Consider the following 56,840-nt stretch of genomic DNA (forward strand, 5'->3'; position numbering starts at 1 on the left):
TGAAAAACAAAGCGGGGAGGCCTACCGGCCTCCCCGCTTCCTCAATATCCCTTACAAACTAGGGAAGGCAAACTGCGAAGCCTCATGGCTGGCGCGCTGCGGCCAGCGCTGGGTGATCGCCTTGCGACGGGTATAGAAGCGCACCCCGTCCGGGCCATAGGCATGCAGGTCACCGAACAGCGAACGCTTCCAGCCACCAAAGCTGTGGTAAGCCACCGGTACTGGCAACGGTACGTTCACACCGACCATGCCCACTTCGATCTCGTCGCAGAACAGGCGCGCCGCTTCACCGTCACGGGTGAAGATGCAGGTGCCGTTGCCATATTCGTGGTCGTTGATCAGTTGCATGGCCTGCTCCAGGCTGTTGACGCGCACAACGCACAGCACCGGGCCAAAGATCTCTTCCTTATAGATGCGCATCTCCGGCGTCACCTTGTCGAACAGGGTGCCGCCCACGAAGTAGCCATCCTCATTGCCGGCTACACGGTAGCCACGGCCATCCACCACCAGCTTGGCGCCTGCAGCAACACCCTCGTCGATGTAGCCCACCACCTTGTCACGGGCTGCAGCAGTCACCAGCGGGCCCATGTCCAGACCACACGAGGTGCCAGCACCGATCTTCAATGCCTTGATCTGCGGTTCGAGCTTGGCAATCAGCGCATCCGCCACCTGATCACCCACGCACACCGCTACCGAAATGGCCATGCAACGCTCGCCGCAAGAACCATAGGCCGCGCCCATCAGCGCGCTGACCGCATTGTCCAGGTCGGCATCGGGCATCAGCACTGCGTGGTTCTTGGCACCTCCCAGGGCTTGCACGCGCTTGCCACGCTTGGTGCCTTCGGCATAGATGTACTCGGCGATCGGGGTCGAACCGACGAAGCTCAGGGCCTTCACCTCCGGCGCTTCGATCAGCGCATCCACCGCTTCCTTGTCACCCTGCACCACGTTGAGGATGCCGTTCGGCAGGCCGGCTTCGTGCAGCAACTGGGCGATGTACAGGGTCGAGCTCGGGTCACGCTCGGAAGGCTTGAGGATGAATGCGTTACCGCAGGCGATGGCCAGCGGGTACATCCACAGCGGCACCATGGCCGGGAAGTTGAACGGGGTGATACCGGCCACCACGCCCAGCGGCTGGAAGTCGGACCAGGCGTCGATGTTGGGGCCGACGTTGCGGCTGTACTCGCCTTTCAGGACTTCTGGCGCTGCACAGGCGAACTCGACGTTCTCGATGCCACGCTTCAGTTCCCCGGCGGCGTCTTCCAGGGTCTTGCCATGTTCTTCGCTGATCATCTGCGCGATGCGGGCTTCGTTCTGCTCCAGCAACTGCTTGAAGCGGAACATGACCTGGGCACGCTTGGCCGGTGGGGTGTTGCGCCACGCCGGGAAGGCCGCCTTGGCCGAGTCGATCGCCTGCTGCACGGTCGCGCGGCTGGCCAGCTCGACCTTGCGTACAGCCTGGCCAGTGGACGGGTTGAAAACATCGGCGCTGCGCTCACCCTTGGTAACCAGCTCGCCGTTGATCAGGTGCTGAACAATGCTCATGCAAAACTCCAGATAAAGAAGGTTGAGCCAGGCGCACCTTGTACTCGCGCGCCTGGCCTCAGAATCGGACAGGTCAGTCGATCAGGTGCAGGGTCTCGCCCACTGCATCGAACAGGCGGTCCAGTTGCTGCGGCGTGGTGTTGAAGGTAGGGCCGAACTGCAGGGTGTCGCCACCAAAGCGCACATAGAAGCCGGCCTTCCACAGCTTCATCGCCGCTTCGTACGGACGCACAATGGCATCACCATCACGGGCAGCGATCTGGATCGCGCCGGCCAGGCCGTAGTTGCGGATATCGACGATGTTCTTCGTGCCCTTCACGCCGTGCAGCAACTTCTCGAAGTGCGGCGCCAGCTCGGCCGCCGATTGCACCAGGTTTTCCTTCTGCAGCAGGTCGAGTGCCGCGATGCCGGCGGCGCAAGCTACCGGGTGGGCCGAGTAGGTGTAGCCGTGCGGGAATTCCACGGCGTATTCCGGGGTCGGCTGGTTCATGAAAGGCTGGTAGATATCGCTGCTGGCGATCACTGCGCCCATCGGGATGGCGCCGTTGGTCACCTGTTTGGCGATGCACATCAGGTCCGGGGTCACGCCGAAGGCTTCGGCACCGGTCATTGCCCCCATGCGGCCGAAACCGGTAATCACTTCGTCGAAGATCAGCAGGATGTTGTGCTGGGTGCAGATTTCACGCAGGCGTTTCAGGTAACCCTTGGGCGGCGGCAGTACGCCGGCAGAACCTGCCAGGGGTTCGACGATCACGGCAGCGATGTTGGACGCATCATGCAGTTCGATCAGCTTGAGCATTTCGTCGGCCAGGGCGATACCGCCCTCTTCCGGCAGGCCCTTGGAGAAGGCGTTCACCGGCAGCACGGTGTGCGGCAGGTGATCGACATCCAGCAACTGGCCGAACAGCTTGCGGTTACCGTTGACGCCACCCAGGCTGGTGCCGGCGATGTTCACGCCGTGGTAGCCGCGGGCACGGCCGATGATCTTGGTCTTGGTCGCCTGGCCTTTCAGGCGCCAGTAGGCACGCACCATCTTCAGCGCGGTGTCGGCGCACTCGGAGCCGGAGTTGGTGTAGAACACGTGGTTCAGGTCGCCCGGGGTCAGCGCGGTGATCTTCTCGGCCAGTTGGAATGACAGCGGGTGGCCGAACTGGAAGGCCGGTGAGTAGTCCAGGGTACCGACCTGGCGTGCTACCGCCTCGGTGATCTCCTTGCGGGTGTGCCCGGCGCCACATGTCCACAGCCCCGACAGCGCATCGAAGATCTTGCGCCCCTTGTCGTCGACCAGGTAGTTGCCTTCGGCCGCCACGATCAGGCGTGGGTCGCGCTGGAAGTTGCGGTTGGCGGTGTAGGGCATCCAGTGGGCATCCAGCTTGAGCTGGCTGGCGATACCAGCGGAAGCGGTTTCGGGCATGTTCATCGGCGGTTCCTCGGAAGACGACTAGGCAACGATGGATGTTGTTGCAGCTAAGGTGGCACGGCGATAAAGTCCGAAAAAGCCAACATTTCTAATCTTCAGACAGGCCCTGACTAAACTGATGAGCCGACGCCCCGATCCCCTCGCCCAAGTCAGCGATTTCGACATCCGCCTGCTGAAGATCTACCGCAGCGTCGTCGAGTGCGGGGGCTTCTCGGCTGCCGAGAACGTGCTGGGCATAGGTCGCTCGGCCATCAGCCAGCAAATGAACGACCTCGAGCAACGTCTGGGCCTGCGCCTGTGCCAGCGCGGTCGCGCCGGGTTCTCGCTGACCGAGGAAGGCCGCGAGGTCTACCATTCGGCCCTGCAATTGCTCAGCGCCCTGGAAAGCTTCCGCACCGAAGTCAACGGCCTGCACCAGCATTTGCGTGGCGAACTGAACATTGGCCTGACCGACAACCTGGTCACCTTGCCGCACATGCGCATCACCCATGCCCTGGCCGAACTCAAGGACCGTGGCCCCGATGTACGCATCCAGATCCGCATGATCGCGCCCAGCCAGGTCGAACACGGCGTGCTCGACGGTAGCCTGCACGTCGGCGTGGTGCCGCAGACCAGCCCGCTGTCGGGCCTGGAATACCAGCCGTTGTACAGCGAGCGCTCGCTGCTGTACTGCGCCGTCGGCCACCCGCTGTTCTATGCCGATGACCAGCAGATCGATGACGACCGCCTCAACAGCCAGGAAGCCATCGCCCCTACCTTCCGCCTGCCAGCCGAGATCCAGGCGCATTATCAGGCCCTGAACTGCACGGCCAGTGCTTCGGACCGCGAGGGCATGGCGTTTCTCATCCTTACCGGGCGCTACATCGGTTACCTGCCTGACCATTACGCCACGTTCTGGGTACAGCAAGGCCGCTTGCGTGCGCTCAAACCCCGGCAGCGCTTCTATGACCTCAGCCTGAGTTGGGTAACGCGCAAGGGCCGGCGGCCCAACCTGGTGCTGGAAAGCTTCCTCGAGAGCCTGGCTGCGACACGCTGATGCCAGTCTTTGCCGCAAACGCTTGTCACTTCGGCGCAGGCAGGTAATCTTGTCCGACAGCCGCAGCCATTGACCCGTACGGAATCGTCCATGACCCTAGAAGTCCCTGCGCATCGCCTCGCCACCTCGGGCAAACCCGCGGGCCGCATTCGCCAGAAAAACGAACAGGCCATCATCCAGGCCGCCGAAGACGAGTTCGCCCGCCACGGTTTCAAGGGCACCAGCATGAACACCATCGCCCTCAAGGCAGGGTTGCCCAAGGCCAACCTGCATTACTACTTCACCAACAAGCTCGGCCTGTACATTGCCGTGCTCAGCAACATCATCGAGTTGTGGGACAGCACCTTCAACGCCTTGAGCGTCGATGACGACCCGGCCGAAGCCCTGAGCCAGTACATCCGCACCAAGATGGAATTCTCCCGGCGCAACCCGCAAGCCTCGCGCATCTTCGCCATGGAGGTGATCAGCGGCGGCACCTGCCTGACCGAATACTTCAGCGCCGACTACCGCGAATGGTTCCGCGGCCGTGCCGCGGTATTCCAGGCCTGGATCGAGGCCGGCAAGATGGACCCGGTCGACCCGGTGCACCTGATCTTCCTGCTCTGGGGCAGTACCCAGCACTACGCCGACTTCGCCACGCAGATCTGCCAGGTTACCGGCCGCAGCCGCCTGACCAAGCAGGACATGGAAGACGCCAGCAACAACCTTATCCACATCATCCTGAAAGGCTGCGGCATCAAGCCGGCTGCCTGACCGTCATCTATGCCTTCTACCCTGCTCGACCTGTGCGAATACCGCGAGGAAATCCGTAAAAGCCGTTTCATCACCCTCGCCGGCCCCATCAGCAGTGCCGCCGAAGCGATGAGTTTCATCGAGCGCCACAGCGACCTGGCCGCGACGCACAACTGCTGGGCCTGGAAGCTGGGTGCCCAGTACCGCAGCAGTGATGACGGCGAACCGGGGGGCACTGCCGGGCGACCGATCCTGGCAGCCATCGAAGCGCAGGACTGCGACCAGGTGGTGGTGCTGGTGATCCGCTGGTACGGCGGTATCCAGCTGGGCACGGGTGGCCTGGCCAGGGCCTACGGCGGCGGTGCCAACAAATGCCTGCAACAGGCCCCCAAGCGGGTGTTGGTGCAGCGCAGCGAATTCACCTGCAGTTGCGGTTTCAGTGAACTGGCGCTGGTGAAGTTGCGCCTGGCGGAGGTTGACGGGTTGGTGCTCGACGAGCAGTTCACTGCCAATGGTGTTGATCTGCTGATTGCCCTCGGCGATGCCCACCTGCCGTCATTGCAGCAGCAACTTGCCGACCTGAGCCGCGGGCGCATTCTGCTCGAAGCGCGTTGAACATTGCCCACAACGACTGTGGGCCGGCCTGTGGATAAGCTTGGGGCACTCGCTTGTAGGCCACTGTTTTCAGGGCTCGCAGAGCATTGTTCATTTTTCAACCAGCGCATTGGGATGGCTTCGGACAGCTGAACCCTAACGAGTTATCCCCAATGCGCTGGCAAAAACTCCAGCCTTGCCTGTGAACTTGCACACAATAACTGTGGAACAGCTTGTGGATAACCCGTGCGCCAACAGGCCAGGCGCCCGGCCACGCAGGACCGTGGGTCACTGGTCAATTTTTATCCACTCAGAGAACGGGCACCGGTACCCACAGTGACGTATGCTCATTACCTCTTCATAAACCGATAAAGGAATGATCCCATGGCTTCTTCAAGATCGGCCCTCATCATCGGCGCCTCGCGCGGGCTGGGCCTTGGCCTGGTGCAACGCCTGCATGAGGACGGCTGGAACATTACCGCCACCGTACGCAACCCGCAGCAGCCTGGGGCGCTGGCCGATGTGCCCGGCGTGCGTATCGAGCAGTTGGAAATGAACGACACGGCCCAGCTGGATGGCCTTAAGCAGCGCCTGCAAGGCCAGGTGTTCGACCTGGTCTTCGTCAACGCTGGCATCATGGGGCCGCTGCCCCAGGACCTCGAAGCCGTGCAGAACAAGGACATTGGTGAGCTGTTCATGACCAACGCCGTGGCACCGATCCGCGTGGCCCGCCGCCTGGTCGACCAGGTGCGGGAAGGTAGCGGCGTGCTGGCCTTCATGAGTTCGATCCTGGGCAGCGTGACCATCCCCGACGGCGGCGAAATCTGCCTGTACAAGGCCAGCAAGGCAGCGCTCAACTCGATGATCAACAGCTTCGTCGTCGAACAGCAACGCCCTGACCTGTGTGTGCTGGCCATGCACCCGGGTTGGGTAAAGACCGACATGGGCGGCGAAAACGCCGAGATCGATGTGCTGACCAGCACGCGCGGCATGCTCGAGCAGATCAAGGCCCAGAGCGGCCACGGCGGCCTGCGCTTCATCAACTACAAGGGCGAACCCCTGGTCTGGTGACTCACCAGGATGCAATCTGGCCGGGCACATTGCACGGCCAGGCCCTGTAGAATGGCGGCAACCGTACCTGATCGAGATGACCCACTATGTATGACTGGTTGAACGCCCTGCCCAAGGCCGAACTGCACCTGCACCTGGAAGGCTCGCTGGAGCCCGAGTTGCTGTTCGCCCTGGCCGAGCGCAACAAGATCGCCTTGCCGTGGGCCGACGTGGAAACCTTGCGTGCCGCCTATGCCTTCAACAACCTGCAGGAATTCCTCGACCTGTATTACCAGGGTGCCGACGTGCTGCGCACCGAGCAGGACTTCTACGACCTGACCTGGGCCTACCTGCAACGCTGCAAGGCGCAGAACGTCATCCACACCGAACCGTTCTTCGACCCGCAAACCCACACCGACCGCGGTATCCCCTTCGAAGTGGTACTCAATGGCATCGACCAGGCGCTCAAGGATGGCCGCAAGCAACTGGGCATCAGCAGTGGCCTGATCCTCAGCTTCCTGCGCCACCTCAGCGAAGACGAAGCGCAGAAAACCCTCGACCAGGCATTGCCGTTCCGTGATGCGTTCATCGCCGTTGGCCTGGACAGCTCGGAAATGGGCCACCCGCCCAGCAAGTTCCAGCGTGTGTTCGACCGCGCTCGCAGCGAAGGCTTCGTCGCCGTTGCCCATGCCGGTGAAGAAGGCCCACCCGAGTACATCTGGGAGGCCCTGGACCTGCTGAAGGTCAAGCGCATCGACCACGGCGTGCGCGCTATCGAGGACGAGCGCCTGATGCAGCGCATCATCGACGAGCAGATCCCGCTCACGGTGTGCCCGCTGTCGAACACCAAGCTCTGTGTGTTCGACCACATGAGCCAGCACAACATCCTCGACATGCTCGAGCGCGGCGTGAAGGTGACGGTCAACTCGGACGACCCGGCCTACTTCGGTGGCTACGTCACCGAAAACTTCCACGCCTTGTACACCCACCTGGGCATGAGCGAAACCCAGGCCCGTCGCCTGGCCCAGAACAGCCTGGATGCGCGGTTGGTGTGAATGAGTGACGGCGTTGCGGTCAGCCGACCTGCAACGTCGCCACGCGGGCAATGCGATTGATCTGCTGGATGCCCAGTGCCGAAATATGCAAAGCCCGTGTGTCTTCGGCCTCGCGCATCCAGCCGGATTGAAGGAACAGCCTGAACAACGCCTGCCCCAGCACGCCCCCCAGATGCGGCCCCTGGTCGTTGCACTCGGTGCAATGGCAGATCACACAGCCACGATGCTGGTGAGGCGCCAGCGCATCGATATAGACCCCCACCAGCGCCAACTGCGCCCGCCCTTCATCACTGACCATCAACTGCCGACCACTGCCCTCCAACCAGCCGGCGACCACCAGGCGGTGATACAGCTCACTGGCCAGCTCCCCGCCCAGATGATCACCACAGCGGCGCGCCCGGCGTACCGACATCGGCAAAGGCGTCACCGGAGCCTTGGCCTGCGTCGCCTTGGCACTTTCCAGCTGGACACTGGCCAGCGCCTCCACTGCGGCCCCGACCTGCGGGGTCGCCAGGCGGAAGTAGCGTTTGCGGCCCCGCGCTTCATGCCGGAGCAAGCCGGCAGACGACAACAGGGAAAGGTGCGCGCAGGCCGATGACGAGGTCAGGCCGGTCATCACCGCAAGCTCTTTGGCCAAGCGTGGTGTGCCATCGATCAATGCCCATAACATGGCACTGCGCTTGGGGTCGGCCATCAGGCTGGCGATCTGGCTGATACTGCTGGCTGCGTTCATGTCCCTGTAACTCCCTGCAAGTTCACTTTGTGGATGCGATGGCCAACCCTGGCAGGGAAGCGCCTCTCGCTGGCACTGGCCTGGTTCGCCAGTATAAGCCGCAAAAAACGCCACTCAGGCAGCCCTGCCGCGGCGGCAGCTTCGCCCGGAAACAACTGGGTAGGTGTACCCATGGTGAACAGACAACAAACCTGCAAAACCAGTCCAAGCCGCGCGCTGAAGCAGCCAGATCGCACACACCGCTGGTCAGGGAGTTCCCACGGTAGAAACACCAGACACAACTTCGGATGTGACCGACAGCTAGCTTCCACAAATAACGCGAACCAAAGCGAAGGTTCAACGCGCTCATGGGCGTTGCGCCCCAGGGTGGAAAAGGACTGGGCGAACCAGCCTGCCCGACCGTCAGTCAGGATGCTGTTGCAGGTCATGGCAGGCAGAAGGGGCGGCGCTACACTAGAGCGGCTGTTTCCCCGTGGAGGTATGCCGCGATGAAAATTGTCGTCAGTCCGACGAGCCGAAACCCTGCCTGCCCGTGGCAGGTGCAACTCGATCAACACGTGGTCAGTTTCCGCAGCGAGGCCGAAGCGCGTGCCTTCGTCGCCACCCTGGAAACCCGCCTGCAGGCACCTCACCCGCTCATGCGGGAGCCCTGGCCTGCAAGCGCCGGGTCAACAGCGCGACACTGACGACCAGCGCGCCGCACAAGCTGATCACCAACGCCATCGGTACCGCACTGCCGTCATGCAACAGCCCGACCAGCGCCGCCGCGCCGGCAGCGACACTGAACTGCAGGCAGCCCATCAGCGCCGAGGCACTGCCGGCCCGCGCGCCCTGCCCGCTCATGGCGCAGGCCGAAGCGTTGGGGATGATGCAGCCGAGGCTGGCGATACAGATGAACAATGGCACCAGCAGTGGCCACAACTGCGCCGGATGCAGCGCCGCCACGCCCAGCAGCACCAGGCCTGCCACCAGGTACAGCCAGACCGCCCGCGCCAGCAGGAATGCCGGCCCACGTCTGGCCAGCAAACGGGCATTCACCTGCGCCACGAGGATGAAACCGGCAGCGTTGGTGCCGAACAACCAGCCGTAATGCTCGGCCGGTACGCCGTAGAGCTTGATGAACACGAAAGGTGAACCGGCAATGTAGGCAAACATGCCGGCAATCGCTATCCCACCGGTCAGGGCGTGACCGAGGAACACCCGGTCAGCGAACAGCCGCAGGTATTGGCGCACGGCGCCAGACAGTGGCTGGCGCGGCATGTGCTCGGGCAAGCTTTCCGGCAGGCCCAGGCCGACCGCCAGCAGGCAACCGGCACTGAACAGGCTCAGGGCGAGGAAAATCGATTGCCAGCCAGCCACGTTCACCAGCACACCGCCCAGCATGGGCGCCAGGATCGGCGCCAGGCCCATGACCAGCATCAATTGCGAAAATACCTTGGCCGAGGCCACCGGGTCGCACTTGTCACTGACGATGGCCCGCGACAGTACCATGCCGGCGCAACCGCCCAGTGCCTGGACAAAGCGCGCCAGCACCAGGGTGTCGAGGTTGGGCGCATAGGCACAGGCCAGCGACGCCAGGGTGAACAGGGTCACGCCGAACATCAGCGGTTTGCGCCGACCAAAGCGGTCAGCCACCGGACCATAGGCCAGTTGGCCGATGGACAAGCCAAGGAAATAGGCGGCCAAGGTGGTCTGGACGTGTTTTTCATCAGTAGCGAACGCCTGCGCCATGGCCGGGAAGGCGGGCAGGTAGAAGTCGATCGCCAAGGGCCCGAACGCACTGAGTGCACCCAGGATGAGTACCATTCGCAGGTTCATCAGGAATCCATAGCAGGCTAAGCAAGTAAATGATTCTACCTGCTATGCACCCCGTCAGTACGAAAACATTTGCAACAATCTGGCCGGCCCGATATGGCCGCTTTCACGGGACGTCAGCATTGGCCCGGTCATGCCACCTCGGCTTGATAGCCTTCTTCCCGAATGGCGCCGAGGATCTTCTCCTGCGCCAGCTCAGTCTGCACCCGTACCTGCTTGGCCGCCAGGTCGACTTCCACCTTGGCCGCCGCATCCCGCTCCTGCACGGCCCGGGTCACGGCCTTCACACAGTGGCCGCAGGTCATGCCTTGTACATTGAACACTTGCATGGGGGTTACCTCCTTCAGTTTTGGCCAGTCTCAAGCTTGCCACCGGGGCAAGGTCAAGTCCTGCCGACAACTGCCGGGGTGGAAATCCGCGCGCGCGTCGGCCAAGCTGCGCCTTTGATGATCAGGCAAGCAGGAGATTCTTCATGTTCAGGGCAGTATTGGGCGTCGTCGGGCTGTTGAGCACGCTGGCTGCGGTGCCACCGGCCAGCGCCGAGGGCAACGCGGACTACAGCGTACTGATCATTTCCCGCGAGCGCCTGGAAGTGGCCACCAGCTGCGAAATCGGCATCTATCTCAACGACCAGCTCTCCGGGCGCGTATTCCAGGAGCAGTCCACCTCGTTCAACCTGCCAGCAGGCCCGGTGGACGTGCGCCTGCGCGTACTGCCCGGGCAAATGCCGGGCTGCGCGCCGGGTATCGAGGACCAACGCAGCACACGGTTGAACCTGCAGGCGGGCCAGATCAACAAATACCGCATCGCCATGGGGCAACATGGGCTGGAGTTGCAACGAGCCGGCCTGGGCTATTGACCTTACCTGCGTGGCAAGGTTGATGCTGGCGGCATGCCCAAGGAGGAGAGCCCATGTCCGCATCTACCACTTACGACCTGCCGATCACCGGCATGACCTGCGCCAGCTGTGCCGGCCGGGTCGAGCGCGCCCTGCGCAAGGTCACCGGCGCCGAGCAGGTCAGTGTCAACCTCGCCACCGAACAGGCGCGGGTCCAGGCCCCGGCCAACAGCCTGCCGGCCCTGGTCAATGCCGTACGTGACGCCGGCTACAGCGTGCCCACCCGCACCGTCGAGCTGCAGATCGGCGGCATGACCTGCGCCAGTTGCGTCGGGCGGGTGGAGCGTGCCCTCGCCAAGCTGCCAGGTGTGGAGCAGGTCAGCGTCAACCTGGCCAGCGAACGGGCACACCTTGCAGTGCTTCCGAGCGTCGACGACAACCTGCTGATCGACGCAGTGCAAAAGGCCGGCTACAGCGCCAGCCTGCCGCACACGGCCAGGGACGACCAGGCTGCTGCCCAGCGGCGCCTGCGCAACGAACGCCTGGCCGTCGCTGCGGCCCTGTTGCTGGCCTTGCCGCTGGTGCTGCCCATGCTGCTGCAACCTTTTGGTGTGCACTGGATGCTACCCGCCTGGGCTCAGTTCGTGCTGGCCACGCCTGTGCAGTTCGTGCTCGGCGCGCGCTTCTACGTGGCGGCCTGGAAGGCCGTGCGTGCCGGCGCCGGCAACATGGACCTGCTGGTGGCGCTGGGTACCAGTGCCGGCTACGGCCTGAGCCTGTACCAATGGGCGCGGGCATCGGCGGGCATGGTGCCGCACCTGTATTTCGAAGCCTCGGCCGTGGTGATTGCCCTGGTGCTGCTGGGCAAGTACCTGGAAAGCCGTGCCAAGCGGCAGACCGCCAGCGCCATCCGCGCCCTCGAAGCCCTGCGCCCGGAACGTGCCGTGCGCGTAGTCGATGGCCGGGAAGAAGACGTCGCCATCGCCCAGCTACGCCTCGGTGACCTGGTGCTGGTCAAGCCTGGCGAGCGCTTCCCGGTCGATGGCAGGGTCGAGGACGGCAGCAGCCATGCCGATGAAGCCCTGATCAGTGGTGAAAGCCTGCCGGTACCCAAGCAGCCTGGCGACAGTGTCACCGGCGGCGCTATCAATGGCGAAGGTCGGCTGCTGGTACGTACCCAGGCGCTCGGCACCGAGACCGTGCTGGCACGCATCATCCGCCTGGTAGAAGACGCCCAGGCCGCCAAGGCCCCGATCCAGAAGCTGGTCGACCGGGTCAGCCAGGTGTTCGTCCCGGCCGTGCTGGTGCTGGCACTGATCACCCTGGTCGGCTGGTGGCTGGCCGGTGCGCCACTGGAAACCGCATTGATCAATGCCGTTGCCGTGCTGGTCATCGCCTGCCCCTGCGCTCTCGGCCTGGCAACCCCTGCCGCGATCATGGCCGGCACCGGGGTCGCCGCCCGCCACGGCATCCTGATCAAGGATGCTGAAGCCCTGGAACGCGCGCATGCGGTCAACCGCGTGGTGTTCGACAAGACCGGCACCCTCACCTCCGGCAGCCCTCGGGTCGTGCACAGCCAGGCGCAGGTAGGCAGCAGCGCCGACCTGCACCGCCTGGCTGGCGCCCTGCAGCGCGGCAGCGAACACCCGCTGGCCAAGGCGGTGCTGGCTGCCTGTGTCGAACAAGGGCTGGAGGTACCCAGCGTCAGCGACAGCCAGGCGCTGGCCGGGCGTGGCATCGCCGGGCGCGTGGAAGGCCGCGAGCTGGCCCTGGGCAACCGCCGCCTGCTCGACGAAAGCGCCCTGCCAGCCGGTGACCTGGCCACCCAGGCCCAGGCCTGGGAAGCCGAAGGGCGCACCCTGTCGTGGTTGATCGAACGCGGCACGCAGCCCCGTGTGCTGGGCCTGTTCGCCTTTGGTGACAGCCTCAAGCCCGGCGCCGCGCAGGCGATCGAGGCCCTGCATGCACGCGCCATCAGTAGCCACCTGCTGACCGGCGACAACCGCGGCAGCGCCAGGGTGGTCGCCGACGCGCTGGGCATCGACGATGTGCATGCCGAAGTGCTGCCGGCCGACAAGGCGGCAACCGTGGCCGCATTGAAGCGCGATGGCGTGGTCGCCATGGTCGGCGACGGCATCAATGATGCGCCGGCGCTGGCCGCCGCCGATATCGGCATTGCCATGGGCGGCGGCACCGACGTGGCCATGCAGGCCGCCGGCATCACCCTGATGCGTGGTGACCCGCGCCTGGTACCGGCTGCGTTGGAGATCAGCCGCAAGACCTACGCGAAGATCCGCCAGAACCTGTTCTGGGCGTTCATCTACAACCTCATCGGCATCCCGCTGGCCGCGCTGGGTTATCTCAACCCGGTACTGGCGGGCGCCGCCATGGCCCTGTCCAGCGTCAGCGTGGTGAGCAACGCGTTGTGGCTCAAGGCCTGGAAACCCACCCGTGATACCCAGGAGGCTTCATGAACATCGGCCAGGCCGCCCGTCGCAGCGGGCTCAGTACCAAGATGATCCGTTACTACGAGTCCATCGGCCTGCTCAAGCCCGCCGCGCGCAGCGACAGCGGCTACCGCCTGTACCAGGCGGAAGACCTGCACAGCCTGGCATTCATCAAGCGCTCCCGCGACCTGGGTTTTTCGCTCGAGGAGGTTGGCAAGCTGCTGACCTTGTGGCAGGACCGCCAGCGCGCCAGCGCCGATGTGAAAGCGCTGGCCCTGCAACACATCGATGAGCTGAACCGGCGTATCGAGGAGCTGGTGAGCCTGCGTGACACCCTTGGCGAGCTGGTTTCGCACTGCCAGGGCGACGACCGCCCGGATTGTCCGATCCTCAAAGACCTGGCAAATGGCGCTGCAGGCAGCTGTTGCCACTGACTACCGACGCTTTTGGTATGCCATATACGTCAGACACGACCGAATAGTCACCAATCGCGACGAAGTCCCATAAATACGGGCATTTTTCCTACATTAAACCCGGACGCTGCCGATGCAGTTATTACCTGCTTCGAGTAGCAACAATAAAAACCGGGGGCGTCGATGAGCATCAAACAGAAACTGACCTGGGCATTCGCGGTCATTGCCGGCTTGCCCATCGTCCTGGTGGCCACCTTGGTGGTCCTCAACCTGCGTGGCGAGGCACGCGACGGGTTCCTGGACGGCAGCAGCCGGGAAATCCGCCAGGTCGGCAACGCGATGAACATCTTCTTCCAGGGGATCAACCAGAACGTCGAGTACATGGCATCGCAGCCACTGGTCGCCGCCACCGGTAGCGAACTGAACAAGTACATGAGCGCGACCCCATCCTATGAACTGGGCGACCAGGCCAGCAAGCTGCTTGAGTTCATGACCCGCCTGGCTACCTCGCACCCCGCCTATGCCTACCTGTCCTATGGGGTGAATGACGGCGGTTACGTCGGCTGGCCGGCCGGGCAGAAGTTCGTCAATTACGACCCACGGACCCGCCCCTGGTACCAGCTGGCCATGGCCAACCCTGGCAAGACCCTGCGCACCGAAGCTTACTACTGGGCACCTGACGACGCCGTGCTGGTCAGCACCGTGCGTACCGTGGCCAACCAGCTGGGCAACCCCGGCGGCGTGGTCAACGTCGACGTCTCGCTCAAAGGCCTTACCGAGATCGTGCAGCAGATCAAGCTGGGCGACAGCGGCTACGTGCTGCTGGTGGAAAACAACGGCAACGTGCTGGTCGACCCGCGTGACGCCAAGCACAACTTCAAGCAGCTGGCGAGTTTTGGCGACGGCTACGCCGAGCTGGCCAAGCATGGCAAGGGGCTGGCCGAAGTGGAGCTGGGTGGCGTGCGCTACATGGCCAACATCTACCCCGATGAACAGCTGGGCTGGACCTTGATCGGCCTGATCGAGCAAAGCGAAGTGATGCAGACCACCACCCGCCTGACCTGGCTGATCGGCATCGTCGCCGTGGTACTGGCGGCGCTGTTCGCCGTGGTGGGTGCAGCCTTCGCCAAGCTGATCGTACGGCCGATCAACAGCGTCACCAGCGGCCTGGAGGACATTGCCCAAGGTGACGGTGACCTGACCCGCAACCTGGAAATTCGTGGCCGCGACGAAACCGCACAACTGGCCAGCTGGTTCAACCAGTTCCTCGGCGCCATTCGCAGCCTTATCCAGCACATCGGCGCCGCAGCCGGCAAGATCCTCAGTACATCGACCAGTTCGACCCGTGTATCCAGCGACATGGCCGAAGCGGCAGGGCGCCAGCGCGAAGCCGTGGACATGGTCTCGACCGCTTTCCACGAAATGGTCGCCACTGCCAACGAAGTGGCGCGCTCCTGCAGCCAGGCGGCGCAATCGGCCGACAGCGGCCAGCAGCAGGCCCGTGAAGGCCAGCAGCAGATCGACGCAGCGGTGCACAGCGTCGACCGCCTGAGCCAGGAGATCGAGCAATCGGCGCAGTCGATCCAGCAGCTGGAGCGTGACAGCAACGCCATCCAGTCGATCCTGGGCACCATCCGCTCGATTGCCGAGCAGACCAACCTGCTGGCCCTCAACGCCGCCATCGAAGCGGCCCGCGCCGGAGAGCAAGGCCGTGGCTTCGCCGTGGTCGCCGACGAAGTGCGGGCGCTGGCCAAGCGCACCGCCGACTCCACCGCCGAGATCGACGGCCTGCTCGGCAACCTGGCCAGCCGCACCGCCGAAGTGGCTGCGCAGATGCACGCCAGCCTGGAAGTGTCGCAGCAATCGGTCAGCCGCATCGGCATGGCCCGTGACAGCTTCGGGCAGATTCGCGAATCGGTGGACGTGATCCGTGACATGAACACCCAGATCGCCACGGCGGCCGAGGAGCAGCATCAGGTCGCCGAGGACATCAACCGGCACATCAGCCAGATTCACGGGGACGCGCAGCTGGTCGCCGAACTGGCCCAGGCGGCACGGGTGGATTCGGAGAGCCTGGCCGGGCTGTCCAACGAACTGGATGCGCTGGTGCGCAGGTTCCGTACCTGACGCGTTGCCGGTACTGGCTGCTTCGCGGGACCAGCCGCGAGGCAGCCAGTACCGGCGACCACGATCAGAGTTTCAACTCACCCGGCGTCGCACCGAACAGCTGCTTGAACGCCGCGATGTAGGCTGAAGTGGAATCATAGCCACAGCCCAACGCCGCCTCGGTGACATTCTCCCCCGCCTCCAGCAACGCCAGCGATGACAACAGCCGCATGCGCTGGCGCCAGTTACGAAAGCTCAAGCCCGTTTCCCGCTGAAACAGCCGCATCAGGGTCTTTTCCGAACAGCCCAGCTGGCGCGCCCATTGCTGCAAGGTCTGCGGCTGTTCCGGGGCAGCGATCAAGCCGTTGCACAATGCCAGCAATCCCGGATGGCGCGGTAATGGCAGCGAGAAGCCGACCTCGGGCAGCGTGCGCAACTGGTCGAGCAGCACCGCCACCAGCCGCGCTTCGGCGCTGTCGCCTTCCGGGTAATCTGCCGGGAACAGGCAGAACTGCTTGATCAGTTCGCGCGCCAACGGTGTCACCTCCAGCACCCGGCATCGCTCCGGCGCCCACGCGCAGGCGTCACGGCGCACGTACAGGCTGCGCATTTCGGCCTGCACCGAGGTGACCACTTCATGTTCGGCATCGGCGGGTATCCACACCCCCCACTGCGGCGGGGCGAAGTAGCTGCCTTCCTGGGTATAGACGCCGAGTACACCGCTGATGGCGTAGGAAAATTGCACCCAGTCGTGCTGGTGGCGAGTAGTCCAGGAGCCGGCGCCAAGGCTTTCGGCACGGGCATACAAAGGCCTGGGCAGGCGGTCCAGCGCCGGAATGGCGCGGGGTTGTCCGATGGTCGGCATGGCGGTTTCTTGTAGTTCTGAGCAGACAAGCCTAACAGCTCGTTCATCGCTCGACGATGACCGTCACACCCTGCCCGCCCGCGGCACAGATGGAAATCAGCCCTCGCCCTTGGCCCGCCTGCGCCAGCAACTTGGCCAGGTTGGCCAATATCCGCCCCCCGGTCGCGGCGAACGGGTGCCCGGCCGCCAACGAACTGCCCTTGACGTTGAGTTTGCTGCGGTCGATTGCCCCGAGCGGCGCATCCAGCCCCAAGCGCTGGCGGCAGTAATCGGCATCCTCCCAGGCTTTCAGCGTACACAGCACCTGGGCTGCAAAGGCTTCGTGGATTTCGTAGTAGTCAAAGTCCTGCAAGCTCAACCCGTTACGCGCCAGCAGCCGCGGTACCGCATGCACCGGCGCCATCAGCAGCCCCTCGCGGCCAGTGACGAAGTCCACCGCAGCCGTTTCGCCATCGACCAGATACGCCAGCACCGGCAGCCCTTGTTGCGCCGCCCACTCTTCACTGCCCAGCAGCACCAGCGAAGCGCCATCTGTGAGTGGTGTGGAGTTACCGGCCGTCAGCGTGCCCTGGCCGCTGCGGTCGAAGGCCGGCTTGAGCCTGGCCAGTTGTTCAAGGCTCAGGTCGTGGCGCAGGTTGTTGTCGCGGGTCAACGCCAGGAACGGGGTCAGCAGGTCATCCTGCCAGCCTTCGGCGTAGGCAGCGGCCAACCGCTGGTGGCTAAGCAACGCCAGCTGGTCCTGCTCGGCACGGTCGATGTGCCAGGCCTGGGCCATGCGTTCGCAGTGCTCGCCCATCGACAAGCCGGTACGCGGCTCGCCATTGCGCGGCAACTCGGGTTTCAGATGCCGGGGGCGCAGCTTGAGCAGCGGCTTGAGCCGTTCGCCCAGGCTTTTGCCACGGTTGGCCTGCAGCAGGATGTGGCGCAAGCCTTCGTTGACTGCAATCGGTGCATCGGAGGTGGTGTCCACGCCACCGGCAATGCCGCAGTCGATCTGCCCCAGGGCAATCTTGTTGGCCACCAGCAGCGCCGCCTCCAGCCCGGTACCACAGGCTTGCTGAATGTCATAGGCCGGGGTATGCGGTGACAGGCGCGAACCCAGCACGCATTCACGGGTCAGGTTCATGTCGCGCGAGTGCTTGAGCACCGTACCGGCGACGACTTCGCCCATGCGCAACCCATGCAGGCGGTAGCGCTCGATCAGCCCCTCGAGCGTGGCAGTCAGCATTGCCTGGTTGCTGGCCGTGGCGTAGGCACCATTGGAGCGGGCGAAGGGAATTCGGTTGCCGCCCAGGATCGCGACCCGGCGAGGTGAACGCATGCGCTGGTTCCTCCTGAAACAATTTGATCCGTACAGCCTAGGTGTTTTTACCGCATTCGAACGACCTTGGCACAAACTTGGTCCACACTTTCAAGCTTGCCTTACGGGAGACCACTCATGAGCGATCGCTACCTCGGCTTTGCCAATTCCAACCTTGGCCGCCGTCTTGTGGATGCCCTTGGCCTGCCACACCCGGCTCCGCTGGAGCGCTGGCAGGCCGGCCGCCTGCGCCCGGTGGAGGGTGCCCTGGTCCTGGGTGGCGGGCCCCTGGCGAGCCAGGTCGAAACGCTTGCGCCGCGCCTGACCGACACGTTTTACCGCTTCAACACCGACGCCCTCCAGGCCGAGCCCTGGGTGGCCGGCCTGGGGCCGAAAATCAAGGCGGTGGTGTTCGATGCCACGCATTTGTCCGACAGCGACGCATTGAAGCAGTTGCGCGAGTTTTTCCAGCCACTGCTGCGCAGCCTGGCGCCTTGTGCCCACGTGGTGCTGCTGGGGCGCGCCCCGGAGAGCCTTGATGACCCGCTGGCCAGCATCGCGCAACGGGCCCTGGAAGGCTTCAGCCGCTCGCTGGCCAAAGAACTGCGCAATGGTGCGACCGCCCAGCTGCTGTACGTCGCCCCCGGCGCAGACCACCAGCTGGAAGGCGCATTGCGTTTCTTCCTCTCGCCGAAAAGCGCCTTCGTATCCGGCCAGGTGCTGCGCCTGGAAGCCTGCGCCAGCCAGGTCGAGGACTGGACCCGGCCGCTGGCGGGCCGCCGTGCACTGGTGACCGGCGCCGCACGCGGCATCGGCGCTGCCATTGCCGAAACCTTGGCGCGGGACGGCGCCGACGTGCTGTTGCTGGATGTACCGCAGGCCAGCCAGGACCTCGACGCCCTGGCTGCGCGCCTGGGTGGCAAGGCGCTGGCGCTGGATATCTGCGCGGGCGACGCGGCGAGCCGCTTGCTCGCAGCCCTGCCGGACGGCATCGACATCGTAGTGCACAATGCCGGCATCACCCGCGACAAGACCCTGGCCAACATGACCCCGGAATACTGGGATGCAGTGCTGGCGGTGAACCTGAAGGCGCCGCAGGTACTGACCCAGGCGCTGCATGAGCACGGCGCCCTGGGTGAAAACGCGCGCGTCACCCTGCTGGCTTCGGTCAGCGGCATCGCCGGCAACCGCGGTCAGGCCAACTATGCCGCCAGCAAGGCTGGGTTGATCGGCCTGGCCCAGGCCTGGGCGCCGCGCCTTGCCGAGCGTGGCGGCAGTATCAATGCGGTGGCCCCCGGGTTCATCGAAACCCACATGACCGCCGCCATGCCCATGGGCCTGCGCGAAGCCGGGCGACGTTTGAGTTCGCTGGGCCAGGGTGGCCGCCCGCAGGACGTCGCCGAGGCCATCGCCTGGCTCAGCCAGCCCGGCTCCGGGGCAATCAACGGCCAGGTACTGCGCGTTTGCGGCCAGGCCTTGATGGGGGCCTGAACATGAGCCGACACTGGCATGACCTGCACAGCCCGGCTTCGCGCGCCAGCCTGTACCTGCGCGCCGCCAGCAAGCGCAAGATCAGCGGTGAGCGCCTGCCGGGCGATGGCCTGCGCTGCCTCATCGGTGTCCAGCCGGGCAACCTGGCGGCCTACCGCCGGCTGTGCCATTTCGCCGACGATGGCCGGCTGCCGGCGAGCTACCCGCACGTGATGGCGTTCACCTTGCAGCTGCAGTTGATGACCGCCGACGACTTCCCCTTCCCGCTGCTAGGCCTGGTGCACCTGCACAACCGCATCGAAGTACTGCGCCCGCTCGGCGCTGTCGAAGCGCTGCGCTTTGCGGTGTATACGGACAACCTGCAACCCCACGCCAAGGGCGCCACCTTCGACCTGGTCAGCGAAGCCGAAGACGGCATCGGCCTGCTCTGGCGCGAGAGCAGCCGCATGCTGGTGCGTGGGCTCAAGCTCGAAAGCGAGGCAAATGAACCTGTCGAGGACCAACCGGCTGCGCTGCCGGAAGCGACCCGCTGGTACGCCGACCGGGATATCGGCCGGCGTTATGCCAAGGTCTGCGGGGATTACAACCCGATCCACCTCAGCGCCGCCAGTGCACGGCTGTTCGGCTTTCCCACGGCCATTGCCCATGGCATGTGGAGCAAAGCCATGGCCATGGCAGCCTTGCGCGGCCACCTGCCGTACAGCGGCTATGCCTTCGAGGTGGGGTTCCGCAAGCCGGTGCGGTTGCCGTCCGAGGTGGTGCTCAGTGCCAGTGAGGCGGGGCCGCAGGGTACGCTGCGGCTGGACGGGCATGGCGGCGTGCTGCATATGGTCGGGCGCTGGGAGCCCTTGTAGGCGCGGCCGGCCTTGGTGGAACACGCTTGCTTTGCATCGGGCCTGCGCTGAAGCTATGCGGCATTAGGAGACCCCGATGAACTTGCAAGAACTCACCCAACGCCTGCACCACATTCGCGACAATAACGACTGGCGCGGCTTCCACAGCCCGAAGAACCTGGCCATGGCCGCCAGCGTCGAAATGGCCGAGCTGGTGGAAATCTTCCAGTGGCTGAGCGAAGACCAGTCGCGCCAGCTGCCCGCCGACAAGCTGGCCCATGCCGGCCAGGAAATCGGTGACGTGGTGCTCTACCTGTTGCTGCTGTGCAGTGAGCTTGGCCTGGACATGGACCAGGTGGTGCGGGCCAAGCTGGCCGACAGCGAGAGGCGCTTCGCCCGATGAACGACCGTCACTTCGATGAGCTGGCCACCCGTTTTGCCGAAAAGATCTATGGCGGCGCCAAGGGCGCCATCCGCCTGGCCGTGCTCCAGGCCGACCTGGCCGAGGCCTTGCCCGACCGCCCCCTGCGCATCCTCGACATTGGCGCCGGGCTGGGCCACATGGCCTTGTGGCTGGCACAGCGCGGCCACCAGCTGACCCTGGCCGAACCCGCCGCGCCAATGCTCGATGGCGCCCGGGCACGCTTTGCCGAAGCAGGCCAGGCGGCCACCTTCATCCAGGCCCCTTGGCAAGACCTGCTTGGCCAGCTCACCGAACCCTACGACCTGGTACTGTGCCATGCCGTGCTCGAATGGCTGGCCGAGCCGGAAAGCATCCTGCCCGTGCTGCACCAGCTCACGGCCCCTTGCGGGTGGCTGTCGCTGGCTTTCTACAACCGTGACGCGCTGGTCTATCGGAACCTGCTCAAGGGCCATTTCCGCAAGTTGCGCAGCAACCGCCTGGAAGGTGAAAAGCAGAGCCTTACGCCACAAAAACCACTTGATCCGCGCCAGCTCAGGGCGCAACTTGATCCTCAGTGGCAGGTGCAAAGCGAAAGCGGCGTGCGGGTGTTCCACGACTACATGCCCAGGGAGTTCCAGGGCAAGGCCGAGTTGCTCGACCTGCTGGAAATGGAACTGGCCTATCGTCGCCACCCCAGCTTCGCCGGGCTTGGCCGCTACCTGCACTGGGTTTGCCGCCCGCGCTGACTGCCCCGTCGGAGGACTACATGCCGTACCGTCTGTTGTGCCTGGCGCTGCTGCCGCTTGCCCTGGCTGGCTGCCAGGGCAGCAACCCGTACGTGGCCAGCAGCCGCCCGTTACCCCCTGCCCCTGCCCAGGCGGCCACCACCTTCGATGCCAGTGCCTACCCGGCACCTGCGCGGGACTATGGGCATTACCGCAGTTGGAGCTGGCGCAACGGCCAGTTGCCCAGTGGCTCGGCGGATACCGACCCGGCGCAACTGGCCGATGCCGTCAGCGGCGCGCTCGACCAGCACGGCCTGCGCCCTGCCCGGGGTGGCCCCGGCGACTTGCTGGTGAGTGCTGACATACGCCTGGAAAAACGCGTGCGCCAGGTACGGGACTACGATGCCTACGACCCTTACTACGGCCCGTACCCCTACGGCGGTGTCGGCTATGGTGGTTACCGCAATGGTTATGGTGCCTATGCCAGCGTGCCCATCGTACGGACCTACGAAGTGCAGGTGATGGTGGTACGCATCGACCTGTACGACGCCCGCAACGGCCAGCCGGTATGGAGCGCCAGCGCCGAAAGCGGCAGCGACAAGGACTCGCCGCGAGAACGCGAAAGTGCCTTGCGCAACTCAGTGTACAAGGCGCTCAGCGGCTATCCTCCCAGTTAATGCCTAACGGAGAACCATCATGTTGCGCCGTCTCGTTCTACTGTCATTCGCGTTGCTGCTGGCCGCCTGCTCCAGCAATAACGTCCAGCAGGATTTCGACGCCAGCCGCGATTTTGCCGCCTACCGCAGCTGGGCCTGGCAGGAACCGGGCCTGCAGTATCGCCCTGACGACCCACGCATCAAGAGCGACCTGACCGAGCAGCGGATCCGCCAGGCGGTCGCCGACCAGCTGGACCAGCGCGGCCTGCGCCCGGTTCAAGCTGGCGCGCGGCCCGACCTGGGCGTGCGCGCCTACCTGATCGTCGAACAGCGCCAGCAACAGATCACCACCAACTACGGCGGTGGCTGGGGCGGCTACTGGGGTGGCTATTGGGGCGGGCCGATGTACAACGAAACCCGCAGCGTCGACTACAAGGTCGCCACTATCCAGATCGACCTGTTCGACGGGCGTGACGGCAAGCTGGTGTGGCGCGGCAGTGCCGAGCAGATCATGAACAACTACCCGCCAAGCCCGGAGGAACGTAACAGCGCCATCCAGAGCACGGTGGCCAAGGTGCTGGGCAACTATCCACCCGGCAGCAGGAAGTGATGCATGACCGGAGCGGGCAAGCAAGCGCCTGCAGGTCTATCTTCACTTAAGGAAACCTGACTGACCGGGTAGCTGTGTTCAACATTGGGAAAGGCGACCTGCCAATGCAAAGCATTGTTCTCCTGCTGTGGCTTGCCTTGTGCTCCGAACAGGATGTGCGTCAACGCCAGATCTCCAACCTGCTGACCTTGGGCGTGGCAACCTGCGCCCTGGTCTGGCTGTTCGCCACTGGCCACAGCTGGATCGGCGCCGAGGCCAGCGATGCCGGCTGGGCCCTGGCCATCGTCATGTTGCTGACCCTGCCCGGCTACATGCTCGGCCGTTTCGGCGCCGATGACGTCAAGTTGATGGGTGCCCTGGCCCTGGCCACCAGCCCGCACTACGTGCTCGGCACTTTCATCGGTGCCGGCGTCAGTGTGCTGGTGTGGTTGCTCACCCGCCGGCGCCTGTGGACCTTGCTCAACCCCAAGGTGAAAAAGCGTCTGCAGGCCCTGACCGAGGAAATGGGCGACAAACAGGCGTTCGTCCCCTATGTGCTCAGCGGTTTTCTTCTGACTGCTGTATGGATCCAATGAGCAATCTCTTGGTCCGATACCTGTACACAAGTTGTACAAATTCGCTCCCGACGTCTATTTTTACCTTGCCGCAGCGTCTGGCCCGGGAGCAGGACCGTACAAGAACAGGGAGTCGATTGTGTCCAGAGCATTCAGCGAAGTGAAAATATTGGTGGTCGATGACCAGCCCGTGATCGTCGAGCAACTGTGTGAGTTTCTCGAAACCCAGGGTTATCACTGCCTGCCAGCCCATTGCGCTGATGAAGCCATCGAACGCTATCAGGCCGACGCGGCCATAGGCCTGGTCATCTGTGACCTGCACATGCCTGGGCGAGACGGTGTCGACCTGGTCCGTGCCTTGAAGGCATTGGGCGAGCAACGTATTTTCGAAGCCATCATGCTCACCGGCCGTGCCGAAAAGCAGGACATCATCCGTGCGCTGCGCGAAGGTTTTGCCGACTACTACCAGAAGCCCATGGACTTCGATGAATTGCTGGAGGGGGTGCGCCGGCAGGAAGAGATCGTGCTGGAGCGCCAACGCAACTTCCGTAACCTGGGCGGGTTGAACCAACGCCTGCAAGAGCTGGCCGAATCGGTGGACGAGTTGTACCGGGACCTGGAAAAGGCCCGAGGCCAGGGTGTGCACCGGCGCGCCAACGATGTCGAAGAAAGCGAAGGCGAGCTGCCAGCGGCGTTCGAGAAGCTGTCACCGCGCCAGCTGGAAGTGGCGCGGCTGGTGAGCACCGGCAAGACCAATTACCAGATCGCCTGCGAACTGGGCATTACCGAAAATACCGTGAAACTGTATGTGTCACAGGTGCTGCGCCTGACCCACATGCACAACCGCACGCAGCTGGCGCTGGCGCTGACGCCCAGTTCATCACCGATACACCAGCGCTTCACCGCCCATTGAGGCCAGCGCTACTCGCTGACCTGGAACGCCACCCGCGCCGTCTCGCCGCTTTCATCCAGCGCGCTGATTTCGGCCTGGCCGACCTGCTGGAAGCGGACCAGCAAGCTGTCCTGGCCCTGGGTCTCGCCCAATGGCTGGCCGTTGAGGAACCACCAGCGCCGGCCGCCGCCCCCCAGCGCCGACACATGCAGCTGCAACGGCTCGCTGCTGGTCGCCGGACGACGCAGGTTGTCGCCTGGACGTACGCCCACGATCGACAGCGGTGGCGCACTGGCCGGCACCTGCGGCGGGCAGGCCGGGTCGATGGCCGGCAGGCGCGCCGCACGCCGCTCGGCACGAGGCAGCCAAGGTTCCAGCGGGGCCGGCCATAAAGCGATGTCGCGGGCTTGGGCGCCCGGGCAGCTAGCATCGACACGTAGCCCCTGGTCATTGACCCAGACGCTTTCACGCAGGCCCAGGCCGAGCGGCTGGTCGGCCGCCTGCAGGGTGGGCGGTGTAGTGCCGTTCAGCGTCCAGGCAAAGCGCTGACGTCGGCAATTCGGGTCCTGTTTGTTCAATGGCTGGCCCAGCGGCCAGCAGATCGCCGCCACGCCGACATTCGCCGGTACCCGCTCGACCGGTACATTGATGCCGCGCTGGCTGTCGCGGTTGCTCAGCAAGTCGTGCACCTGCAGCATCAGCGGTGCCGCCGAGGCCAGGCCGAACTGCCCGGGCACAGGCGTGCCGTCGGGGCGGCCGATCCACACACCGATCAGGTAGCGTGGGCCCACGCCGATCGACCAGGCATCGCGAAAGCCGTAACTGGTGCCGGTCTTCCAGGCCAGTTGCGGGCGTTGCACCAGCTCGGCATGCGGGTCGCGGTCGGGGCGCGCCTGCCCGCTGAGGATCCGCCGGATGATCCAGGCCGCCCCGGGTGACAGCAGGCGCCGTTCCAGCAACGGGTCCTGCGGTTGCAGGCGCACCCGCGCACTGTTGCCACCCCGTGCCAACGCGGCATAGCCACCCACCAGGTCTTCCAGGCGGCTGCCGGCACCGCCGAGGATCAACGACAGGTTGGGCTCGGCCAGGGGCGGCAAGGTCAGCGGCATGCCCGCCATGCGCAACTGCGCGGCGAAGCGTTTCGGGCCGTAGGCCTCGAGCAACTGCACAGCCGGCAGGTTGAGCGAAAGCGCCAATGCCGAACTGGCCGAGACCGGCCCGCTGAAGCCCATGGAGAAGTTGCCGGGGCGGTAGTCGCCATAGCGCCGCGGCACATCCTGCAGCAGCGACTCGGAATGGATCAGGCCTTCATCCAGCGCCATGCCATAGAGAAATGGCTTGAGCGTGGAGCCTGGCGAGCGCAGCGAGCGCACCATGTCGACATGCCCGAAACGGCGCTCGTCGGCGAGGTCGATCGAGCCCAGGTAGGCGCGTACCGCCATGGTCTGTGCCTCGACCACCAGGATGGCGGCGGAGGTCCGCTCCGGCAGCCGTGCGCGCCAGCCCAGCAGCAGGTCTTCGAGGCGCCGCTGCAACGCGGCGTCGAGCGTGGTGCGGATCAGCGGCGGGCTGTCGGCGCTGTTCAGGCGCCGCGCCAGCAGCGGCGCCAGGGCCGGCTCCTGGCGTGGCGCCAGCACCAGCGGCTCTTCGGTTGCTTCGCGGATTTGCCGCTCCGGCCATACCTGGTATTCGGCCAGGCGTTGCAGCACCTTGTCACGGGCGCGCTGGGCGCGTTCGGGGTGGCGGTCCGGGCGCAGGCGGCTGGGTGCCTGCGGCAGCACGGCCAGCAGCGCCGCTTCGGCCGGGGTCAGGTGCATGGGCGACTTGCCCAGATAGGCCCAGCTGGCCGCGGCAACGCCCTGCAGGGTGCCACCGAAGGGCGCGCGGTCGAGGTAGATCTGCAGGATCTCGCGTTTCGACAGATGCCACTCCAGCTGCGCGGTACGCCACAACTGGCGCAGCTTGCCGGCCAGGGTGCGGTCATGCGGGTCGAGCAGGCGTGCCACCTGCATCGACAGTGTGCTGCCGCCCGACACCACCCGCCCGCCGCGCAGGTTGAGCCAGGCGGCGCGGGCCAGGGCCAGCGGGTTGACCCCCGGGTGGCTATAGAACCAGCGGTCCTCGTAGGTCAGCAGCGCCTGCAGGTACAACGGCGAAACCTCGTCGGGGCTGACCGGGTAACGCCACACGCCGTCGGCATCGGCAAAGCGCCACAACGGCGTGCCGTCCTCGGCCAGCACCACCCGGGCCAGGTCATCGCCTGGCATGGGCAGCGGCCACAGGCGGTCGGCCAGCCACAACAGACCGAGCACCATCAGCATGCCAGGCACGGCAATGCGCAACAGCCTGCGCGCACGGCTACGCGGCCGCGTTAAGCTTGGCATCGGGAACCGACCTGGCCAGGTGATGGCCAAAGGCTGGGGAACGGTAACCTCGCCGATTCGTTCATCAGGAAGCAACTATGCATGTAGAAGGTTTTTTCGAGTGGCTGGGCCAGGCACTGGGCTCGTTGATCCGCTTCATCGTCGACATATTCAGCGGCTTGTTCAATCTGCTGGCCAATGCCGGTGGCAATTTCATCGATGGCCTGGCGCGCACCTTGGGCATGGACACCTCGTTGCTCAGCATTCTCGCCCTGATCATCGGGCTGATGCTGCTGTACTCGGCCATCCGTGCGTTCATGCGTGCCTCGATCATCCTCGGGATCATCTGGCTGGTATTGGGGCTATGGGTGATGAGCTGGGTGATTCATTGACTGATGCAGCGATCGTGTAGGAACGGCCTTGCGTCGCGATCGGCCGCGCAGCGGCCGCAAAACCTGGCGACGCGGCCTACCTGCCGTTCCGCGTACACAGGCAATCGGGCCGCGTTGCGGCCCTTTCGCGACAGGAGGCTGCTCGTACAGCAGACCGCCTCGCCCTAGCGGGCTCTGACGGTCATTTCCCCTTGCCCATCGCCCACGGCCTGCAGGTTAGGCCGGTACATCGACTCGACCTGCGGCGGTGGTACGCGGTAGGTACCCGGAGTGACCGCGCGCGCCAGGTACAGCAGGTGGGTAGTGCCGTAGCCATCGAGCTTGAGCGCGGCGACATAGCGGTCATCACGGTACTCCTGATGCACCAGGCTGGCGTTCTGCATCGAATCGCGCCATTCCTTCACCGCGCTGCTGGCGTTATCCAGGCTCGCGGCGCTCTGGGCCAGGTTCTGGTTTTCCAGCTCCAGGCCAGCCGGCAGCAAATCCACTACCAGCGCATCCGGCACCGGGTTGTCGGCCTTGAGCGCCAGGTGCACCAGCACCAGGTCGCCGCTGCGCAGGCTGTGCAGGTCCAGCGGCTGGCCGTTCATGCCCAGGTACTCACGGCGGACCTGCATGCCGTTGCCACCCGCTGGCTGTGCCTGGCGTGGGTAACCCGACAAGGTCAACTGCTGGTACAGGGTCTCGCTGCCCTGGTTCTGCACGGTCAGCGGCGAGGCCAGCAACGGGCCTTCCAGTTTCATGCCGGACTCGGCGTTGTTGAACTCACGCACCTCACCGGCGCTGTCCAGGCGTGCCTGCCACTGGCCTTCCGGCTTGCCCAGCAGACCACGGCCAGCCAGGAACAGTGCATTGCGTTCCTGGGTGGACAACCAGCGGTTGGCTGCCAGCTCGTCCGACAAGGCGAACAGGCGCTGGTCGACCTTGCTGCTGGCCATGTCGTTCTCCTGCAGCAGTGCCAGGATCAGCGCCTGGTCACGCAACGAACTGCCGTAATCGGCCATCCAGCCCTTGCTGCGGCTGATGGCCAGGCCAGCCTGCAAGGCCTGGTTGGCACGTGGCTTGTCGCCCATCTTCTCCAGTGCCACCGCCAGCTGCACCAGGGGCAGGCCGGAGCGGGCGTCGGCGCGGCGTTCGAACAGGCCGCGCAGGGCGCCCAACGGCGCCTGCTGGCTGCGCGCCAATACCAGTGCGGCATAGGCTTGCACGGCAAAGCGGGTGTGCTCGGCGTCGTCGCTGTAGTCGACTTCGATCAGGTTGCGCTCCTGCACATAACGCAGCAGACGTTCGCTGGCCTTCTTCAGTGCTTCGGCCGGCACCCCGTAGCCCTGGTCACGGGCACGCAGCAGGAAATCGGTGACGTAAGCGGTCAGCCAGTACTCTTCTTCGCTGTCCGAGCTCCACAGGCCGAAGCTGCCGTTGTAGCGCTGCATGCCCAGCAGGTGCTCGATGCCCATCTCGATCTTGCGCTTGCGCACATCTGCCGGTTCGCCCTTGATGCCCAGGCGCTTGAGACTGTCGGCATCCGCGTACAGCGACGGGTACAGGCCACTGGTGGTCTGCTCCAGGCAGCCGTAGGGGTAGGCTTCGAGGGCACGGATCTGCTCGCCCAGGTTCAGCGGTGGCCGGCTCGACAAGGCCAGGGTGGCTTCCAGGCCGGCAGGCTCGAAGGCGGCCAGGTCTGCTTCAGGCAGGCTCCACGGCTGGTCTTTCAAGGCCACCCGGTAATGCTTGAGCATCGCCGGGTAGGCCGGGCGCACGCCCAGCGTCCACTCACGCTCGAACGCGCCGGTCGACTCGTTCGGCAGTTGCAGGCCAGTGACCCGCACATGCACCTTGCCCTGGCCCAGGCCACCCTGGGCCTGTACCGGGATCATCAGCGTCGAGCGCTGGCCCTCGGCCAGGGTGATGTTCTGCTGGGCACTGGCCGCCAGGCTCAGCTGGCCTTCGGTAGTGATTTCAACGTTCAACTGCTGGGCGCGGCCGGACAGGTTGGCCAGGTCCAGCGCCAGGCTGGTGCGGTCGCCACCGGCGAGGAAGCGCGGCGCCGAAAGCTCGGCAATCAGTGGCGCGGCGACCACCGTCTTGCCTTCGGCCATGCCGAAGTGCTCCTCGGTCCAGGCCTGGGCCATCAGCCGCAGCTCGCCGTTGAAATCGGGGATATCGACCGTGGCCTGGCCCTCGCCCTTGTCGTCCAGGGTCACCGGCAGGCTCTGCTGGGCAACGATGGTCACGGTGGTATTGGGGCGCTTGCCACCCTTGGCCATCGCCGCGTCACCGCCAAATGCCAGGCTGGCCAGGCGGCCCTGGCCGGCTTCGATCAACTGGCCGTAGATATCCAGCTGGTCGGCACCATAGGCCTTGCGCCCGAACAGGCTGGCGAACGGGTCGGGGGTCTTGAAGTCGGTGATGTTGAGGATGCCCACGTCCACCGCCGACAACAGCACATGCACCTGCTTGGGGATACTGCCATCGGCGTTGGCGGCCTTGACCTTGACCGTCAGCGGCTGTTTCGGGCGCATCTTTTCCGGTGCCTGCAGGCTCACCGCCAGCTTGCGCTCGGCACGGTCCAGCGGCAGGTGCAGCACGCCCACCGCGCGTTTCGGCGTGGCATTGGCCTTGCGCTCACCGGGGCGAATCACCAGTGCGCTGATGTACAGGTCATGGCGGGCCCACTTCTCGTCCAGCTCCACGTCGAAGGTCTTGCCTTCGGCGGGCACGTCGATCTCCTGCCACCACAGCGGGCCGTCGCTGGACTCGATCATCAGGTAGCCACTGCCGGCTGCCGGCGGGGTAACGGTGACCTTGGCGGTGGCGCCGTCGGCATAGGATGGTTTGTCCAGTGCCAGCTTGACCTGGTCCGGGCGCACCGCGCCGCCTTCGGCGTTGTCCTGGGCACGGTAGCCAGCCCAGAAGCGCTCGCTGGACACCAGGCCGGTCTGCGGGTCTTCCACCTCGACGCGGTACGGGCCCCATTCAACCGGGAAGCTCAGCTTGGCGGTGGAGCCGGCCTTGACGCTGACGGTCTCTTCGCTCTGGGTGAGGAACTTCTCGTTGTAGGCATAGCTCCAGCCATCGCTCTGCGAGTAGTTCCAGTAATAGTCGCGGCGCTCGCGGATCAAGCGCACCTTGAGGGCTTCGGCGGCCAGCTTGTTGCCGTCGCGGTCGGCCACCAGGAACTCGAATTCCACCGGTGCGTCACTGTCGGTTTCCTCACCGTCGAACAGGCCACGCAGGCCTGGCAGGCGCTCGGCCGGCCAGATGGGTTGTTCCAGGCGCCGGGTAATCGGCCGGCCACCCGACTCCTGCAGGCTGGCCTGTACGGTCAGTTGCAGCGGCGAGCGGGCTTCAGCCCAACGGCTTTCGATTTCGACCACGGCCTTGCCGGCCTGGTCGAGGGTCACTTCGTCCAGCTCCAGGTCCTGGTTCAGCTCGGTTTCGGTGACCGAACCGAACTGGTAGCCAGGCAACGCAGGTACCGCCTCGCGCAGCGGGCGGACATAGGCCTGGCCGCTCAGGCGATTGCCGGCTGCCGGGGCGCCGTAGAGGTAACGCCCATTGACCCGGATACGCGCATTCTCGTCAGGCGACAGCGGTGTGCTGCTACCCTTGAGTTCCAGCGCCAGGCGCTCGGGCAGGAAGTCTTCGACAAGGAATTCATACACCTGCTTGCGCCCGCCGCCGAGGTCCAGCAACAGTTGCCAGCGGCCGGTCGGGGCCTCGGTAGCCAGTTGTAGCTGGTACTGGTAAAGGCCATTGCTGTCGGCCTCCCAGACGAACTTGCGGCTGACCTGCTCATCCGGCCGGCGCACTTCCACGCTCACCGGCTGAGCCTTGACCGGCTTGCCGTCCTGGTCACGCAGCAGGCCATTGAGCAGCACGGTTTCGCCCGGGCGGTACAGGTCGCGCGGGCCGAAGATGAAGAACTGCAGCGGGTTGGCCTGGGGCCCGGTGATATCGAACTCGGCCAGGTCCAGCGCCGCGGTATTCAGGCGCAACAGGGTGGTGTGCACGCCCTGGGTGGCGATCAGGGTGTCGGCCTTGGGCGTGATCGGCAGCTGGGCATGGCCATCGCCATCGGTGCTGGCCTGGGCCAGCAGCTTGCCCTTGTCGTCATGGATTTCCAGGTTGACGCCGCTCATCGCCTTGCCGCCTTCCAGGGCCTGGGCGAACACATCGAGGCGGTCGCGGTAACGGTGCGCGGACACGCCGATGTCGCTCAGGGTGAACAGCGTCGCCGGCTGCGAGTAGTCATAGGTGCCCGAGGCCCGCATCACCGCCAGGTATACGCCTGGCTCCTGCAACGGCTTGATGCCGGCGATCGGCAGCAGCACGGTCTCGCGGGTGTTGCGCGCGGGGTTGAGGTCGAAGCGGCCGCTGTAGACCAGCGCGGCCATGTCCAGGGTTTCCTTGGACTGGTAGTAGTACAGGCTGCTGTTACGCCCCCAGTTGGCCAGGAAGGTCGAGAGCATTTCCGGCTTGACCCGGAAGAACTCGACATCGACCTTGTCCACGTTCAGGGCAATCACCGGCAGGCCCTCGGCCAGACGCGTGGGCAACAGCGAACCGCGGCTGGCGAAGCCGATGGTCGGCTGCATGTCGCGGGTTTCCAGGCGGGTGATCGACTCTTCTTCCAGCTGCTTGCCGTTGACGGCCAGCAGGCCCTTGTCGACGGTCAGCACCAGCTTGCGCTGCGGCTCCAGGTGGCGCAGGCGCAGCTCCATCTGGTTGTCGGAGAGTTCCCAGGCGCCGTCGAGCTTGCCTTTGACGGTGTCGACCAGGTGCACCTTGGTAGCCAGGTCCTGCTTGGCATCCAGCGGCGCGGAGAAACTGATCGACAGCGTGGCAGCGCCATCGAGCTGCACTTCGGAGACATCCAGCACGGTAAGCTCGCGACCTTCGTAGCGCTTGGCGAGTACGGCCGGGTCTTCGCGTTGGGCTGCGGGGGCTGCGACGGGCGCGCTGGCCGCCGGTTTTTCGGCCGGTGCGGGTTTGTCCGATGTCGAAGAGTCACAGGCACTGAGCAAAGCCAGCGCACAGGCCAGCAACAATCCTTTGTTGAACATGGAGTAGAAACTCTTTGGCAGGGTGTACGTGAGGGCAGCAACTATAGCGCAAACGCAGGCGCAGTACCCTATGTTGCACGCGAGGTGTGACGGGGCGCGCGAATGGGTGGCACGGCCGTTACACTGTGGCCATCGTTGAAGCGGACCCTGATCGAGCAAGGATTCCAATGTCGCAACTGGCCACCGACTGGCAGCATCGTCCCACCCACAACAAGGTCTGGGCGCTGGCTGCGCCGATGATCCTGTCGAATATTTCCGTGCCGCTGGTCGCCCTGGTCGACAGCACCGTCATCGGCCACCTGCCCCATGCCCATCAGCTTGGCGCCGTGGCCGTGGGCGCCACGCTGTTCACCTTCATGGTCGGCCTGATGGGTTTCCTGCGCATGGGTTCCACCGGCTTCGCCGCCCAGGCGGCCGGGCGTGCCGACGGCGCGGCGCTGCGCCAGGTGCTGGTGCAGGGCCTGCTGCTGGCGGTGGCCTTTGCCCTGCTGATCGGCCTGTTCGCCCTGCCCTTCAGCCAGCTGGCGCTGCACGCCATGCAGCCAAGCGAGGCGTTGCAGCAATCCACCGAAGACTTCTTCCACACCCGCTTGCTCGGCCTGCCGGCAGCGCTGGCCAGTTATGCGCTGGTCGGCTGGTTCCTCGGCACACAGAACGCGCGGGCGCCGCTGGCGATTCTGCTGACCACCAACCTGCTGAACATCGCTCTCAACCTGTGGTTCGTGCTGGGCCTGAACTGGGGCGTGCTGGGCTCGGCACGGGCCTCGGTGATCGCCGAATGGAGCGCCGCGTTGCTCGGCCTTGCCCTGACCCGTCCGGCCCTGCGTGCCTATCCGGGGCAGATCGCCTGGGCAGCACTCAAGCGCTGGCAGGCCTGGCGGCCATTGCTGGCGGTGAACCGCGACATCTTCCTGCGCAGCCTGGCGCTGCAGCTGGTGTTCCTGCTGATCACCGTGCAGGGTGCGCGCCTGGGTGAGGCCACGGTGGCGGCCAATGCGCTGCTGCTCAACGGCTTGCTGCTCACTGCCTACGCTCTCGATGGCCTGGCCCACGCCGTGGAGGCGTTGTGCGGGCATGCCATCGGTGCGCGGGACCGGGATACCTTGCGCCGCTCGCTGGTGGTGGCCTGCGGTTGGTCGCTGATCATCAGCCTGGGGTTTGCCGGTGTGTTCCTGCTCGGCGGGCACCTGTTCATCGACTTGCAGACCGACATCGACAGCGTGCGGGCGGCGGCTTATCCGTACCTGCCGTACCTGGCATTGCTGCCGTTGATTGCGGTGTGGAGTTATCTGCTGGACGGGTTGTTCATTGGTGCGACCCGGGCGCGGGAGATGCGTAATGCGATGTTGCTGTCGGTGCTGATTGCGCTGCCCTTTGGGGTGGGCATGAGCGGGCTTGGCAACCATGGGTTGTGGTTGGCCTTTCTCGGATTCATGGCGTTGCGGGCGGTGACGCTGGGGTGGTTTGGGTGGAGATTGAATCTGCAAGGCAAGTGGGTGGCGGAGCAGGGAACCACAATATGATCCCGAAGATCAGCAATGGATCAAGGCAGCTATCAGATATGCGAAAACGTTCGGCTACTAAATGGCTGATAGCCGCCCTGCTTCTGCTCGCCTTCGGACAAGCCCTATGGATTTTCACCTCAGGCTCCAAACCTGTATTGACCAAGGTTGTTTCTGTCACGCCTATTGGCAAACACAGTGCAGTCTATGAAGTGCTAAGCAATGACGGCGGGGCGACGGTGCCGCTGGTTTATTTGTACTTTGTGGCTGAACAAGCCCAGCGAGATGAGCAGGTACTGCAGAATCTGAAGAGACTTGAACCTTTTCTGGTGACACGGCAATCTGGCGCGATAGAGCACGTGGAGGGTTTGAAAATAGCCGCCCGAACTCAGGATACGGTGTACAGCTATTCGAGCACATCGATTCTCAAAGAGGATGGTGCTGTGGTGCCAATCATTATCGAGCTCACGGCAAACGCTCGCTCAAAGTAGAAAAAAAGGGCCGCATAGCGGCCCCTCTTACAGTCAGGAAGACAGATAGGAGGAACGCGTCAGGCCAAGACGCAACGCATCCAGATACTGTGTCCGCTCACGCGCTGTGATCCTGGCACTGGCCACCTTGTCGCGGTAGTGAGTCATCAACTCCTCCGGCGACAGGTGCACATAGCGCAGCATGTCCTCGATGGTGTCGTGGGTCTCGATACCGGCGTGGTACACGCTGCCGTCGGCGTTCTGGTAGATGTTCACCGAGTCGGTGTCACCAAACAGGTTGTGCATGTCACCGAGGATTTCCTGGTAGGCGCCGACCAGGAACACGCCCAGCAGGTAGTCCTCACCCTCCTTCACCGCATGCACCGGCATGCTGGTCTCGATGCTCTGTTCGTCGACGTACTGGTTGATCTTGCCGTCGGAGTCGCAGGTAAGGTCTTGCAGCACGGCGCGGCGCATCGGCTCTTCGTCCAGGCGGTGCAGCGGGATGATCGGCAGTACCTGGCCGATGGCCCAGGTGTCCGGCAGGCTCTGGAACACCGAGAAGTTGCAGATGTACTTGTCGGCCAGCTTGTCGTTGAGTTCGTCCAGCACCTGGCGGTGCGAGCGCTGGCGGGCCTTCAGCGAGTTGTGCAGGCGGCGGCACACGGCGAAGTAGCATTGCTCGGCCAGGGCCTTTTCGGCCAGGCTGATCTTGCCATCGGCATACTGCGCGGCCACGTCACCCATGTAATGGGTTGCGCGCCAGTAGGTTTCGGTCACCATCTCGATGTCGGTCGGGCCAAGCAGGTCGGCCAGCCACTGCACGGTCTCGGGCAGGGATTCCTTGTTTTCGATGGTCGGCACGTCGTCGTTGTGTTTCTCGACATCGGTTACCTGGATCACCAGCATTGCGTGGTGCGCGGTCAGCGAGCGGCCACTCTCGGAGAAGATGTGCGGGTGCGGCAGGCCTTGCGCGTCGCAGAACTCCTTGAGCATGCCCACCACCACGCCGGCATAGTCGTCCATGTCGTAGTTGATCGAGCTGGCATTGCGCGAGTGGGTACCGTCGTAGTCCACGCCCAGGCCACCGCCGACGTCGATATGGTCCACCGGCAGGCCCAGTGCACGCAGCTCACCGTAGTAACGGATGGCTTCCTTGAAACCGTGCTGGTAGTCGGCCAGGTTGGCGATCTGCGAACCCATGTGGAAGTGCAGCAGGCGAATGCCCTGGTCCAGGCCGGCATCGCGGAAGCGCTGCACCACCGAGATCAGCTGGGCGGCGGACAAACCGAACTTGGACTTCTCGCCACCGGTGTCGGCCCACTTGCTCGAGGCCAGCGACGACAGGCGTACACGCAAGCCGACCTGTGGCTTGACCTTGAGCTCGGCGGCCTCGTCGATCACCAGGGCCACTTCCGACTCTTTCTCGATGACGATGAACACGTTGTGGCCAAGCTTCTGGCCCATCAGCGCCAGGCGGATGAACTCGCGGTCCTTGTAACCGTTGCAGACGATGGTGCCGCCCTTCGGCGCCAGCGCCAGCACCGCCAGCAGCTCGGGCTTGGAGCCGGCTTCCAGGCCGATGGAAACGTTTTGCGTGGCGATGATGTTTTCCACCACCGCTTCCTGCTGGTTGACCTTGATCGGGTACAGCGCGGTGTACTGGCTCTGGTATTCCAGGCGCGCGATGTTGGCATCGAAGGCGCCGGTCAGTTGGCGCACGCGGTCTTGCAGAATGTCGGGGAAGCGCACCAGCAATGGCAGCGACAGGCCACTTTGGCGCAGTTCGTCGACCTGTTCGAACAAGTCGATCGGTGCGCTTTGCGGGCCGTTGGGGCGCACTTCGACGCGCCCGGCTTCATTGATGGCGAAATAACCAGCGCCCCAATGGCGGATGCCATAAACACTGCGGCTGTCGGCCACGGTCCATTGGCTACCATCGTCTTTGCGTGTGCGTCGTACGGACATTCAAGTCCCCTATAGATAAGTCGAAGACACTGCCCCGCAAGGAGGCGGGCGCAGTGTAAAAGCCAAAAATGACGATTCATCCGTGCCCAAGGTAGACCCTGGCCACGGCAACGAGTTTAGAAAGCACTGGGCAAAAAAGCGCGTGGCCGCATCAGCCGCCGGACTTTTTCGCCTTGAAACCCTGCTTGATCAGTTCGCCGATCAACAGTTCGACATGGTCGCCCTGGATTTCGATGACCCCATCCTTCAGGGCGCCACCGGTACCGCAGCGGCGCTTGAGGGTAGAGGCTAGCTCCTTGAGCTGTTCGAGCGGCAGCGGCACGCCGCTGATGGTGGTCACGGTCTTGCCGCCGCGGCCTTTGCTTTCACGGCGCACACGGGCAATGCCATCCCCTTCGGGGACAGCCTGCTGCTTGCAGATACAGGCATCCACCGGCTGGCTGCAGTCGGGGCAATGCCGACCGGCGTCGGTGGAGTAAACAAGACCGCCAAGGGCGGCGAAGGAAGAAGCTTTCTTGGCCACTTTTGTTCCTCTGTGCTGAGGACAAAAACTGGTCGGCCCCAGGGGGTTGAGCCCGACCGCGAAGCCCCACTCTGGCAGGGGCGGCGCTACTGCCGCAAGACCTGCGGCAGCCCGAAAAGGGCGCGCAGTGTAACGATAAATGCGGCCGTTGCTAAGTACCGGATTGCGCCATTTTGCGAAAGTTTTGCGACCCCTTCGCGGGTAAACCCGCTCCCACAGGTACCGCGCAGGTTTCCCGACCTGTGAAATCCCTGTGGGAGCGGGTTTACCCGCGAAGGGGCCGGCATCGGCCACGCATCTATTTGAGGCTGGATTTATAGCGCTGCAACGCCGCCAGCGAGTCCGGGCAATACGGCTTTGCCCGGCGCTCCTGTTCGACCTGCTCCAGGCCGATGAAGCGCGCCTCGCTCACTTCCTCCGGCTGCAGCCGCAACGGCGCATCCGACACTGCCGAATACACCGCACACCACAAGCGGTTATCCGGCTGGTCAAAATAGAACCGCTCATGAAAGCGCAACTCGACGCCGGCGATCCCCAGCTCTTCGGCCAGCTCACGCGCCGCCGAATCGGCGTAGGCCTCCCCGGCCGTGACCATGCCGCCTGCCGCCACATCCCAGTAGCCCGGGTACAGCGCCTTGCTCAGGGTGCGCCGGTGCACGCACAGCTCGCCGGCGCTATTGAACAGCAGAATGAAGGTACACCGCCCGATCAGGCCGCGCTCGCGCAGCTCGGCACGCGGCAAGGCGCCCAGCACCTGGTCGGCTTCATCTACCCAGGTGACCAGCTCACGGTCGGAAGCCGCCCGGTGGGCGGCCTCGTCAAGGCTGATAGCCATCATCAACCCTGCGACAGCAGCTGACGCAGGTCGATCACTGCGGCGTTGGCCCGGGAAATGTAGTTGGCCATGACCAGCGAGTGGTTGGCCCACATGCCGAAGCCGCTGCCATTGAGCACCATCGGGCTCCACAGGGCTTCCTGCGAGGCTTCCAGCTCACGGATGATCTGCCGCACGCTGACCGTGGCGTTCTTCTTCGCCAGCACGTCGGCGAAGTCCACCTCGATCGCGCGCAGCAGGTGCGACAGCGCCCAGGCCTGGCCACGGGCCTCGTAGAACACGTTGTCGATCTGCAGCCACGGGGTTTCCACCAGTTCCTCGTCGACCTGCGGCGCCTGGCCGGCGACCACCGACTCGGTCTTCAGCGTGCTGTTGAGCTTGACCCGGCCGACACTCGCCGACAGGCGCTGCGACAGCGAGCCCAGGCGAGTGGCCACGTCACCCAGCCAGTTGTTCAGGTTGTCGGCACGGGTATAGAAGATCGCGCCCTTGTCGCCAGCCGCCAGACGGGTCTGGTAGCGGCTCAGCGACTTGATGCCTTCTTCGAACTCCGATTCGCTCGAGGGCAGGATCCAGCTCTTGTTGTCGAAGTTGAAGCGCGGCTCGGCCTTGGCCAGGTCGGCGTCTTCGGTGGACTGCGACTGCGAGCGGGCGAAGTCCTTGCGCAGGGCACGGGACAGGTCGCGCACCTGAACCAGCACGCCGTACTCCCAGCTGGGCATGTTGTCCATCCACAACCCTGGCGGGAAGCGGTCGTTGGAGATGTAGCCACCTGGCTTGTTCAGCAGGGTACCGGCCACGGTCTTGAGGGTTTCGAGGGTGGTGTAGCCCACCACCATCTGCTGGCCGGTACGCTCGGCGGCGGCCTGGGCGTTCTGCTGCACCGGGAACAGCGCCGGCTCCTGGCTCCAGTACCAGCCCAGGCCGATGCACACCAACAGGTACAACCCGATGAGGGTCCCCAGTGCACGGCTCCAGAGGCCGCCAAGGTAGCTACGAGCGGCGGCGCCACGGCCGTCGACACGCTCACGGGGCTCGGCTTGGGCCTCGCGGTTTTTCCAGTCCAGCATGGCTTTGTCCTTAATCAGTCACGACGGTTCAGGGGCTTGGACCACAGGCCTGTGCCAGGGTGCCACGGCAAGCCCGCGTCGCAGCACTATAAAGCAGACACCGCCTTACGCATAAGCGACCAGTCGGTCGGCAACTGAATATTCGTTCTGCCCGCTTTGTTGATGCACAGCACTCGCGCACCGGGAAAGAACTGCTAGCATAGAGCCATCATCGCCCCTGCACCTCCCACCCTACAAAGTAGCCAGGTCATGAGCCAAGCAGTCGAGCCGAGCCCGCAGTGCCCCGTCCAACAGCTGACGCGTAGCGGCCTGCGCAAGGATGACCCGCTTGGCCAACTGCTGCGCCCGCCGCTGCGCAAGCCGGTGTACATCCTGCTGCAGGACCACGAACGTGCCCAGCGCCTGGCCCAGCAACTGGAGTTCTTTGGCCTGGTGGTACAGGCGCTGGACAGCGCTGCGGCCTTTCACGCCTCGATCGAGGAATACCCACCCTCGGCCATCATCATGGATGTCGATTTCACCGGCGCCGGGCAGGGGCTGCTGCTGGCGGCCCAGGTGCAGCAAGGGCTGGCCCGGCACATTCCGCTGCTGTTCTTCAGCCACCACGAAACCGACACCCCGACCCGCCTGGCCGCCGTGCGCGCCGGCGCCCAGGACTTTCTCACCGGCACCCTGGAAGCCTCCAGCCTGCTGGAAAAGGTCGAGCGGCTGACCAATGCCGCCCCGCACGACCCTTTGCGCGTGCTGATCATCGACGACTCGCGCACCCAGGCCCTGTATACCGAGCGCGTGCTGGCCGGCGCCGGCATGCTCACCCGCAGCCTGACCGATCCAATCCGTACCATGGCCGAGCTGGCCGACTTCCAGCCCGACCTGATCATCCTCGACCTGTACATGCCCGCCTGCACCGGCCCCGAGCTGGCCAAGGTCATCCGCCACAGCGACCGCTATGTGAGCGTGCCGATCATCTACCTGTCTGCCGAGGACGACCTGGACAAGCAGCTGGATGCCATGAGTGAAGGCGGCGATGATTTCCTGACCAAGCCGTTTCGCTCACGCCAGCTGATCACCACCGTGCGCAACCGGGCCGCCCGTGCCCGGCACCTGAAATCGCGCATGGTGCGCGACAGCCTGACCGGGCTGTACAACCACACGCACATCCTGCAACTGCTGGAAGATTGCAGCTTCCGCGCCCGCCGTGAGCAACAACCGTTGAGCTTCGCCATGCTCGACATCGACCATTTCAAGAAGATCAACGACCGCCACGGCCACCCGATGGGCGACCGGGTGATCAAGAGCCTGGCCTTGTTCCTCAAGCAGCGCCTGCGCAAGACCGACTTCATTGGTCGCTATGGTGGTGAAGAGTTTGCCATCGTCATGCCCAATACCGCGCTGGACGCGGCGCACAAGGTACTGGACGAAATTCGCCGGCGCTTTGCCGAGATTCTCTACCCGGCCCAGCCGCAGGATCTACGGTGCACCTTCAGTGCCGGGGTGGTCCAGCTGGACGAGGGGCTGGATGCACTGACCATGGCCAGCGCGGCAGACGAGGCGCTGTACCGGGCCAAGCATGCCGGGCGTAATTGCGTGGTGCGGGTAGAGCCCTGAGTTGTTCATCGCCTGTACCGGCCTCTTCGCGGGCTGGCCCGCTCCCACAGGGATTACGCTGCATTCAGGTCTGGTAGATATCTTGTGGGAGCGGGCGAGCCCGGGAAGAGGCCAGTACAGGCAATACAGATACAGGCACAGTGCCACTTTTTTCTCTGGCACCAGCCCCTTTCGTCATCACTCCGTCACACAACCGCCATAACTTCAGCCACCGACTCTCCCCTCCCGCAGGAAGCTCGCGGCTATGCGCCTGAAGTGGCTGACCAATTTCAACACCCTGTTGCTGGTAACCGTGTGTATCGCCCTGGGCGCGACCCTGTGGTGGTCGCAACGGGCCCTGGAGCGCCCCTATCAATTGATGGAGCACTACCTGGGCCTGTCCCAGCAGTTCCAGCACCAGGCAGCCGGCAACATCCAGGCCTACCTGGCCAGCGGCGATGCCCTGCGCCACGCGGCGGCCATGGAAGCCAACCAGCAACTGCAAGCGGCGCTGGCCGAATGGCCCGACGAACTGGCCGGCAAACTGCGCCCCAGCCTGGACAGCCTGCAAGCCTTCACCACCGAGGAACTGCTGGCCGCCGGCAAGCTGGCAGGCGACCCACAGGCGTTGCTGCTGCAAGCCGAGCGGGAGCTGGGGGCCAACTTCGAACAGCTGGCCGGCTATGCTCGCGACAGCGGCAGCGCCGACGCCAACCGCTACCTGCTGCCCCTGCTGGACGCCACCGTGCACCTCGGTCGCCTGTCATTGGCACGGGGCAAGCTGGTCAGCAGCAGCCGCCCGGAACTGGCCGATGAAGTTGAACGTGAACTGCAGCTTATTCGCACCCAGGCCCAGATCATCGACAGCCTGCCGCTGCTTGGGGTAACCCGTGCTGCCGAATCCGGCGCCGACGACTTCGCCTCCATGATGGGCCTGGAGACCCAAGCCAGCGCCCAGCAGGAAGACGTCGCCATTGGCCTGAAGCGTGAGTTGCAAAGCCTGCTCAGCCGCTACCCGGCCGAACTGCAACGCACCCGCGACCAGATCGAGCGCCGAGCCGCCCTGGCCGCCAGCACCGGGCAGCGGCTGCAGGGGGTGCAGCAGGCCATTGCGGCGCTGGAGCCGGAGGTACGCAGCCAGCACGCGACGATCGCCGCCGAAGTGCGCATCATCCAGAGCCTGATGATTGCCCTGATCCTGCTGATCGCCCTGCTGATCGACACCCTGCAACGGCGCCTGGCGCGTACCCTGACCGGCCTGGCCCCGGCCCTGTCGCGCTGGGCCGAAGGCGACTTCGCCAAGGCCATCGCCCTAGGCAGGACCAACCGCGAACTGCACGACATCCAGGATTCGCTCAACCGCCTACGCCAGTATCTGGTTGAACTGGTCGGCACCATCCGCCACAACGCCGAACAGGTGGCTGGCAGCAGCCACGCCCTTGCCGGCATGAGCGCCGCTCTGCACGACGGCGCCGAACGCCAGGCGGGCGACACCGGGCAGATCCGCGATGCCCTGGGTGAGCTGGAAGCGACCATCCAGCAGGTGGCCGGTGATGCCAGCGCCGCCGCCGACGCCAGTCGCGATGCCGGCCGCGCGGTGGAACAGGGGCAGGCGGTGATTGGCCAGAGCCTTTCGGGCTTGCGCGAACTGGTCGATGAAGTGCAGGGCAATGCCCGCCTGATCGAGCAACTGGCGGAAGAGTCGGCCACGATCGGTGGCGTGCTGACGGTGATTCGCTCGATTGCCGAGCAGACCAACCTGCTGGCGCTGAACGCCGCAATCGAGGCGGCGCGCGCCGGCGAGATGGGCCGCGGTTTTGCCGTGGTGGCCGACGAGGTGCGTTCGCTGGCGCAGCGCACCACCGGCGCAACCGGCGAGATCCAGGCGCTGATCGACCGCCTGCAGCAGGCCGCCAGAAGTTCGGTGGCCGGGATGCGTGCGCAGCTCGAACACGCCGAGGCCACCGCCAGCCAGGCCCAGGCCGCGGACGGCGCGCTGGACGAGATCGTCTGCGCCATTCGCACCATTTCGGACACAGCGGTGCGGATTGCCGATGTCACGGCGCAGCAGAGTGGTGCCGTGAGCGAGATTCGCGACCACAGCGAGCGGATTCATGAGCTGGGTGAGGACAACCTGCAGCGCATTGGCGAGGGGCGCGAGCAAGGCGAGCAGCTGCTGAGTCTTGGTGGTGAACTGAACCGGGCGGTGCGGGCCTTCAGCGTCTAGGTTGGCCTGTACTGGCCTGTTCGCGGGTAAACCCGCTCCCACAGGGATAGCGTATGGCTTGAGGTCCATGCGCTCGAGGTGGGAGCGGGTTTACCCGCGAAGAGGCCGGCACAGGCAGCAAATCAGCCAGCGGCCATGTGTCGCCCCCGCCGTCAGCATGGCCCCAACCTGCAGCAACTCCGCTATCATGCCCGGCACGTTCGACCTCGCGAGTCCGCCATGCGCCGCCTGTTTTTCCTGCTGTTCCTGCTGCTGGCCAGCCCCGCCTTCGCCACGGGCCTGCTCGACAACCGCCCCAGCGCCACCCTCGGCGCCGCTTCGTTGTCCAACAACGCCGACTTCCTGCCGGTGCACGAAGCGTTCAAGCTCAACCTGGTCCAGGCCGATGGGCAGACCATCAAGCTGCGCTTCGTTGCCACCGATGGCTATTACCTGTACCGCCACCGCTTCCAGTTCCGTACGGAACCGGCCGACGTCGCCCTGGGCACACCGAACATTCCCAAGGGTGAAGCCAAGCACGATGAATTCTTCGGCGATGTCGAGGTATACCACGGCGTGCTCGACATCGAACTGCCGCGCAACGACCCACGCGCCTTTACCTTGCTGGTGGGCTACCAGGGTTGTGCCGACAAAGGCCTTTGCTACCCACCGGAAACCGCACGCCTGAGCATCGATGGCGAAGCCGGCGCGAGTACACCGGCCACCTCCGAACACGGCTGGAACTGGAAGTCGCTGCTGCTGTTCTTCCTTGCCGGGGTCGGCCTCACCTTCACGCCTTGCGTACTGCCCATGCTGCCTATCCTCTCCGGCGTGGTGCTGCGCGGCCAGGCCGGCGGCCTGCGCGGGCTGGCCCTGTCGCTGGCCTACGTGCTGCCGATGGCGGCCAGCTTCGCGGTACTCGGTGCCCTGATGGGCCTGTTCGGCGCCGGCCTGAACCTGCAGGCACGCCTGCAATCGGCCTGGGTGCTGGTGCCCTTCGCACTGTTTTTCGTGGTATTCGCCCTGGCCATGTTCGGCCTGTTCGAGCTGAAGTTGCCGCAGGCCCTCAACCAGCGCCTGAACAATGTCGCCGACCACACCCGCGGTGGCTCGCTGCTGGGCGCAGCGATTCTTGGCGTGCTCTCCAGCCTGCTGGTTTCGCCGTGCGTTTCAGCGCCCCTTGCTGGTGCGTTGTTGTATATCAGCGCCAGCGGCGACGCCCTGGGCGGCGCCCTCAAGCTGTTCGCCCTGGGCCTGGGCATGGGCGCACCGCTGCTGCTGGTGGCCACCGGCGGCGCGGCCTGGCTGCCGAAAAGCGGGCCGTGGCTGAACACCGTGAAAAATGCGATCGGCGTGCTGCTGCTGGGCCTGGCCATCGGCCTGCTCAGCCGTGTGCTGCCGGGCCCGTTGACCTTGCTGCTGGTGGGTTTCCTGGCGGCGGGGGTGGCACTGTTCCTCGGTGCCCTGGAGTTCGTGGTCAAGACCACGCGCCAGCGCCTGGCACAACTGCTCGGCCTGGCTTTGCTGGTGTACGCGCTGGCGTGCTGGTACGGCGCCCTCAGAGGCCAGGGCGACCCACTGCGTCCGTTGCCACCGTCCGCCGTGGTAAATACCGGCAATACCTCGGCAACAGCGGCGCAGGCCTGGCAGACCGTCACCACCCCTGCCGCCCTGGACGCAGCCCTGGCCCAGGCCAGGTCAGCCGGCCAACCGGTATTGCTGGACTGGTATGCCGACTGGTGCATCAGTTGCAAGGTGATCGAGCGCGAAGTGCTGACGGCCGCGCAGGTGCAGGCCCAACTGGCCGGTTTCAAGCTGCTGCGTTTCGATATCACTGAGAGCAATACCGAGCAACGTACCCTGCTCGACCGCTACCAGCTGTTCGGCCCCCCGGCCCTATTGTTTTTTGCTGCGAACGGCAGCGAAATCACCGCTGATCGGGTGATCGGTGAGATAAACACCGGTGAATTTGCGCAAATTCTTACACGCGTACGCAGCAAAGTCGGTCTATAACTTCCCGCGCGCGGTTAAAAAATCCCAAGACAGTGACCGGATCCAGCTATCCGGTCACATACTTCGCGCGAACCTCGGACATCGTGCTGCCTATTGCCGGGAACTGGACACTTGCGGTCGCTTTACGGCACACTCGCCGCGCTGTGTCGAATTGCCCTACAAATCCAAGGAATCGCAGATGGCAACGCTACTGGTGCTCCACGGCCCCAACCTCAACCTGCTCGGAACCCGCGAGCCTGGCCACTACGGCGCCGTGACCCTGGCCCAGATCAACCAGGACCTGGAGCAACGTGCCCGCGCCGCCGGCCATCATCTGCAATACCTGCAGAGCAATGCCGAGTACGAGCTGATCGACCGTATTCACGCCGCACGCAACGAGGGTGTGGACTTCATCCTGATCAATCCGGCTGCTTTCACGCACACAAGCGTTGCATTACGTGACGCGTTGCTTGCGGTGAGCATCCCATTCATCGAAGTGCACCTGTCCAACGTGCACAAACGCGAACCGTTCCGCCACCACTCCTACTTTTCCGATGTTGCCGTAGGGGTGATCTGCGGCCTGGGCGCCAGCGGTTATCGCCTGGCCCTGGAGTCTGCACTGGAACAACTGGCTGCCAACGCACAGCCCAAATGATGAAAACCCTGGCCTCGAGGGGCCAGGGTTCGAGAGAAACGTTTCAGATACGTTTTTTTGTATTTCGCCCCCTGACCGAACCTTTGGGAGTTGATGATTAATGGATATCCGTAAAGTCAAGAAACTGATCGAGCTGCTGGAAGAGTCTGGCATCGACGAGCTGGAGATCAAGGAAGGCGAAGAGTCAGTCCGTATCAGCCGCCACAGCAAGACCCCAGCCGCTCAGCAGTACTTCGCACCGGCCCCGGTAGCCGCTGCGCCTGCCGCTGCCCCGGTTGCCGCTGCTGCTGCCCCGGCCGCCGAAGCCGCTGCCGCTGCGCCAGCCCTGAAAGGCACCGTGATCCGCTCGCCGATGGTCGGTACCTTCTACCGCAAGCCTTCGCCAACCTCGCCAAACTTCGCTGAAGTGGGCCAGAGCGTGAAGAAAGGCGACACCCTGTGCATCGTCGAAGCCATGAAGATGATGAACCACATCGAAGCCGATGTTGGCGGTGTCATCGACGCCATCCTGGTAGAAGACGGCCAGCCGGTTGAGTTCGACCAGCCGCTGTTCACCATCGTTTGAATCGCGGAGAGCCAACGATGTCTGGGAAGCTCGAAAAAGTCCTGATCGCCAACCGCGGGGAAATTGCCCTGCGGATCCTGCGTGCCTGCAAAGAGCTGGGTATCAAGACCGTCGCCGTGCACTCCACTGCCGACCGTGAACTGATGCACCTGGGCCTGGCAGACGAGTCGGTCTGCATCGGCCCTGCATCGTCCAAGGATTCCTACCTGCATATCCCGGCGATCATCGCTGCCGCCGAAGTCACCGGCGCCACCGCGATCCACCCGGGCTACGGCTTCCTGGCGGAAAACGCCGACTTCGCCGAGCAGGTGGAAAAATCCGGTTTTGCCTTCATCGGCCCGAAAGCCGACACCATTCGCCTGATGGGCGACAAGGTTTCGGCCAAGGACGCGATGATCAAGTCGGGCGTACCGACCGTACCGGGCTCCGATGGCCCGCTGCCGGAAGACGAAGAAGTCGCCCTGGCGATTGCCCGTGACGTCGGCTACCCGGTGATCATCAAGGCCGCCGGTGGCGGCGGTGGTCGCGGCATGCGCGTGGTGCACAAGGAAGAGGACCTGATCGCCTCGGCCAAGCTCACCCGTACCGAAGCCGGCGCTGCCTTCGGCAACCCGATGGTCTACCTGGAGAAGTTCCTGACCAACCCACGCCACGTGGAAGTGCAGGTCCTGTCCGACGGCCAGGGCAACGCCGTGCACCTGGGCGACCGTGACTGCTCGCTGCAGCGCCGTCACCAGAAGGTACTGGAAGAAGCGCCAGCCCCGGGCATCGATGAAAAAGCCCGTCAGGAAGTGTTCAAGCGCTGTGTCGATGCGTGCATCGAGATCGGCTACCGTGGTGCCGGTACCTTCGAGTTCCTGTACGAGAACGGCCGCTTCTACTTCATCGAGATGAACACCCGTGTGCAGGTTGAGCACCCGGTGTCGGAGATGGTGACCGGTATCGACATCGTCAAGGAGATGCTCAGCATCGCCGCTGGCAACAAGCTGTCGTTCCGCCAGGAAGACGTGGTTATTCGTGGCCACGCGCTGGAATGCCGTATCAACGCCGAAGACCCGAAGAAGTTCATCCCGAGCCCTGGCAAGGTGAAGCACTTCCACGCCCCGGGTGGCAACGGCGTACGCGTCGATTCGCACCTGTACAGCGGTTACTCGGTTCCGCCGAACTACGACTCGCTGATCGGCAAGCTGATCACCTACGGCAAGGACCGCGACGAAGCCATGGCGCGCATGCGCAATGCCCTGGACGAGATCGTCGTCGACGGCATCAAGACCAACATCCCGCTGCACCGCGACCTGGTGCGTGATGAAGGTTTCTGCAAAGGCGGCGTCAACATTCACTACCTCGAGCACAAACTGGCCAACCAGGAGTGATCGTGTAGTGTGATGCAGCGAAACCCCGGACTTGTTCCGGGGTTTTTTATTGCCCGCCAGGGCCTTCGTCGCTGAGGCCCTGGCCCTTCATCCGCGGCATATCGATGCGATGTTCATGCACCCGCCGGTACAAGGTCGCCCGCGAAATTCCCAGTGCCCGCGCCGCATCGGCCGGCTTCCAGCGATGGCGGATCAGCGCATCCAGCAACAGCTGCCGGGCCGGGCAGGACACCACGCTGTCAGCGCAAGCGACCGCATCGCCGCGCACCTCTTGCGGCAAGTCCTGCAGTTGCACCTGCCCGCCTTCGCTCACTGCACAGGCATAACGCAGCACCTGCCGCAGCTGGCGCAGGTTACCCGGCCAGCGGTACAGCAACAGCGCCTGCAGGGCATCATCCGCCAGTACCACCTCGACCCCGCACGCCGCAGCTTCCTCAGCCAGCAGCTGGTGGATCAACCCCAGCCGGTCCTCGCGCTCTCGCAACGGTGGCAGCTCGAAGCGGGCATTGGCCAGGCGGAAGTAGAGGTCCTCACGGAAACGCCCCTCCTTGACCATCGCTGCCAGGTCACGATGGGTCGCGCAGATCACCTGGATGTCCACCCGCTCCCGCCGCGCAGCGCCCAGCGGTGCCACTTCGCCTTCGGCCAGTACGCGCAACAGGCGGGTCTGCAGGTTCACTGGCATGTCGCCAATCTCGTCGAGGAACAACGTGCCACCGTCGGCCTGCTGCAACAGCCCTTGCATGCCCTTGCTGGAAGCCCCGGTGAACGCCCCGGCGACATACCCGAACAGTTCGCTCTCGATCAGGCTTTCCGGAATGGCCGCGCAGTTGAGGGTGACGAACGGGCCGTCACGGCGCAGGCTCTGCTGGTGCAACTGGCGGGCGAACACCTCCTTGCCGGCCCCGGTCTCGCCCTGCACCAGCACCGCCAGGTTGCAGTCCTTGACCCGTGTGGCCAGGCGCAGGTGCTGCTCGATGCGGGCGTCCTGGGCCTGGCGCAAGGGCTGCGGGCGTGGGCGCTGCTGTGGCGCGCTGACCCGACCATACAGCCCACCCAGCCCCGGCAGGCGCTGGGCCGATGCGCCATGGACCCGGCGCAACTGGTCGATGTCGAACAACTCGCCAATGTGCTCGGGCAACCGCCCCAGGCGCTGCACCAGGCGTTGCCGCGCCAGGCTGTTGATGGCCTGCAGGCGGCCATCGGCATCCCAGGCCAGCAGGTAGTCGGGCTGGCTTTCCACATAGCCCGGCGTGCCATGGGCGCGCATCACCCAATGGCCCTGGGCACTGTGCATGAAGAAGGCGTTTTCGATCTCGCGCGCGGTCTGCTCGACCAACTGGCGGATCAGGTGCTGGCTGCGGCGGTCGTCCGGTGACTGCAAGGCCGACACATCGACCACGCCCAGCAGCTCGCCCAGCGGGTCGAATACCGGCGCCGCGGTGCAGGTGAGGCCGATGAACGCAGCGCGGAAATGGTCACGCTTGTGCACCGTGACCGGCGCCTTGCTGGTGAGCACCGCCGCCACCCCGCAGGTGCCCTCCTCGCCCTCGGACCAGCAAGTGCCCAGGTACAACCCGGCCTTGCGGCAGTCGTTGCGGATGGCCGACTCGACCCGGTAGTCGATGGTGCGCCCCTGGGCGTCGGTGAGCAGTACGCAGTAATCGGCCCCACGCACCCGCTCATGCAGGCGCGCAACGGCATCGCTGGCGATGCGCAGGAACAGCTCGGCCCGTTCGCGGCACTCGTTGAGCAGGCTCTGGGAAAGAATACGCGGCCCCTGCTGGGAAGCGGGGTCGAGACGGTACAGCTCCATGGAACGGCGCCATGAATCGAGGATCAGCGGTGGCACCGGCGCCTGCGGCAGGCGATCGGCATTCTTCAGTACCCTGCTGACGCAATCGACATGGGCTCGGGAGTTCGCGGCAAGCATTCAGGCCCTCCGGTTCTCGTTGCTGTTTTTATCGTTGTCCGGCCATTAAGCGCCTCCGGGCATGCCCCGACAAGCACTGAGTGATTACCGGCCGGCCTGAGACGCAGCGTCTCAGCGTCTCGGCCGGGCCATTGCGCGGCTGGCACCCGGCGTCTCGCCGGCGCGGCCATGCACGCCGGCCTTGGCGCGACGAAACCGCTCTGGTCCGGCCATTCCAGGCAAGCTCAAGAAAACTGGCACCGCGCTTGCTCCGGCACTGGCAAACAAGAAACGAGGTGCGCCATGCCGCTACCCGCCCCGACTGTCGGGATCATTGCCAACCCTGCCTCTGGCCGCGACCTGCGCCGCCTGACTGCCAATGCCGGGCTCTATTCGAGTACCGACAAGGCCTCGGCGATCCAGCGCCTGCTCGCCGCCTTCGGTGCCACCGGTATCGGCCAGGTGCTGCTGCCCAGCGACATGACCGGCATCGCCGCTGCCGTGCTCAAGGCCAGCCAGGGCCCGGTCGCCCTTGACCAGCACTGGCCCACCCTCGAGATCCTCGACCTGCCGCTGACCCAGACCGTTGCCGATACCCGTCTGGCCACCCGACACATGGTCGACCGCGGCGTAGCGATGATCGCCGTGCTCGGCGGCGATGGCACGCACAAGGCGGTCGCTGCCGAAGCCGGCGACGTGCCGCTGCTGACCCTGTCCACCGGCACCAACAATGCCTTCCCCGAGCTGCGCGAAGCCACCAGTGCCGGCCTGGCCGGCGGCCTGCTCGCCAGCGGCCGGGTGCCCGCCAGCATCGGCCTGCGCCGCAACAAGCGCCTGCTGGTGAAAGTACCCGAACAACAGCTTGCCGAATGGGCCCTGGTGGAGGTGGCGGTATCGCCCCAGCGTTTCATCGGCGCGCGCGCGCTCAGCCGCAGCGAAGACCTGAGCGAAGTGTTCGCCTGTTTCGCCGAGCCGCATGCCATCGGCCTCTCGGCGCTGTGTGGCCTGTGGTGCCCGGTTTCCCGCCGGGACCCGCACGGCGCCTGGGTCCGCCTGAACCCCGGTGCCGACCAGGCCCTGCTGGCACCGTTGGCGCCCGGCCTGCTGCAAGGCTGTGGCATCACCGCCAGCGGCACCCTGACGCCCGGTGTTGCCCACCGCCTGAGCCTGGCCAGCGGCACCCTGGCCCTGGACGGCGAGCGCGAGATCGAATTCGCCGAGCACGACAGCCCCACCATCACCCTCGACCACCAAGGCCCATTGAGCGTGGACGTCGAGGCGGTACTGGCGCACGCCGCCCGCCATCACCTGCTGGCGGTGCCCCGTGGCCACCGGCTGCACCCTGCAAACCCGTGTTGAGACAACCCCGGAGAACAACAAGATGTCCAATCAACTCAGTACCGAACAACTGCTGCATGCCTATGAAGTGATGCGCACCATCCGTGCCTTCGAAGAACGCCTGCACGTCGAGTTCGCCACCGGCGAAATCCCTGGCTTCGTGCACCTGTATGCCGGCGAAGAGGCGTCCGCCGCCGGGGTCATGGCCCACCTGCGCGACAGCGATTGCATCGCCTCGACCCACCGCGGCCACGGCCACTGCATCGCCAAGGGCGTGGACGTGTACGGCATGATGGCCGAGATCTACGGCAAGAAGACCGGCGTGTGCGGCGGCAAGGGCGGCTCGATGCACATCGCCGACCTGGAAAAAGGCATGCTTGGCGCCAACGGCATCGTCGGTGCCGGCGCACCGCTGGTGGCCGGGGCGGCGCTGGCGGCCAAGATCAAGGGCCGCGACGATGTCTCGGTGGCCTTCTTCGGTGATGGCGCTTCCAACGAAGGTGCGGTGTTCGAGGCCATGAACATGGCGTCGATCATGAACCTGCCATGCATCTTCGTGGCCGAGAACAACGGCTACGCCGAAGCCACCGCCTCCAACTGGTCGGTGGCCTGCGACCATATTGCCGACCGCGCCGCCGGCTTCGGCATGCCCGGTGTCACCATCGACGGTTTTGACTTCTTCGCCGTGTACGAGGCCGCCGGTGCTGCCGTGGAGCGCGCCCGTTCCGGGCAAGGCCCGTCGTTGATCGAGGTCAAGCTCAGCCGTTACTACGGCCACTTCGAGGGCGATGCGCAAACCTATCGCGCCCCCGATGAGGTGAAAAACCTGCGCGAAACCCGCGACTGCCTCATGCAGTTCCGCAACAAGACCACCCGTGCCGGCCTGCTCACGGCCGCGCAACTGGACGCCATCGACGCCCGCGTCGAGGACCTGATCGAAGACGCCGTGCGCCGCGCCAAGTCCGATCCCAAGCCACAGCCCGCCGACCTGCTCAGCGACGTCTACGTCGCCTACCCCTGAGCTGCGGATTACAAGAACAACAGGAGAACCACCATGGCAAGAAAGATCAGCTACCAGCAGGCCATCAACGAAGCCCTGGCCCAGGAAATGCGCCGCGATGACAGCGTGTTCATCATTGGCGAAGACGTGGCCGGCGGTGCCGGCGCACCGGGCGAGGACGACGCCTGGGGTGGCGTGCTGGGCGTGACCAAGGGCCTGTATCACCAGTTCCCGGGGCGCGTGCTCGACGCCCCGCTGTCGGAAATCGGCTACGTCGGTGCCGCCGTCGGCGCCGCCACCCAGGGCCTGCGCCCGGTGTGCGAACTGATGTTCGTCGACTTCGCCGGCTGCTGCCTGGACCAGATCCTCAACCAGGCGGCCAAGTTCCGCTACATGTTCGGCGGCAAGGCAGTCACCCCGTTGGTGATGCGCACCATGTACGGTGCCGGCCTGCGCGCGGCGGCCCAGCACTCGCAGATGCTCACCTCGCTGTGGACCCACATCCCTGGCCTGAAGGTGGTGTGCCCGTCCTCGCCATACGATGCCAAGGGCCTGCTGATCCAGGCGATCCGCGACAACGACCCGGTGATCTTCTGCGAGCACAAGCTGCTCTACGGCATGCAGGGCGAGGTGCCCGAAGAGGTGTATACCGTGCCGTTCGGTGAGGCCAACTTCCTGCGCGATGGCGACGACGTGACCCTGGTCACCTATGGCCGCATGGTGCACGTGGCGCTGGAAGCCGCCAACAACCTGGCCCGCCAGGGCATCGACTGCGAGGTGCTGGACCTGCGCACCACCAGCCCGCTGGACGAAGACAGCATTCTGGAAAGCGTGGAAAAGACCGGCCGCCTGGTGGTGATCGACGAAGCCAACCCGCGCTGCTCCATGGCCACCGACATCAGCGCCCTGGTCGCGCAGAAGGCCTTCGCCGCGCTCAAGGGGCCGATCGAAATGGTCACCGCGCCGCACACCCCCGTGCCGTTCTCCGACGCCCTGGAAGACCTGTACATCCCTGACGCGGCGAAGATCGAGGCCGCCGTGCGCAAAGTGATCGAAGCTGCAAGGAGTGCCGCATGAGCCAGATCCATACCCTGACCATGCCCAAGTGGGGCCTGTCGATGACCGAAGGCCGGGTGGACGCCTGGCTCAAGCAGGAAGGTGACGCGATCAACAAGGGTGACGAGGTGCTGGACGTCGAGACCGACAAGATCAGCAGCAGCGTCGAGGCCCCGTTCAGCGGCGTGCTGCGCCGCCAGGTGGCCAGGCCCGATGAAACCCTGCCGGTCGGTGCGCTGCTGGCGGTGGTGGTGGAAGGCGAAGCCGAGGAAGCCGAGATCGATGCGGTGGTGCAACGCTTCCAGGCCGAGTTCGTCGCCGACGGTGGCGCCGAGCAAGCCCAGGGCCCGGCTCCGCAGAAGGCAGAAGTGGCTGGCCGGCAACTGCGCTGGTTCGAGCTGGGTGAAGGCGGCACACCGCTGGTGCTGGTGCATGGCTTCGGTGGCGACCTCAACAACTGGCTGTTCAACCACCCGGCGCTGGCTGCCGAGCGCCGGGTAATCGCCCTCGACCTGCCAGGGCATGGCGAGTCGGCCAAGGCGCTGCAACGCGGCGACCTGGATGAGCTGAGCGAAACCGTGCTGGCCCTGCTCGACCACCTGGACATCGCCAAGGCCCACCTGGCCGGCCACTCCATGGGTGGCGCGGTCAGCCTGAACGTCGCGCGCCTGGCACCGCAGCGGGTCGCCAGCCTGAGCCTGCTGGCCAGTGCCGGCCTGGGCGAAGCGATCAACGGCCAGTACCTGCAAGGCTTCGTCGCCGCCGCCAACCGCAACGCGCTGAAGCCGCAGATGGTGCAGCTGTTTGCCGACCCGGCGCTGGTCACCCGCCAGATGCTCGACGACATGCTCAAGTTCAAGCGCCTGGAAGGGGTGGACCAGGCCCTGCAGCAGCTGGCGGCGGCGCTCGCTGACGGCGACCGCCAGCGCCACGACCTGCGCGGGGTGCTGGGGCAGCATCCGGCCCTGGTGGTGTGGGGCGGCAAGGACGCGATCATCCCGGCCAGCCATGCCGAAGGGCTGGAAGCCGAAGTGCTGGTGCTGCCGGAAGCCGGCCACATGGTGCAGATGGAGGCGGCCGAACAGGTCAACCAGCAACTGCTCGCGTTCCTGCGCAAGCACTGAGCCCTTTCCGTGAGCCTGGAGACAGACACAATGAACGACCTGAGCCACACCCACATGCGCGCGGCCGTCTGGCATGGCCGCAACGATATCCGCGTCGAACAGGTACCCCTGCCGGCCGACCCGGCACCCGGTTGGGTGCAGATCAAGGTGGACTGGTGCGGCATCTGCGGCTCCGACCTGCACGAGTACGTCGCCGGCCCGGTGTTCATCCCGGTCGAGGCACCGCACCCACTCACCGGCATCCAGGGCCAGTGCATCCTCGGCCACGAGTTCTGCGGCCAGATCGCCAAGCTGGGCGAAGGCGTGCAAGGCTTCGCCGTCGGTGACCCAGTGGCGGCGGACGCCTGCCAGCATTGCGGTACCTGCTACTACTGCACCCATGGCCTGTACAACATCTGCGAACGCCTGGCCTTCACCGGCCTGATGAACAACGGCGCCTTTGCCGAGCGGGTCAACGTCCCGGCCAACTTGCTGTACCGGCTACCGCAGGGTTTCCCGGCCGAAGCCGGGGCGCTGATCGAGCCGCTGGCGGTGGGCATGCATGCGGTGAAAAAGGCCGGCAGCCTGCTGGGCCAGACGGTGGTGGTGGTCGGCGCCGGCACCATCGGCCTGTGCACCATCATGTGCGCCAGGGCGGCCGGTGCAGCGCAGGTGATCGCCCTGGAAATGTCTTCGGCGCGCAAGGCCAAGGCCAAGGAAGTCGGTGCCAGCGTGGTGCTCGACCCCAGCCAGTGCGACGCCCTGGCGGAGATCCGCGCACTGACCGCCGGGCTGGGTGCGGATGTGAGTTTCGAGTGCATCGGCAACAAGCACACCGCCAAGCTGGCCATCGACACCATCCGCAAGGCCGGCAAATGCGTGATGGTGGGCATCTTCGAAGAGCCCAGCGAGTTCAACTTCTTCGAGCTGGTGTCCACCGAGAAGCAGGTGCTGGGGGCGCTGGCCTACAACGGCGAATTCGCTGATGTGATTGCCTTCATCGCCGACGGCAGGCTGGACATCCGCCCGCTGGTAACCGGGCGGATCGGGCTGGAGCAGATCGTCGAGCTGGGCTTCGAGGAGTTGGTGAACAACAAGGAGGAGAACGTGAAGATCATCGTTTCGCCGGGCCTGCGCTGATTGCACATCAAAGGCAACACGAAAACTGTGGGAGCGGGCGTGCCCGCGAAGTAGGCGACTCGGTGGATGGCACCGGCTTCGCCGGTGTTCGCGGGCGCGCCCGCTCCCACAGATAACGTGCAAGGCTCAAGGGATGTAATACATTTCCGAACCTGAAACCAAATGCTTCAGCCTGGACCATCTCGCGAATTATCCTACGAGCCTGTCGGAAGTCGCTCCATTGTCGGGGAAACATCTCAGGGATACCGTCTCGGGGTCGCCATATTTGGTGGCCGGGTGTGAGAAACCCGAAAACACGACTTACGGCAGTACGTTATGGCAGCCATACGCAGGCAGGCTTCGGTCAGGCCGAGTGCTCGTGCCTCGGATTTCTCACCCTCGTACGGCTGGCGCCTTTATCCCGTGAGAAAGGATGAGGTGGTTGCTTACAGCAAACCACACGAGACCTGATCATGAAAAAAATCGTCCCCGATCCACCCAGAATCCTGACTTCCCGCCCCTTCTACACCATAAACCACGACATGCCCTCGCTCGACGCTGTGATCCACGCGCTGCAATTGATGACTGGCATCGAAGACACCCTGGATGAGTACATCTGCGCCAATGTCGGTGAGCCAGGCATCAACATGCTGGTCAATGCGGCCCATCACGTGCAGATGACCAAGGCACTGGCCGAGTTGCTGTTACATCGACAGACCGGCGATATCACCTGGCATTGAGCCGAGTCGACCGGCGCTGGGGCCATGACAGGCAATACAGTGCCGTTGGCCCCACGGAGGAATGCCCCAGCTCATGCGCTCGCTGTTTCAGGATCCCATTCTGCGGCATACTCGGCAGACCTATTGCCCGGTCTTCGCCATGCGTCTACTGCTCCCCCTCTCCCTGGTCCTGCTACTCGCCGCCTGTGGCGATGGCGAATCGCTGCTACCCCCCGACGCGCGCTTGCCTGACGGCGGACGCTACCGGGGGCAGGTAGTCGATGGCCTGCTGCAAGGCGAGGGCCGTATCGACTACCCCAACGGCAGCTGGTACGCCGGCGGCTTCAAGGACGGCCAATGGCATGGCCAGGGCGAATGGCACGGCCAGAATGGCGAGGTCTACCGTGGCCAGTTCGCCGCCGGGCTGTTCCAGGGGCTGGGCGAGCTGACTACCCCGGGCAGCCACTATTCCGGCACCTTCCGCCAGGGCCGGCGCGACGGCGAAGGCACGCTCAAGCAGGCCGACCAGACCTACCGCGGCCAGTTCAAGGACGACCTGTACGACGGCGCCGGCGAACTGGAACTGGCCGACGGCAGCCGCTACCAGGGCCTGTTCGCCAAAGGCAAGCCCAATGGCGCGGGGGTGCGCAGCGATGCCAGCGGCAACCAGTTCAGCGGCCGCTTCGTCAACGGCCTGCTGCAAGGCGCCGGCACCTACGACAGCGTCGACGGCGAGCAATACATCGGCGAATTCAAGGACAACCGCCTGGAAGGCCGTGGCCGCTACGAAAATGCCGATGGCGATGTGTGGATCGGCCAGTTCAAGGATGGCGTACTGGTCGGCGAAGGCGAACTGCTGGGCAGCGATGGCAGCCACTACAAGGGCACTTTCAGCGAGTGGCGCCTGTCAGGCCAGGGCAGCCTGCAACTGGCCGATGGCAGCAAGTACATCGGCGGCTTCCTCGACGATGCCTACCATGGGCAGGGTCGGCTGATCCTGCCCAGCGGCAAGGTGCTGAGCGGCACCTGGGCCAACGGGGTACGTGTGCGCGACCAGAATGGCAAGCTGCTGCCCGACCCGCTGGACCTGGCCTTGCTCAACCAGGGTCGGCTGCTGGAACAGGCGCTGGCCCGTGTGCCACCCTCGGCGCCGTCTGTCCAGCTGTACAGCCTGGTAGTGGCCGGCGATGGCCAGCAGAGCGTGTTCCTGCGTGAAGCCGACTACGTCAGCAACATGCTCAAGGTACGTTTCGGGGCTTCGGGCCAGGTCACCCTGGTCAACCACCGCGACCAGATGGCCAGCCGCCCCATGGCCACCCGCGAGAACCTCACCCGTGCCGCCCGCACCCTGGCCGAGCGCAGCGGCCCCGAGGACCTGGTGTTCATCTACCTCACCAGCCACGGCAGCCAGGACCACCAACTGGTGCTCGACCAGCCACGCCTGCAACTGGCCGACCTGTCCGCCGACGAGCTGGCCAGCGCCCTGGCACCGCTGAAGAACCGCGACAAAGTGATTGTCATATCCGCCTGCTATTCAGGGGGCTACATCGCCCCGCTCAAGGATGAACGCACCCTCATCATGACGGCCGCGCGAGCCGACCGGGTGTCCTTCGGCTGCTCGGAAGAAGCGGATTTCACCTACTTTGGCGACGCGTTGTTCGCCGAGGCGCTGAACCAGACCGACGACCTGAAACAGGCGTTTGAACTGGCCCGCAACAGTGTTGCCGAAAGAGAACAAAGGGAAGGTTTCGAGGCCTCCGAACCGCAGCTGTGGGCACCGCCGGCGGTACTCGCACGCTGGCAGCAGCTGCGTCGGCAACAGGCCGAAGAAGCATTGCGTAACGCCGCCCAGGCCAACGTGGGGGAACAGGCAGAAACGCCTGGCAGCCACTAAGCTTGTGTGTAACAAGGGA

48 protein-coding genes and 1 pseudogene are annotated in these 56,840 nt (G+C 64.8%); 35 read left to right on the forward strand and 14 right to left on the reverse strand.

Going from position 1 to position 56,840, the window contains the following annotated elements:
* Positions 1-51 precede the first annotated feature (51 nt).
* Entirely contained in the window at positions 52-1,545 is a 1,494-nt protein-coding gene (locus ACLEJP_RS15670) for a CoA-acylating methylmalonate-semialdehyde dehydrogenase (protein ID WP_440807821.1), read from the reverse strand.
* A gap of 73 nt (positions 1,546-1,618) precedes the next feature.
* Positions 1,619-2,965 (reverse strand): aspartate aminotransferase family protein, encoded by a 1,347-nt coding sequence (locus ACLEJP_RS15675; RefSeq protein ID WP_440807822.1) that lies wholly within the window; start codon positions 2,963-2,965, stop codon positions 1,619-1,621.
* Between the two features lie 115 nt (positions 2,966-3,080).
* Here ACLEJP_RS15675 and ACLEJP_RS15680 point away from each other — a divergent pair, with 115 nt between their 5' ends.
* From ACLEJP_RS15680 to ACLEJP_RS15700, 5 genes are all read left to right on the forward strand, one after another.
* Positions 3,081-4,001, forward strand: a complete 921-nt coding sequence (locus ACLEJP_RS15680; protein WP_186678996.1) for a LysR family transcriptional regulator — start codon at positions 3,081-3,083, stop codon at positions 3,999-4,001.
* Positions 4,002-4,091: 90 nt separating this feature from the next.
* Positions 4,092-4,754, forward strand: a complete 663-nt coding sequence (locus ACLEJP_RS15685) for a TetR/AcrR family transcriptional regulator (protein WP_170028128.1) — start codon at positions 4,092-4,094, stop codon at positions 4,752-4,754.
* Between the two features lie 9 nt (positions 4,755-4,763).
* Complete coding sequence (locus ACLEJP_RS15690) at positions 4,764-5,348, forward strand: IMPACT family protein (RefSeq protein ID WP_440807824.1); 585 nt, start codon at positions 4,764-4,766, stop codon at positions 5,346-5,348.
* A 363-nt stretch (positions 5,349-5,711) separates the two neighbouring features.
* The gene (locus ACLEJP_RS15695; protein ID WP_440807827.1) at positions 5,712-6,398 is read left to right on the forward strand and encodes an SDR family oxidoreductase; all 687 of its coding nucleotides are present in this window, start codon (positions 5,712-5,714) and stop codon (positions 6,396-6,398) included.
* 86 nt (positions 6,399-6,484) lie between these two features.
* Complete coding sequence (locus ACLEJP_RS15700) at positions 6,485-7,432, forward strand: adenosine deaminase (protein ID WP_440807830.1); 948 nt, start codon at positions 6,485-6,487, stop codon at positions 7,430-7,432.
* A gap of 19 nt (positions 7,433-7,451) precedes the next feature.
* Here the strand turns inward: ACLEJP_RS15700 and ACLEJP_RS15705 are convergent, their stop codons facing one another.
* Positions 7,452-8,165, reverse strand: coding sequence for a transcriptional regulator (locus ACLEJP_RS15705; RefSeq protein WP_440807831.1), 714 nt, complete (start codon positions 8,163-8,165; stop codon positions 7,452-7,454).
* A 488-nt stretch (positions 8,166-8,653) separates the two neighbouring features.
* Here ACLEJP_RS15705 and ACLEJP_RS15710 point away from each other — a divergent pair, with 488 nt between their 5' ends.
* Positions 8,654-8,851, forward strand: coding sequence for a hypothetical protein (locus ACLEJP_RS15710; protein ID WP_440807833.1), 198 nt, complete (start codon positions 8,654-8,656; stop codon positions 8,849-8,851).
* On the opposite strand, the gene ACLEJP_RS15715 is transcribed toward ACLEJP_RS15710, so the two are convergent.
* Both ACLEJP_RS15715 and ACLEJP_RS15720 read right to left on the reverse strand, forming a co-directional pair.
* Entirely contained in the window at positions 8,802-9,983 is a 1,182-nt protein-coding gene (locus ACLEJP_RS15715) for a multidrug effflux MFS transporter (protein ID WP_440807836.1), read from the reverse strand. The two genes, ACLEJP_RS15710 and ACLEJP_RS15715, sit on opposite strands and share 50 nt — an antisense overlap.
* Before the next feature lie 128 nt (positions 9,984-10,111).
* Positions 10,112-10,309, reverse strand: a complete 198-nt coding sequence (locus ACLEJP_RS15720; protein WP_440807838.1) for a heavy-metal-associated domain-containing protein — start codon at positions 10,307-10,309, stop codon at positions 10,112-10,114.
* Positions 10,310-10,452: 143 nt separating this feature from the next.
* Between ACLEJP_RS15720 and ACLEJP_RS15725 the strand changes: the two genes are divergently transcribed.
* The 5 genes and pseudogenes from ACLEJP_RS15725 to ACLEJP_RS15745 all read left to right on the forward strand — a co-directional run bounded on the left by ACLEJP_RS15725 (position 10,453) and on the right by ACLEJP_RS15745 (position 15,805).
* Positions 10,453-10,839: a hypothetical protein gene (locus tag ACLEJP_RS15725; protein WP_225780266.1), complete on the forward strand. Its 387-nt coding sequence runs from the start codon at positions 10,453-10,455 to the stop codon at positions 10,837-10,839.
* A gap of 53 nt (positions 10,840-10,892) precedes the next feature.
* Positions 10,893-13,292, forward strand: a complete 2,400-nt coding sequence (locus tag ACLEJP_RS15730) for a heavy metal translocating P-type ATPase (protein ID WP_440807840.1) — start codon at positions 10,893-10,895, stop codon at positions 13,290-13,292.
* Positions 13,289-13,699, forward strand: a complete 411-nt coding sequence (cueR, locus tag ACLEJP_RS15735; RefSeq protein WP_440807843.1) for a Cu(I)-responsive transcriptional regulator — start codon at positions 13,289-13,291, stop codon at positions 13,697-13,699. Before ACLEJP_RS15730 ends, cueR begins: the two co-directional genes overlap by 4 nt.
* Positions 13,700-14,059: 360 nt before the next feature.
* Positions 14,060-14,947: pseudogene (locus tag ACLEJP_RS15740) on the forward strand (cache domain-containing sensor histidine kinase); the annotation flags it as partial.
* Between the two features lie 129 nt (positions 14,948-15,076).
* A complete protein-coding gene (locus ACLEJP_RS15745; RefSeq protein WP_437179865.1) occupies positions 15,077-15,805 on the forward strand; it encodes a methyl-accepting chemotaxis protein in 729 nt (242 codons plus the stop codon).
* 64 nt (positions 15,806-15,869) lie between these two features.
* Here the strand turns inward: ACLEJP_RS15745 and ACLEJP_RS15750 are convergent, their stop codons facing one another.
* Both ACLEJP_RS15750 and ACLEJP_RS15755 read right to left on the reverse strand, forming a co-directional pair.
* Positions 15,870-16,649, reverse strand: a complete 780-nt coding sequence (locus tag ACLEJP_RS15750) for an AraC family transcriptional regulator (RefSeq protein ID WP_440807845.1) — start codon at positions 16,647-16,649, stop codon at positions 15,870-15,872.
* Positions 16,650-16,692: 43 nt separating this feature from the next.
* Complete coding sequence (locus ACLEJP_RS15755) at positions 16,693-17,970, reverse strand: acetyl-CoA C-acetyltransferase (protein ID WP_440807848.1); 1,278 nt, start codon at positions 17,968-17,970, stop codon at positions 16,693-16,695.
* A 117-nt stretch (positions 17,971-18,087) separates the two neighbouring features.
* Here ACLEJP_RS15755 and ACLEJP_RS15760 point away from each other — a divergent pair, with 117 nt between their 5' ends.
* From ACLEJP_RS15760 to ACLEJP_RS15795, 8 genes are all read left to right on the forward strand, one after another.
* Positions 18,088-19,440 carry a 3-oxoacyl-ACP reductase gene (locus ACLEJP_RS15760; protein ID WP_440807851.1) on the forward strand — a complete coding sequence of 451 codons (1,353 nt, stop codon included), beginning with the start codon at positions 18,088-18,090 and terminating at the stop codon, positions 19,438-19,440.
* A gap of 2 nt (positions 19,441-19,442) precedes the next feature.
* Positions 19,443-20,294 carry a MaoC family dehydratase gene (locus tag ACLEJP_RS15765; protein WP_440807854.1) on the forward strand — a complete coding sequence of 284 codons (852 nt, stop codon included), beginning with the start codon at positions 19,443-19,445 and terminating at the stop codon, positions 20,292-20,294.
* 76 nt (positions 20,295-20,370) lie between these two features.
* The gene (locus ACLEJP_RS15770) at positions 20,371-20,676 is read left to right on the forward strand and encodes a MazG-like family protein (protein ID WP_296235540.1); all 306 of its coding nucleotides are present in this window, start codon (positions 20,371-20,373) and stop codon (positions 20,674-20,676) included.
* On the forward strand, positions 20,673-21,422 hold the full coding sequence (locus tag ACLEJP_RS15775; protein ID WP_225780257.1) for a methyltransferase domain-containing protein: 750 nt from the start codon (positions 20,673-20,675) through the stop codon (positions 21,420-21,422). Before ACLEJP_RS15770 ends, ACLEJP_RS15775 begins: the two co-directional genes overlap by 4 nt.
* A 20-nt stretch (positions 21,423-21,442) precedes the next feature.
* Positions 21,443-22,078 (forward strand): DUF4136 domain-containing protein, encoded by a 636-nt coding sequence (locus ACLEJP_RS15780; protein ID WP_440807858.1) that lies wholly within the window; start codon positions 21,443-21,445, stop codon positions 22,076-22,078.
* 19 nt (positions 22,079-22,097) lie between these two features.
* Positions 22,098-22,667 carry a DUF4136 domain-containing protein gene (locus tag ACLEJP_RS15785; protein WP_440807861.1) on the forward strand — a complete coding sequence of 190 codons (570 nt, stop codon included), beginning with the start codon at positions 22,098-22,100 and terminating at the stop codon, positions 22,665-22,667.
* 104 nt (positions 22,668-22,771) lie between these two features.
* Positions 22,772-23,242: an A24 family peptidase gene (locus tag ACLEJP_RS15790; RefSeq protein ID WP_440807862.1), complete on the forward strand. Its 471-nt coding sequence runs from the start codon at positions 22,772-22,774 to the stop codon at positions 23,240-23,242.
* Between the two features lie 118 nt (positions 23,243-23,360).
* On the forward strand, positions 23,361-24,134 hold the full coding sequence (locus ACLEJP_RS15795) for a response regulator transcription factor (RefSeq protein WP_440807864.1): 774 nt from the start codon (positions 23,361-23,363) through the stop codon (positions 24,132-24,134).
* Between the two features lie 8 nt (positions 24,135-24,142).
* Here the strand turns inward: ACLEJP_RS15795 and pbpC are convergent, their stop codons facing one another.
* A complete protein-coding gene (pbpC, locus tag ACLEJP_RS15800) occupies positions 24,143-26,497 on the reverse strand; it encodes a peptidoglycan glycosyltransferase PbpC (RefSeq protein ID WP_440807866.1) in 2,355 nt (784 codons plus the stop codon).
* 77 nt (positions 26,498-26,574) lie between these two features.
* Between pbpC and ACLEJP_RS15805 the strand changes: the two genes are divergently transcribed.
* The gene (locus tag ACLEJP_RS15805; RefSeq protein WP_186678853.1) at positions 26,575-26,868 is read left to right on the forward strand and encodes a hypothetical protein; all 294 of its coding nucleotides are present in this window, start codon (positions 26,575-26,577) and stop codon (positions 26,866-26,868) included.
* Between the two features lie 164 nt (positions 26,869-27,032).
* On the opposite strand, the gene ACLEJP_RS15810 is transcribed toward ACLEJP_RS15805, so the two are convergent.
* Positions 27,033-31,934, reverse strand: a complete 4,902-nt coding sequence (locus ACLEJP_RS15810; protein WP_440807868.1) for an alpha-2-macroglobulin family protein — start codon at positions 31,932-31,934, stop codon at positions 27,033-27,035.
* Between the two features lie 167 nt (positions 31,935-32,101).
* Between ACLEJP_RS15810 and ACLEJP_RS15815 the strand changes: the two genes are divergently transcribed.
* Together ACLEJP_RS15815 and ACLEJP_RS15820 are read left to right on the forward strand one after the other, a co-directional pair.
* Complete coding sequence (locus ACLEJP_RS15815; protein WP_440807870.1) at positions 32,102-33,457, forward strand: MATE family efflux transporter; 1,356 nt, start codon at positions 32,102-32,104, stop codon at positions 33,455-33,457.
* On the forward strand, positions 33,454-33,927 hold the full coding sequence (locus ACLEJP_RS15820) for a hypothetical protein (RefSeq protein WP_440807872.1): 474 nt from the start codon (positions 33,454-33,456) through the stop codon (positions 33,925-33,927). The genes ACLEJP_RS15815 and ACLEJP_RS15820 overlap by 4 nt, the downstream gene beginning before the upstream one ends.
* A gap of 33 nt (positions 33,928-33,960) precedes the next feature.
* On the opposite strand, the gene speA is transcribed toward ACLEJP_RS15820, so the two are convergent.
* From speA to ACLEJP_RS15840, 4 genes are all read right to left on the reverse strand, one after another.
* On the reverse strand, positions 33,961-35,874 hold the full coding sequence (gene speA, locus ACLEJP_RS15825) for an arginine decarboxylase (protein ID WP_440807873.1): 1,914 nt from the start codon (positions 35,872-35,874) through the stop codon (positions 33,961-33,963).
* Positions 35,875-36,025: 151 nt separating this feature from the next.
* The gene (locus tag ACLEJP_RS15830; protein ID WP_225780247.1) at positions 36,026-36,397 is read right to left on the reverse strand and encodes a translation initiation factor Sui1; all 372 of its coding nucleotides are present in this window, start codon (positions 36,395-36,397) and stop codon (positions 36,026-36,028) included.
* 298 nt (positions 36,398-36,695) lie between these two features.
* A complete protein-coding gene (locus tag ACLEJP_RS15835) occupies positions 36,696-37,235 on the reverse strand; it encodes an NUDIX hydrolase (protein WP_440807876.1) in 540 nt (179 codons plus the stop codon).
* On the reverse strand, positions 37,235-38,302 hold the full coding sequence (locus ACLEJP_RS15840; protein ID WP_225780245.1) for a DUF2333 family protein: 1,068 nt from the start codon (positions 38,300-38,302) through the stop codon (positions 37,235-37,237). Before ACLEJP_RS15840 ends, ACLEJP_RS15835 begins: the two co-directional genes overlap by 1 nt.
* 249 nt (positions 38,303-38,551) lie before the next feature.
* On the opposite strand from ACLEJP_RS15840, the gene ACLEJP_RS15845 reads away from it, so the two are divergent.
* The 6 genes from ACLEJP_RS15845 to accC all read left to right on the forward strand — a co-directional run bounded on the left by ACLEJP_RS15845 (position 38,552) and on the right by accC (position 46,680).
* The gene (locus tag ACLEJP_RS15845) at positions 38,552-39,910 is read left to right on the forward strand and encodes a diguanylate cyclase (protein WP_440807879.1); all 1,359 of its coding nucleotides are present in this window, start codon (positions 38,552-38,554) and stop codon (positions 39,908-39,910) included.
* 244 nt (positions 39,911-40,154) lie between these two features.
* On the forward strand, positions 40,155-42,116 hold the full coding sequence (locus tag ACLEJP_RS15850) for a methyl-accepting chemotaxis protein (RefSeq protein ID WP_440807881.1): 1,962 nt from the start codon (positions 40,155-40,157) through the stop codon (positions 42,114-42,116).
* Positions 42,117-42,335: 219 nt separating this feature from the next.
* Positions 42,336-44,108 (forward strand): protein-disulfide reductase DsbD, encoded by a 1,773-nt coding sequence (locus tag ACLEJP_RS15855; RefSeq protein WP_440807884.1) that lies wholly within the window; start codon positions 42,336-42,338, stop codon positions 44,106-44,108.
* Between the two features lie 178 nt (positions 44,109-44,286).
* Positions 44,287-44,742 carry a type II 3-dehydroquinate dehydratase gene (aroQ, locus tag ACLEJP_RS15860; protein WP_003255330.1) on the forward strand — a complete coding sequence of 152 codons (456 nt, stop codon included), beginning with the start codon at positions 44,287-44,289 and terminating at the stop codon, positions 44,740-44,742.
* A gap of 100 nt (positions 44,743-44,842) precedes the next feature.
* Positions 44,843-45,307 carry an acetyl-CoA carboxylase biotin carboxyl carrier protein gene (accB, locus tag ACLEJP_RS15865; protein ID WP_170028096.1) on the forward strand — a complete coding sequence of 155 codons (465 nt, stop codon included), beginning with the start codon at positions 44,843-44,845 and terminating at the stop codon, positions 45,305-45,307.
* Between the two features lie 17 nt (positions 45,308-45,324).
* Entirely contained in the window at positions 45,325-46,680 is a 1,356-nt protein-coding gene (gene accC, locus ACLEJP_RS15870) for an acetyl-CoA carboxylase biotin carboxylase subunit (protein WP_170028095.1), read from the forward strand.
* Positions 46,681-46,726: 46 nt separating this feature from the next.
* Here the strand turns inward: accC and ACLEJP_RS15875 are convergent, their stop codons facing one another.
* On the reverse strand, positions 46,727-48,613 hold the full coding sequence (locus ACLEJP_RS15875) for a sigma-54-dependent Fis family transcriptional regulator (RefSeq protein ID WP_440807886.1): 1,887 nt from the start codon (positions 48,611-48,613) through the stop codon (positions 46,727-46,729).
* Between the two features lie 282 nt (positions 48,614-48,895).
* On the opposite strand from ACLEJP_RS15875, the gene ACLEJP_RS15880 reads away from it, so the two are divergent.
* The 7 genes from ACLEJP_RS15880 (at position 48,896) to ACLEJP_RS15910 (ending at position 56,821) form a co-directional block, all read left to right on the forward strand.
* Positions 48,896-49,951 carry an ATP-NAD kinase family protein gene (locus ACLEJP_RS15880; RefSeq protein ID WP_440807888.1) on the forward strand — a complete coding sequence of 352 codons (1,056 nt, stop codon included), beginning with the start codon at positions 48,896-48,898 and terminating at the stop codon, positions 49,949-49,951.
* A 22-nt stretch (positions 49,952-49,973) separates the two neighbouring features.
* Positions 49,974-50,951, forward strand: a complete 978-nt coding sequence (locus ACLEJP_RS15885) for a thiamine pyrophosphate-dependent dehydrogenase E1 component subunit alpha (RefSeq protein WP_225780239.1) — start codon at positions 49,974-49,976, stop codon at positions 50,949-50,951.
* 33 nt (positions 50,952-50,984) lie between these two features.
* Complete coding sequence (locus ACLEJP_RS15890; RefSeq protein WP_440807889.1) at positions 50,985-52,007, forward strand: alpha-ketoacid dehydrogenase subunit beta; 1,023 nt, start codon at positions 50,985-50,987, stop codon at positions 52,005-52,007.
* Positions 52,004-53,110 (forward strand): acetoin dehydrogenase dihydrolipoyllysine-residue acetyltransferase subunit, encoded by a 1,107-nt coding sequence (locus ACLEJP_RS15895; RefSeq protein ID WP_440807892.1) that lies wholly within the window; start codon positions 52,004-52,006, stop codon positions 53,108-53,110. Before ACLEJP_RS15890 ends, ACLEJP_RS15895 begins: the two co-directional genes overlap by 4 nt.
* Positions 53,111-53,164: 54 nt before the next feature.
* A complete protein-coding gene (locus tag ACLEJP_RS15900) occupies positions 53,165-54,229 on the forward strand; it encodes a 2,3-butanediol dehydrogenase (protein ID WP_289129484.1) in 1,065 nt (354 codons plus the stop codon).
* 452 nt (positions 54,230-54,681) lie between these two features.
* On the forward strand, positions 54,682-54,948 hold the full coding sequence (locus ACLEJP_RS15905; protein WP_440807894.1) for a hypothetical protein: 267 nt from the start codon (positions 54,682-54,684) through the stop codon (positions 54,946-54,948).
* Between the two features lie 139 nt (positions 54,949-55,087).
* Positions 55,088-56,821 carry a C13 family peptidase gene (locus tag ACLEJP_RS15910; RefSeq protein ID WP_440807897.1) on the forward strand — a complete coding sequence of 578 codons (1,734 nt, stop codon included), beginning with the start codon at positions 55,088-55,090 and terminating at the stop codon, positions 56,819-56,821.
* The last annotated feature ends 19 nt before the right edge of the window (positions 56,822-56,840 follow it).

Source organism: Pseudomonas sp. SMV7 (assembly GCF_052041995.1).
In the GTDB taxonomy this organism is placed as follows: domain Bacteria; phylum Pseudomonadota; class Gammaproteobacteria; order Pseudomonadales; family Pseudomonadaceae; genus Aquipseudomonas.

Bases quoted from the DNA above. Each gene is read 5' to 3' on its own strand.
- ACLEJP_RS15670 (WP_440807821.1), bottom strand. From the start codon at position 1,545: ATGAGCATTGTTCAGCACCTGATCAACGGCGAGCTGGTTACCAAGGGT.
- ACLEJP_RS15675 (WP_440807822.1), bottom strand. From the start codon at position 2,965: ATGAACATGCCCGAAACCGCTTCCGCTGGTATCGCCAGCCAGCTCAAG.
- ACLEJP_RS15685 (WP_170028128.1), top strand. From the start codon at position 4,092: ATGACCCTAGAAGTCCCTGCGCATCGCCTCGCCACCTCGGGCAAACCC.
- ACLEJP_RS15690 (WP_440807824.1), top strand. From the start codon at position 4,764: ATGCCTTCTACCCTGCTCGACCTGTGCGAATACCGCGAGGAAATCCGT.
- ACLEJP_RS15695 (WP_440807827.1), top strand. From the start codon at position 5,712: ATGGCTTCTTCAAGATCGGCCCTCATCATCGGCGCCTCGCGCGGGCTG.
- ACLEJP_RS15700 (WP_440807830.1), top strand. From the start codon at position 6,485: ATGTATGACTGGTTGAACGCCCTGCCCAAGGCCGAACTGCACCTGCAC.
- ACLEJP_RS15705 (WP_440807831.1), bottom strand. From the start codon at position 8,165: ATGAACGCAGCCAGCAGTATCAGCCAGATCGCCAGCCTGATGGCCGAC.
- ACLEJP_RS15710 (WP_440807833.1), top strand. From the start codon at position 8,654: ATGAAAATTGTCGTCAGTCCGACGAGCCGAAACCCTGCCTGCCCGTGG.
- ACLEJP_RS15715 (WP_440807836.1), bottom strand. From the start codon at position 9,983: ATGAACCTGCGAATGGTACTCATCCTGGGTGCACTCAGTGCGTTCGGG.
- ACLEJP_RS15720 (WP_440807838.1), bottom strand. From the start codon at position 10,309: ATGCAAGTGTTCAATGTACAAGGCATGACCTGCGGCCACTGTGTGAAG.
- ACLEJP_RS15725 (WP_225780266.1), top strand. From the start codon at position 10,453: ATGTTCAGGGCAGTATTGGGCGTCGTCGGGCTGTTGAGCACGCTGGCT.
- ACLEJP_RS15730 (WP_440807840.1), top strand. From the start codon at position 10,893: ATGTCCGCATCTACCACTTACGACCTGCCGATCACCGGCATGACCTGC.
- cueR (WP_440807843.1), top strand. From the start codon at position 13,289: ATGAACATCGGCCAGGCCGCCCGTCGCAGCGGGCTCAGTACCAAGATG.
- ACLEJP_RS15745 (WP_437179865.1), top strand. From the start codon at position 15,077: ATGGTCTCGACCGCTTTCCACGAAATGGTCGCCACTGCCAACGAAGTG.
- ACLEJP_RS15750 (WP_440807845.1), bottom strand. From the start codon at position 16,649: ATGCCGACCATCGGACAACCCCGCGCCATTCCGGCGCTGGACCGCCTG.
- ACLEJP_RS15755 (WP_440807848.1), bottom strand. From the start codon at position 17,970: ATGCGTTCACCTCGCCGGGTCGCGATCCTGGGCGGCAACCGAATTCCC.
- ACLEJP_RS15760 (WP_440807851.1), top strand. From the start codon at position 18,088: ATGAGCGATCGCTACCTCGGCTTTGCCAATTCCAACCTTGGCCGCCGT.
- ACLEJP_RS15765 (WP_440807854.1), top strand. From the start codon at position 19,443: ATGAGCCGACACTGGCATGACCTGCACAGCCCGGCTTCGCGCGCCAGC.
- ACLEJP_RS15770 (WP_296235540.1), top strand. From the start codon at position 20,371: ATGAACTTGCAAGAACTCACCCAACGCCTGCACCACATTCGCGACAAT.
- ACLEJP_RS15775 (WP_225780257.1), top strand. From the start codon at position 20,673: ATGAACGACCGTCACTTCGATGAGCTGGCCACCCGTTTTGCCGAAAAG.
- ACLEJP_RS15780 (WP_440807858.1), top strand. From the start codon at position 21,443: ATGCCGTACCGTCTGTTGTGCCTGGCGCTGCTGCCGCTTGCCCTGGCT.
- ACLEJP_RS15785 (WP_440807861.1), top strand. From the start codon at position 22,098: ATGTTGCGCCGTCTCGTTCTACTGTCATTCGCGTTGCTGCTGGCCGCC.
- ACLEJP_RS15790 (WP_440807862.1), top strand. From the start codon at position 22,772: ATGCAAAGCATTGTTCTCCTGCTGTGGCTTGCCTTGTGCTCCGAACAG.
- pbpC (WP_440807866.1), bottom strand. From the start codon at position 26,497: ATGCCAAGCTTAACGCGGCCGCGTAGCCGTGCGCGCAGGCTGTTGCGC.
- ACLEJP_RS15805 (WP_186678853.1), top strand. From the start codon at position 26,575: ATGCATGTAGAAGGTTTTTTCGAGTGGCTGGGCCAGGCACTGGGCTCG.
- ACLEJP_RS15810 (WP_440807868.1), bottom strand. From the start codon at position 31,934: ATGTTCAACAAAGGATTGTTGCTGGCCTGTGCGCTGGCTTTGCTCAGT.
- ACLEJP_RS15815 (WP_440807870.1), top strand. From the start codon at position 32,102: ATGTCGCAACTGGCCACCGACTGGCAGCATCGTCCCACCCACAACAAG.
- ACLEJP_RS15820 (WP_440807872.1), top strand. From the start codon at position 33,454: ATGATCCCGAAGATCAGCAATGGATCAAGGCAGCTATCAGATATGCGA.
- speA (WP_440807873.1), bottom strand. From the start codon at position 35,874: ATGTCCGTACGACGCACACGCAAAGACGATGGTAGCCAATGGACCGTG.
- ACLEJP_RS15835 (WP_440807876.1), bottom strand. From the start codon at position 37,235: ATGATGGCTATCAGCCTTGACGAGGCCGCCCACCGGGCGGCTTCCGAC.
- ACLEJP_RS15840 (WP_225780245.1), bottom strand. From the start codon at position 38,302: ATGCTGGACTGGAAAAACCGCGAGGCCCAAGCCGAGCCCCGTGAGCGT.
- ACLEJP_RS15845 (WP_440807879.1), top strand. From the start codon at position 38,552: ATGAGCCAAGCAGTCGAGCCGAGCCCGCAGTGCCCCGTCCAACAGCTG.
- ACLEJP_RS15850 (WP_440807881.1), top strand. From the start codon at position 40,155: ATGCGCCTGAAGTGGCTGACCAATTTCAACACCCTGTTGCTGGTAACC.
- ACLEJP_RS15855 (WP_440807884.1), top strand. From the start codon at position 42,336: ATGCGCCGCCTGTTTTTCCTGCTGTTCCTGCTGCTGGCCAGCCCCGCC.
- aroQ (WP_003255330.1), top strand. From the start codon at position 44,287: ATGGCAACGCTACTGGTGCTCCACGGCCCCAACCTCAACCTGCTCGGA.
- accB (WP_170028096.1), top strand. From the start codon at position 44,843: ATGGATATCCGTAAAGTCAAGAAACTGATCGAGCTGCTGGAAGAGTCT.
- accC (WP_170028095.1), top strand. From the start codon at position 45,325: ATGTCTGGGAAGCTCGAAAAAGTCCTGATCGCCAACCGCGGGGAAATT.
- ACLEJP_RS15875 (WP_440807886.1), bottom strand. From the start codon at position 48,613: ATGCTTGCCGCGAACTCCCGAGCCCATGTCGATTGCGTCAGCAGGGTA.
- ACLEJP_RS15880 (WP_440807888.1), top strand. From the start codon at position 48,896: ATGCCGCTACCCGCCCCGACTGTCGGGATCATTGCCAACCCTGCCTCT.
- ACLEJP_RS15885 (WP_225780239.1), top strand. From the start codon at position 49,974: ATGTCCAATCAACTCAGTACCGAACAACTGCTGCATGCCTATGAAGTG.
- ACLEJP_RS15890 (WP_440807889.1), top strand. From the start codon at position 50,985: ATGGCAAGAAAGATCAGCTACCAGCAGGCCATCAACGAAGCCCTGGCC.
- ACLEJP_RS15895 (WP_440807892.1), top strand. From the start codon at position 52,004: ATGAGCCAGATCCATACCCTGACCATGCCCAAGTGGGGCCTGTCGATG.
- ACLEJP_RS15900 (WP_289129484.1), top strand. From the start codon at position 53,165: ATGCGCGCGGCCGTCTGGCATGGCCGCAACGATATCCGCGTCGAACAG.
- ACLEJP_RS15905 (WP_440807894.1), top strand. From the start codon at position 54,682: ATGAAAAAAATCGTCCCCGATCCACCCAGAATCCTGACTTCCCGCCCC.
- ACLEJP_RS15910 (WP_440807897.1), top strand. From the start codon at position 55,088: ATGCGTCTACTGCTCCCCCTCTCCCTGGTCCTGCTACTCGCCGCCTGT.